The organism is Lentzea aerocolonigenes, from assembly GCF_000974445.1.
Classification (GTDB): domain Bacteria; phylum Actinomycetota; class Actinomycetes; order Mycobacteriales; family Pseudonocardiaceae; genus Lentzea; species Lentzea aerocolonigenes.
In genome coordinates this window covers 55,921-113,591 of the sequence record NZ_BBOJ01000027.1, presented here as the reverse complement: position 1 = coordinate 113,591, position 57,671 = coordinate 55,921, and the positions used below count along the sequence as shown (strand labels likewise).

The window sequence follows — 57,671 nt, the reverse complement described above, 5'->3', positions numbered from 1 at the left end:
GCCGGGCCGGGTGACTTCGTGTTGCTGCCCGCAGGGTTGCCGCACACGTTCGTCGTCGACGCGGGCGAGCCGTTGCGGGCGCTGCAGATCACCACGCCGTCCGGGTTCGAGGACTTCGCGTCGGCGGTGGGGGAGCCGGCACGGGCACGCGTACTGCCTTCACCGCCCGTGATCGATCCGGCCGCGCTGGGTCACGCCGCAGCGCTGCACTCGATCGAACTGCTCGGGCCGCCACCCGTGGGTTGACGCTCGTGTGCACGCGTGCGTACGGGCAACCCTTGATCTGTAAGGTTTTCAACCCGTGCAACTGTCAGACCCCGCGTGTAGCGTCGAACGGGCCAGACGATCACGGGGAGTGTGGCAGCGTGACTGCGTTGCGTAATCAACCGGCGCCGGCGAGGTTCGCCGACCGCGCCGAGGCCGAGGCTTACGTCGCCTCGGTCTGTTTCAAACACGGCCCTCCGAGGCTGTTCGGCGTGGAGCTCGAGTGGACCGTGCACCACGCCGAAGACCCTGCCCAGGTCCTCGATCGACGACGACTCGCCGCCGCCCTCGGCGAGCACGCACCACCGACTCTCGTTCCAGACAGCCCCCAGAGGCCGCTTCCGAGCGGCACCCCGCTGACCGTCGAACCGGGCGGGCAGGTCGAGATCTCGACTCCTCCCTGCACCAGCCTCCCGGACCTCTTCCGCACGGTCGCGCAGGACATCTCCCATCTCACCGCCATGCTGGCGGACCACGGTCTCGTGCTCGGCGACCGGGGCGCTGACCAGCACCGCAGCCCCACGCGCATGCTGCAGGTGCCCCGGTACGCCGCGATGGAGCACGCGTTCAGCCACGTCGGCGGCGACGGCATCGCGATGATGTGCAACACCGCCGGGCTGCAGGTGTGCCTCGACTTCGGTGAGGAGAAGCACCTCAAGGACAGATGGGCGGCCGTGCACCAGCTCGGGCCCGTGCTGATCGCGTTGTTCGCGAACTCGCCGAGCATCGGCGGGATGCACGAGGACTGGGCGTCGGCGCGCATGCGGACGCTCTACGGCACGGATCCCGTGCGCACCAGACCCAGTGCTGTGTGCGCCGATCCGGCCGCCGTCTACGCGAAACGCGTCATCGACACCCCGGTGATCGTCGTGCGCGGGCCGAGCCAGAGCTGGGTTCCGCCGCGCCCGCTGACGTTCGCCGAGTGGATCGACGGGGCGCTCGACCGCAGCCCCACGAGCGACGACCTCGACTACCACCTCACCACGATGTTCCCGCCGGTGCGGCCGCGCGGGTACATCGAGATCAGATATCTGGACACGCCCGCGCCTGGCGGGTGGATAGCGCCGAGTGCGCTGCTCGTGGCGCTGTTCAGCGACCCGTCCGTTGTGGACGGTGTGCTGGCGGCGACGGAACGGGCCGCCGGGCGGTGGCTCGTCGCCGCACGGCACGGGATGGCGGACGAACGCATTGCCAGAGCGGCGGAGGACGTCGTCGCGCTCGGCATCGAGGCGTTGCACCGCACCGGTCTTTCTCAGGATCAGATCAGCACCATCAGCCGGGAGCTTGAGGGGAAGCTGTGACAGAAGAACTCCGCGAGCACGTGGCGGAGGAACTGTTGCGTTCGCGCGCGCGTTCCACCGCCTTGACCGATGCCGTCGACGAGCACGACCTCGTCCGGCAGCACTCGAAGCTGATGTCGCCACTGGTCTGGGACCTGGCGCACATCGGCAACCAGGAGGAGCTGTGGCTCGTTCGCGACGTCGGAGGTCGTGAACCGGTCCGCAGCGACATCGACGAGTACTACGACGCGTTCAAGTACGGCCGCAGCGTCCGGCCGGAGTTACCGCTGCTCAACCCCCGCGAGGCCCGCCAGTACGTCGGGGACGTGCGCGGCAAGGTGTTCGACGTGCTGGAGAAGGTGCCGCTGGAGGGCCGCCGGCTCGTCGAGAACGCCTTCGCGTTCGGCATGATCGTGCAGCACGAGCAGCAGCACGACGAGACGATGCTCGCCACGCACCAGCTGCGCACCGGCGGACCCGTCCTGCGCGCACCCGCACCACCGCGCGGAAACCTCGTCGCCGCAACGGAAGCGTTCATCCCGGGTGGACCGTTCGAGATGGGCACGTCGGACGAACCGTGGGCGTTGGACAACGAACGTCCCGCGCACGCCGTCCACGTCGACTCGTTCTTCATCGACACCACCCCGGTCACGAACGCCGAGTACGCCGAGTTCGTCCTCGCCGGCGGCTACGACGACCGTCGCCTGTGGACGGAGGCGGGCTGGGAGCACCGCACCACGGCGAAGCTGACCGGCCCGCGGTTCTGGCACCGCGAGGGGAACTCGTTCAGCCGCACCGCGTTCGGTGTGACCGAGCCGATCGTGCCGGACGAACCCGTGGTGCACGTGTGCTTCCACGAGGCCCAGGCGTACGCGACGTGGGTGGGCAAGCGCCTGCCGACCGAGGCGGAGTGGGAGAAGGCGGCCCGCTTCGACCCGGCGACGCGGACCTCGCGCCGCTATCCGTGGGGCGACGAGGAACCGGCCGAGATCCACGCGAACCTCGACCAGCGCCACCTGCGCCCGGCCCCGGCCGGCGCGTACCCGGCGGGTGCGTCTCCGGCAGGCGTGCACCAGCTGATCGGTGACGTCTGGGAGTGGACGTCGACGGACTTCCACCCGTACCCGGGCTTCGAGGCCTTCCCGTACCGCGAGTACTCGGAGGTGTTCTTCGGGCCGGACTACAAGGTGCTGCGCGGTGGCTCGTTCGGCACCGACAGGTCCGCGATCCGCTCGACGTTCCGCAACTGGGACTACCCGATCAGAAGGCAGATCTTCTCCGGCTTCCGCTGCGCCAGGGACGCCTGACAGATGTGCCGCCATCTGGCTTACCTCGGCCCCGCCGTGCCCTTGGCCAGGCTGCTCTACGACGCACCGCACTCGCTGGAACACCAGTCGTACGCGCCGAAGGACATGCGGGCAGGGGGAACCGTCAACGTCGACGGCTACGGCGTCGGATGGTTCCCCGGCCCCGTGCGGTACCGGCGCGCCGGCACGTTGTGGAGCGACGCGAACCTGCGCCAGCTCGCCTCGACGGAGACGACGGCGTTGCTCGCCGCGGTGCGCAGCGCGACTTCCGGCATGCCCGTGGCCGACGCGGCGTGCGCGCCGTTCACCGACGGCACCTGGCTGTTCAGTCACAACGGCCGCGTGGACGGCTGGCCGCACACCGTGGCGGGCCTGGCGAAGATGCTGGACGTCACCGACCTGCTGACCATGGACGCGCCGACCGACTCCGCGCTGTTGTGGACGGTGCTGCGACGAAGACTGGAGACCGGGAAGAACCCGGCCCGAACGCTTGTTGAACTCGTGCAAGAGGTTGCGGACGCGGCACCCAAGTCGCGCCTGAACTTCTTGCTGACCAACGGAGACGTGCTCGTGGGCACCACGTGGACACACGCTCTGTGGGTGCTCGAAAAAGGACAGAGCGTGACGCTCGCGTCCGAACCGCTGGACGACGACCCGGACTGGTGGGAGATCCCCGACCGGCACGTGGTCACCGCTGCTCCATCCACTGTGGAGGTTCAACCGATATGACCGAGCCGGTGCTGGACGTTCATCTCAAACCGGAGGACGCCGCACACGCGCTACGTGCCGACGTGCGCGCCGGACTGACCGCGGACCCCAAGTGGGTCTCGCCGAAGTGGTTCTACGACGCCGTGGGCAGCGAGCTGTTCGAGGACATCACCCGCCTGCCCGAGTACTACCCGACCCGCGCCGAACGCGAGGTGCTCGCCGACCGCGCGGGCGAGATCGCGGCGACCACGGGTGCGCACTCGCTCGTGGAGCTGGGGTCCGGCTCGTCGGAGAAGACGCGGTTGCTGCTGAGCGCGTTGCGGGAACACGGCACGCTCCAGGAGTTCGTGCCGCAGGACGTCTCGGCGTCGGCGCTGACGGACGCGGCCCACGCGATCATGGCGGACTACCCCGGCCTGCGCGTGCACGGCGTGGTCGGCGACTTCACGCAGCACCTCGCGCTGCTGCCCGGTGAGTCGCCGCGCCTGGTGGCGTTCCTGGGCGGCACGATCGGCAACCTGATCCCGGAGGAGCGGGAGAAGTTCCTCCGCACGGTTCGCGACGTGCTGGAGCCGGGGGAGTGGCTGCTGCTCGGCACGGACCTCGTGAAGGACGAGGAGACGCTGGTGCGCGCGTACGACGACGCGCAGGGCGTCACGGCGGAGTTCAACCGCAACGTGCTGAACGTGCTGAACCGCGAGGTCGGCGGCGACTTCGACGTCGAGGCGTTCGAGCACGTGGCGTTGTGGAACGCCGAGCAGGAATGGATCGAGATGCGCCTGCGCGCCCGGCGGGACATGCGGGTGACGCTCGCGGACCTGGGGCTGACCGTGGAGTTCCACGCGGGGGAGGAGCTGCGCACCGAGGTGTCGGCGAAGTTCCGCGAGGACGGGGTGCGCCGGGAGCTGGACGAGGGCGGGTTCTCGTTGCACCGGTGGTGGACCGATACCGAGGGGCGGTTCGCGGTCTCGCTCGCCCAAGCGATGTAACGAGACGCACAACCATCCGTTAGGCGGGTACAAGCGGCCCACCGTCAGTGGTGGGCTGCATCGATGACCCTTGCAACTACGCGTGCCGTGCGCGTGGCGCTCGTCAGTGCGCTCGCGCTCGGCACGGTCGTTTCCGGGCTGGGTGCCGCGTCAGCCCAGCCAGAAGCCTCCTCGACCACGAGACCCGCCGCCTGGGGGCCGTGCGCGGCGGACGTCCTCGCCGAGATCCCGGCGGCCCAGCGCGACAAGGTCAGCTGCGCCGTCCAGCAGGTGCCCGTCGACCACTCGCGGCCGAGGGGTGACAAGACCGGCATCATCATGATGAAGCGGCCCGCCCTCGACCCGTCGAAGAAGATCGGCTCGCTCTTCATCAACCCCGGCGGTCCCGGTGGCGCCGGCCTGATCTACAGCGCCTACGGCTCCAGCTTCTTCACGCCGGAGATCCTCGAGAAGTTCGACCTCATCGGCTTCGACCCGCGGGGTGTGGGCCGAAGCGCGCCGCTGCGCTGCTTCCGCACGCAGGAAGAGGCCGACGCGGTGAACGACGGCTGGTTCGCGCTGCCGATCACCAAGGACGAGATCGCGAGCTCGATCCGCCAGTCCAAGGCCTACACGGACTACTGCAAGATCAACGCCGGTCCGCTGCTCAACTTCATGTCGACCGAGGCCGTCGCGCGCGACCTCGACGTCATGCGTGAGGCCGTCGGCGACAAGCAGCTCACCTACGTCGGTTTCTCGTACGGCACGCTGCTCGGCGCGACCTACACGAACATCTTCCCGCAGAAGTCGCGTGCTCTGGTGCTGGACGGCAACGTCGACCCGCAGCTGCGTCTGACCAACGGCGCGCAGTACGACCGTGAGCGCGCCCGCGGCTTCGAGATCGCCCTGGACGCGATGCTGAAGCGCTGCGACACCGTGGGGGTCGCGAAGTGCGCGTTCGCCGGTGACGCCCGCAAGAAGTTCGACGCCATCCGCGAGAACCTGCGCAAGGGCCCGACGACGTTGCCGAACGGCCAGCAGGTCACGCTGACCCAGCTCGTCGGCACGACGTCGAGCAACCTGTACAGCCCGTCGACGTTCAAGAACCTCACGGCGCTCCTCCAGGCGCTCCACGTGGCGCAGAACCCGTCGGCCGCGACCCTCGGGGTCCAGTCCGTTGTGGACGTTCCGAAGCTGAACAACCTCGGTGGACGCGCGGACGTCCGTGCGTTGCCGGACACCCCGTACACCGCCGACGACTCGTACTACGCGGTGAACTGCACGGACAAGCCGTTCACGAAGTCGACCCGCAACTGGGCGGCGACGGCCGCCAAGTGGGAGAAGGAGTCGCCGACGTTCGGCCGCTACCAGGCCGCGTCCGACCTGCTGACCTGCGCCACGTGGCCGACGCGCCACCCGGACCGCTGGATCGGGCCGTGGAACCGCAAGACGAAGAACCCGGTCGTCGTGGTGGGCAACTACTACGACCCCGCGACGCAGTACCTGTTCGCGCAGCGCATGGCCAAGGAGCTCGGCAACGCGCGGTTGATCAGCGTCGACGCGTTCGGTCACTGCATCCTCGGTGACTCGGCCGGTGCCGACGCGGCCGTGACGCGGTACCTGGTCGACCTCACCCCGCCGGTCAACGGCTCGGTGTACCAGCCGAACGTGCAACCGTTCGCCTGAGTTGTCCGAAACGTGGTGGCGGTGCTGGAAAGTGCCGCCACCCACGGCCAACAACCCGACGATAGGCGGGTACAAACGGTGCACCGTCGGTGGTGGGGTGCATCCGTGACGTCATCTTCTGCTTCTGTGCGTGTCAAGCGCGCGGCGCTCGTGAGTGCGCTCGTGCTCGGCACCGTTGTGTCCGGACTGGGTACGGCATCCGCCCAGTCCGAGGCCTCCTCCGTCAGACCCGCTGCCTGGGGGCAGTGCGCGGCAGACGTTCTCGCCGGTCTTCCCGCCAGCGTCACGCCCGAGGAGCGTGCGCGGCTCACCTGCGCCGTCCAGGAAGTGCCGATCGACCACTCGCGCCCGCGCGGGGAGAAGACCGGCATCGCGATGATGAAGCGCCCGGCGAACGACCCGTCGCGCAAGATCGGTTCGATCTTCCTCAACCCCGGTGGTCCCGGTGGTTCCGGCCTGCTGCGCGGCGCCGTGTCGAAGAACTACTTCGGGGCGTCGGTGCTCGACCGGTTCGACGTGATCGGCTTCGACCCGCGTGGCGTGGCCCGCAGCGCGCCGTTGCGTTGCTTCCGCACGCAGGAGGAGTCCGACGCGGTGAACGCGGGCTGGTCCAGCCTGCCCATCACCAAGGAGGAGATCGGCAACACGATCCGTTCGGCCAAGGCCTACACGGACTACTGCAAGATCAACGCCGGTCCGCTGCTGAACTTCATGTCGACCGAGGCCGTCGTGCGCGACCTCGACGTGATGCGCGAGGCCGTCGGTGACAAGCAGCTGAACTTCGTCGGCTTCTCGTACGGCACGCTGATCGGCTCGACGTACGCGAACATCTTCCCGCAGAAGTCGCGCGCGATCGTGATCGACGGCAACGTCGACCCGCGGCTGCGCCTGACCAACGGCACCGAGTACGACCGTCAGCGCGCCCAGGGCTTCGAGATCGCGCTGGACGCGATGCTGAAGCGCTGCGACAGCGCGGGTCCGGCGAAGTGCGCGTTCGCCGGCAACGCCCGGCAGAAGTTCGAGGACATGAAGAAGGCCCTGGCCAAGGGGCCTGCCACGTTGCCGAACGGCACCAAGGTGACGCTGGCCGACGTGATCGGCCGCGTGGCCGGTGACCTGTACACGGTGGCGCGCATCAACACCCTGGTGCCGTGGCTGCAGAGCGTGCACGCCGCGCTGAACCCGGCCGCTGCCGCTGCTTTCAGCGTTCAGTCCGTTGTGGACGTTCCGGCGCCGCTGAACAACGGTGGTGGCCGCATGGACGTCGACCCGCTGGCCGACACCCCGTACACCGCCGACGACTCGTACTACGCGGTGAACTGCACCGACAAGCCGTTCCCGCACACGAACCGCTTCTGGGAGCAGACCGCGGCCAAGTGGGAGAAGGAGTCGCCGACGTTCGGCCGCTACCAGGCCGCCTCTGACCTGCTGGCGTGCCCGACGTGGCCGACGCACAACCCCGACCGCTGGATCGGGCCGTGGAACCGCAAGACGAAGAACCCGGTCGTCGTGGTGGGCAACTACTACGACCCGGCCACGCAGTACCTGTTCGCGCAGCGCATGTCCAAGCAGCTCGGCAACGCGCGCCTGATCAGTGTCGACTCGTTCGGCCACTGCATCCTGGGCCGCTCCGCCGGTGCGGACGCCGTCGTGGCGAAGTACCTGGTGGATCTGGTCGCACCGGCTGAGGGACAGGTGTTCCAGCCGAACGTGCAGCCGTTCGCCTGATCTGGTCGCGGAGCGCGCTCTCTACAGCAGCGCGCTCCGCACGATCAGCACGGCCGCGCTCACTCCCGAGACGATCAACGTCGGCGTCCGGATCCCCTTGGCGTCGAACCGCTTGCGCAGCGGCCCTGACAGCAGGAACCCGGCCACCAGGAACGGGATCAGCAGCACCCCGCTCCACAGCTGGTGCACGGTGACGTTCCCCGTGCTCGTCAGCCCGATGATCGAGGTGACCGAGCCGAGCGTGAAGAACGCCGCCAGCGTCGCCCTGACCTGCGGCCCCGCCTGGTTCTGGTAGAGCAGCGCGACCATCGGCCCGCCGATCGACGTGGCCGTGCCGAACGACCCGCTCGCCACGCTCGCGGTGACCAGCGATCCCGGCGTCGGCCGCGGCCGCCACGAGATCAGCGAGAGCAGCACGCAGGCGAGGACGGCGGCGCCGACCACGACGCCGAAGCTCTTCGGGTCGAGCGAGTCGACGATCCAGATGCCGACGACGGTGCCCGGCAGGCGTCCCAGCATCGCCCAGCCCACGCCGCGCCAGTCGACGTGGCCGAACTCCCTGGCCAGCGACATCATCGCGTGCGCGCTGGCGATGACCAGCACCGGAACCGGCACGAGCGCCGGATCCAGCAACGCCAGCAACGGCACAGCGACCAGCGCCAGCCCAAACCCGATCAGCCCCTGCAGCAGCCCTCCCGCCGCAACCACCACGCCTGCCACCGCCAGCAACCCCCACGACATAGTTAGCCATGCTATCGAGTCACGCGGGGCCCTTGCGTGTCGTCGTAGCGAACGAAAGCTCCCCGCGTGCACTTGCGGCAGAAGGTTCGTGCTGCGTTTTCCTGGCGTTGGCCCAGCGCACCTACGCTCCGCGCCATGACCGCGTCCCGTCGCTCCTTCCTGCTCGGCACCGGTGCGACCGCCGCCGCTGCCGCCCTGGTCACGCCCGGTTCCGCAGCCGCTGACATCGTTGTCGGCGGCGGCCGGTCCGACCCCGAGTCGCGGCGGTTCACGCTCGCGGTGATTCCGGACACGCAGTACATGTTCGACCTCGACCGCGGCGACTCGGCGCCGTTGAAGGCGACCTTGCAGTACCTGGTCGACCACCAGAAGTCCGAGAACATCGTCTTCGTCAGCCACCTCGGCGACCTCGTCGAGAACGGCCGCAAGAGCGAGATCGACGACATCAGTGCTCGGTTCGAGGTGCTCGACCGCCGCCGCGTCGGCTACAGCGTGCTCGCGGGCAACCACGACCTGCCGGACTCGCGCACCGACGACCAGCGCGGCCGCACGCCGTACCTGGACGCGTTCGGGCCGCAGCGGTTCCGGCACTCGCCGACGTTCCGCGGTGCCAGCGCGGACGGCTACAACAGCTACCACGTGTTCCGCGCGGCCGGGAAGGAGTGGCTGGTCCTCGCGCTGGACTGGCGCATGTCCGCCAAGGGTTTCGAGTGGGCGCGCACCGTGCTGAAGCAGCACCCGAAGCTGCCGGTCGTCCTCACCACGCACGAGGTGGTCCAGGACGGCGGTGACGGCGTCGCGGTGATGTCCGACTACGGCCGCAAGCTGTGGGACGAGCTGATCAAGGACAACGACCAGATCTTCCTGTCGCTCAACGGCCACTTCTGGCCGCCGGCGCGGGCGACGTTCCGCAACGCGTCCGGCAACGACGTGCACGTGCACATCACGAACTACCAGGACCGCTACTACGGCGGCGGCGCGATGATCCGGCTGTACCACTTCGACCTGGACCGCAAGACGATCGACGTGCGCACGCTCTCGCCGTGGCTGCTCGGGAAGAAGACGCTCAACCCGTTGGAGCGCAAAGAGATCGAGCTGACCGGACCGGCCGACCGGTTCAGCGTGCCGATCGACTTCGAGCAGCGGTTCGCCCGGTTCGACCCACCGGTGCTGCCCGCGCCTCAGCCGGCGCGCGACGTGCTGGTGCGCGGCACGGTCGCGTACTGGCGGCTCGGCGAGGGCCTGAAGGACCTGTCGGGCAACGGCAACGACCTGAAGCAGACCGGGGTTTTGACCGCAACGGATGACCACCACCGGTTCGCGCCGTCACATCGTTCGCTTTACTTCGGCAAGAACGGCTATCTGTCCACTGTGGAGGGCGCGCCGATCAACCGGGAGACGTTCGAGCGCGGGTACACCATCGAGCTGTTCCACAAGCTCCCCAAGGACTTCGACCACCCCTGGTGCGGACTGTTCACCAAGCTCTCGCCCGGTTCGACGGCCGGCAAGACCGGTGACGACCCGAGCGAACCGATCGCCACGCTGAACCTCGCGGGCGGTGGCGGGTTGCAGTGGGCCGTGTTCCCGCGCAACCAGGCGGGAATCTCGACCAACTGGGGGCACGAGATGCCCTACGAGACGTGGTGGCACGTCGCGGTGGTCAACGACGGTGTGCACACGACGCTGTACGTCGACGGATCTCCCTTGCTGCGCAACCCGTCCACGCCCGCGCGCGGCATCTCCACGGCCGGTGACCCGTGGCTCGTCGGTGCCTACGCGTACAACAAGGTCGTCGAGAAGTCGTTGTACGGCTGGATCGGCGACGTGCGGGTCGTGAACCGGCCGCTCGACCGCTCCGAGTTCATGCGGTCGCGGGCAGCCCGAACTTCGGGAACAGACTGAGGTCGAAGAACGACAGGACGTGCGTGATCCGGCCGTCCTTCAGGTCGAGCATCTGGAGGTTGAACGGCCGGAACACGCCGTCCTCGTCGCGCAGGTACAGGCCGTACGCGGGCTGGCCGTTCGCCTCGACCGGGATCATCCTGGCGCCGTGCGGCACCGCGGGGCACTGGTTCGCGAGGTGCCACGCGACCACGTCCGGGCCGCGGTACCACTGCGGGTACGGCGGCATCTCCCAGACGACGTCCTCGGCGAACATCCCGATGATCGCCGGGATGTCCTTGGCCTCGAAGGCTTTCACCCACCGGTCGAGCAACGGCTTGGCGTCCGCGGGTTCGACGACCTCGTCCTCGGAGAGGTCCTTGAGCTGCGCGTGGGCCCGTTGCAGGGCGCTGTTGACGGCCGCGACCGTCATCTCCAGCTCGTCGGCGGTCTCGGCGGCGCTCATCTTCAGCACGTCGCGCAGGATCAGCACCGCGCGTTGCCGCGGCGGCAGGTGCTGGAGCGCCGCGACGAACGCCAGCCGGGTGGACTCGCGTTCGGTGACGATGGCGGCGGGATCGGTCGGGAACGGCTCCAGCCACGGGACCTCGTGGTCCTGGGTCAGCGGGTCCTGCTCGGTCGCGCTCTGCGTCCCGAGCCCGAACGGCAGCGGGCGCCGGGTGCGACCTTCGAGCGCGGTGAGGCAGACGTTCGTGGCGATCCGGTACAGCCAGGTGCGCACCGACGAGCGGCCCTCGAACTGCCCGTACGCCTTCCACGCGCGCAGGTACGTCTCCTGCACCAGGTCCTCGGCGTCGTGCAGCGAGCCGAGCATCCGGTAGCAGTGCGCGAGCAGTTCCCGTCTGAACGGGTCCGCGGCGGTCGCGAAGTCCACTGTCACCCTTGCACTGTAATCGCTTTTTGCAGCCGGGTGATGAGGGTCGCGACGTGCTCGGCGAGCTGGGCCGGTTCGTGCACCTCGAACTCGAAGCCGAGGAACAGCAGGTGGAACACGATCCGGTCGAGCGAGTCGGCTCCCGTGCGCATGAGGCACGAGTGGTCGTCGATCGGTTCGAGTGAGACGGACACCGGCGACGTGCGTTCCGCAACGGCTTCGAGCGGGGCGTGGATCGTGAGCACGGCCTGGTAGGTGTAGACGTTGGAGGCGACCTGCCGGGACACGAAGTCGCCCAGGCTCTCCGCGGGTGGTTCGCGCGGCGTGCAGCGGGCGGCGAGGGTGGGTTCGGTGGTGATGCGGTCCACCCTGAACGTTCGCCAGTCCTCTTTGGACACGTCCCACGCGACGAGGTACCACCGTCTCCCGGTGTGCACGAGACCCTGGGGTTCGACCAGGCGCTTGGAGGGCTCGCCCTGCGTCGGGGCGTAGGTGAACCGCAGCTGCTGGTGGTCGCGACAGGCCGCCGCGATGATCGTGAGCGTCTCCGCGTCGACGGTCGGCCCCGCCGCCGTGAGGGGAGTCGTGTGCATCTGGAGCGCCTGCACCCGCCTGCGCAGCCTCGTCGGCAGGATCTGCTCGAGCTTCGTGAGCGCGCGGACCGAGGTCTCCTCGATGCCCGCGATCGTGCCGTTGGCGGCGGTCCTGAGCCCGACTGCGACGGCGACGGCCTCGTCGTCGTCGAGCAGCAGCGGCGGCAGTTCCGCGCCGGCGCCGAGCTGGTAGCCGCCGCTCGCGCCGGGCAGCGAGGTGACGGGGTAGCCGAGGCTGCGGAGCTTGTCGACGTCGCGGCGGATCGTGCGCACGTCGACGCTGAGCCTGTCCGCGAGCTCGGGGCCCGTCCAGTCGCGCCGCACCTGCAACAGGGACAGCAGTTTCAGCAGCCGTGCGGACGTCTCCAGCATGTGACGGATTCTAGATTCCATTGCGGACACCGGCTTGTGCTGGCTAGGGTTGCGGGTATGACTGCCGGGTCGGCCTTGTGCCGTGAGCGGAACGGTTGCCCGGCCCTGACTTGATCAGGGCCCCTCCAGTCCCCCGCGCCTATCCGTTTCCGGGATACGCGCACGGGAGAGGAGGTGATGCGCAATGCTTCCCAACGTTGGTGATGTCTTTTCGGGGAAGGTCGTCTCGACCGTTCCCTTCGGTTCGTTCGTCGAGCACCCCGCTGGTGCACACGGGCTTCTGCACGGCCGCCAGGCCGAGGTGGGGTCCTCGGTGCAGGTGAAGGTGCTCGCGGTGGACGTCGAGCAGCAGCGTTTCAGCCTGGAGCTGGCGTGACGTGAGTGCTCGGGCAGCGAGTTCGTGTCGGTCGTCCGGTCAACCGCTCGTGCCGAATTCGGCGAAGCCCAATTCGGTGCGAGCGATTCGGCCGGACGACCGACTTGTGGACGAACTCGCCGCCGTCTCCGGAGGAGCGGCAGTCCAACACAGCGCCCTGTCCGGTGGCCTGCGTGCTCACGGCCTGCGGTAGTCCGCGCACTCCACGACCAAACGGTCGTGGAGCGTTCTGCGGTGCCCTTGTTCCTGAGGTGGCGAACCCAGTGCGTCCGCTGGGCTCGTCACGTCGTGCAGCAACCGGTACAACACCACATCCGTTGCGGTGTAAAGCCAATCGCCCGCCTTGCCGGGTGGTGCGGCCGGGCCGAGCATGTTCTCGAACCACGCGGGGAACAGCAGGTCCCGCGCGACCGCGTCCTCGATGCGAGCGCGGATCTTCTGGCGTGCCTGGGCTATCGCCTCGTTGCCCGCTGACTTGGCGACGGTGTCACTGGCGTGCGTGTTGTCGTCCGGTGCCTCGGGGCGGGTTCGCCGCGTGATCGTTCGCCACTGGTCGTACTTCTTGCGCCACAACGACTCCGCGTTCGGCGGGAGCGTCGTGAGCGCTTCGGCGGCGTCGATCGCGATGAGGGCCGCCCTGTCGTACTCGGCGATGGCCTTGCGGGTGTTCTTGGCTTCCTGTTGCGTGAACGTCTTGCGGGCGTAGGCGTCCTGGCCCGCGAGGATCTTGGCGATCTCGGCCTTGGTGATCTCCGGCCAGTCGTCGAAGTCGGCCTTCTGGGTCTCGCCCGCCCGCACCTTGCGGTTGAGGGCTACCAGGAGGCGTTCGAGACGGTGCACGCTCTCGGCCAGTTCGGTGATGCGGTCGTTCGTCTTGGTGAGCTTGCGGTTCGTGTCGCGCAGCTGGTTGGTGGTGCTGAGCTGTTGCTGGGCCGCGTCGGTCTGGGTGTTGTCGATGCGGGCGGTCAGGGACTTGAGGTCCTTCTTGAGGCGCTCGACCTTGTCGTCCAGGGCCTTGACCGGATCGATGTTGATCATTTGAGCGTCCTCCAGGCCCACCACGCGATGCCTGCGGCGGTGATTGCTGTTGCCCAGCCGTGTGCCAGCGGGGTGGCGACGGTGGCGATCAGGGCGGCCGTGATGGCCGTCGTCCTGGCCCTCGGCTCCAAGAGGTGGCGGCCGGTGGGGTCCACGAGGACCGCTGCCGCCGTGGCGGTGGCGAGGAGGAGGGAGAGCAGGGACCAGGCGTCGAACCAGCCCACGGCGACGATCAGCGCCGCCGTGGTCGTCGCGGCGGCCAGAGCGCGGTTCGGGGTGGCCAGCCTGGCCGCTTCCACGTCCCTGCGCGCTTCCATCACCGCGGTGACCTCCTTGTCGGTCTCCGCGACCAAGGAGGGGAAGTCGGGGCTGCCAGGGCCCGCGGCCTGGAGGGCCCGCAGGGCTGTTCGCAGTGCGTGCTGGCGGTCGGCCAGGCGAGCGAACGGATCGGCTGCCATGCCCTGAAATCGTGATCAACGTCGGGGGCCGGGGGTAGACCGGCGGGCCGAGTTGGTCCGGTTGCCGACGAACTTCCCTCTGCTGGAGTAGCGGTCCCGGCGTCAGGACTTCCTGCGCGCCTCCGGTGGCCACACCACCTCGATCGGGACGCCGGACGCCCGCGCCTGCTCCACCACGTCCGCCGTGCCGCCCTTGCCCTGCGCCGGCACGCCGTCCCACACCGCGATCAGCATCTCCACCGAGGCGAGCATGCGTTCGTTCGCCGCCACGTAGGCCTGGCGCCCGCTGGACATGTGCGGCAGGACGCTGACCACCGTGGCGGCGGCGCGCAGTTCGTCGTAGTCGGCCACCTGGTGCGGTTTCAGGCGGTCCCGGTAGTCCAGAGCCGGGAGGACCACCTCGACCTGCCCGCCGAGAGCCAGGACGGCTCTGGCGAAGACCTGGTCGGCGCCCGGTGCCAGGCACGTGACGCCGACCAGTGGCCGGTCGAGGTCCTGAAGAACCTCGGTGAGCGCTGCCTGCACGGCCGGAACGCAGTCGGGGACCAGGTTGCTGTGGCCGGTGATGCCTACTCGCATCAAGCCGTCCGGATCGCTCTGATCGCGTCGCGTGTCTCCTGAACGGCGCGGATGTGGCGGTGCGTAGCCGCTTCCTTGGCGAAGTCCTCCAGTTTGCGGAGCACCCGGCCCGAGGAGAGCTTCGCCGCTGTCGGCAGAACCTCGTTGATCAACCCGCACGCCGCCTCCGGGTCTCCCGCGACCATCTTGGTGCGCGCCAGTCCGATCACGTCGAAAGCGCGGTTGCGCACCTTCGACGGGTCTCGCAGTTCCAGGGCCCGCCGGATGTGTTGTTCGGCGAACACGGCCTGAGCCGGGTCGTGTTTGGCGAGGTCGCGGCACCGTGCCCCGATCACGCCCTCGAGTTCCGCCTCGTCGAAGCTGTGGAGGTAGCGCGGTTCGCTGTCCGCCTCGCGCTGGGCGAAGCTGTCCTGGGCCATGCCCACGGCCTGGTGGAACTCGCGGGTCTTGCCCATCTGGGCGTAGGCCCAGGCCTCGCGGGTCAGCAGCAGGGCCTTCAGAGTCGGCGTGCCGGTCCGGCGGGTGCCGTACTGGCCGAGCTGGACGAGCTCCAGGCCGTCCTCCGGGCGGCCCAGGTCGAACATCTGCCGCGCCATGGCGGCCAGGCACAGTGCCGCGAAGCCGTCGTTGTGGCCTGCCTTGGCCATGCGGACCGCCAGCACGTAGTAGCGCTGGGCCGCGTTGTGCAGGCCCGCGTCGAACGACATGCTCGCCGCCACCTTGGACAGTTCCGCGCCGATGAAGAACGCGCGTTCTGTCGTCGGGCCCGCGGGCGCGCGCTGGAGGCGTTCGGCCAGCTCGTCGAGCTGCCCCAGCACCGCCTTGCGCGCCAGTCCGTAGCCGCCCCTGCCGCCCCAGCCGCGCAGGCCGTCGGCCACGCGCTGCAGGGCGGCGAGCTCCTCCTCGCTGATCGCCGAGTGCGACGACCACTTCGACAGGTTCTGCAGCGGGTGCAACCACCGCTGCAGCGGCTCGACCAGTGCGGATCCCACCGTCACCGCGGCCGCTCCGGTGAGCGCCGCTCGTCTGCTGATCGCCAAGTCGCTCCTCGCCGTCTCCTCGACCGAACGGGCAATGCTCGTCGCCTCCCAGGGGGCGGCGAGCACGTCTGGCGGGCTCGTGTCGAGTGAGCCTGCCTGAGCTGGGATGACGACTCGGTCGAACCACAGTCGTTCGCCCGGTACACCGAGCACGAGCGCGAAGTGGCGCAGCCGGTCGAGGCGGTCGATCTGGTTCTCGCCCGACTCGTACCGCGAGAGCTGCGCCTGGCTGATGCCGAGCCAGCCCGCCATGCGGTCCTGGCTGACCCGGCTCAAGTGCTGCGGGTGGTGCCGGTAAGCGGAGATCAGTGCACCCATGTCGCGGTCCGCGAAGGCGGCCGTGATCGCGGGGTTGTCCCAGAAGTCGTCCGGGACGGCAGGGGGGCCGTGGACGTCCGAACGGGCGTTGCGCCGGCACCGGTGACAAAGGCGATCGGTGTTGTCGGCGGCGATGAACGCTCCACACGGGCAAGCGCGCCTGGATTTGGGTCTCGCGGTATCCATCGGCCTCGCCCCCGTCACTGAGCGTTTACCAAGTGTACGGAGCTGTGATCGTCAGTCCATCCATCTCATGCATAAGACGTAATGGATTCGCGTGTCGCAGTGCTCGTACCTCCGTGCGGCGGATGAGCTTCATACGCCCGGCGCATGAGGCTCATGCACCGGGCGAGTGGTGTTGGAGGGAAGTGCAACGCACCCTGCACATCGTCGGGTCGCGGGTCGATCCCCGTGGTTCGACCAGTGCCTGACCCACCTACGGGGAGGACAACCGCCGATGAGTCTCACGACCGCGGAGACCGGCCACGGTAGTGCCGGGATCCCACAGAACAGGGGACACGACCGGATGATCGGCGAGGCCGTCGCCGGTTACCGGCTGCTCGGCTGGCAGGTGACGGTCACCGAGCAAGGCGTGTTCCTGCCCCTCGGCCCCGCCACCACCGCACTGGCCATGCCCGCGCGAATCGGGTCGCGCGTGCTGGCCGACCTGAAGTCGCGGATGCTCGCCGGCCCGGTCACCGTCATCCCCGGCCCCCGCGAACACTGGATCTTCCTCGCCGAACTGGTCGCGTTGCTCCCGACGCACCTGAAGGCGCCGCCGGAGGTCCAGTTCGTGCGCTCGCCGCACCGGATCGCCCTCCCACCCACGATGACCAGGTACGGATCGCTGCGCTGGGCGAACCCGCCGTCGCACTCCCGGCACTGGTTCCCGCCGTTCACCGCCGTGCTGGCACTGGCCCGGACGGCAGCCGCGGAGGACCAGCGCCGATAATCGGTGCTCGTGGATCGTCGTTCAGTGCTGTTGTTGTGTGGGCTCGCTGCCGCCTTGGGCGCCTGTGGCGAGCCCGCTCCTCGCAAGACGGGTGGCGTGGGGACCGCCCGGCCGGGGGATCGCGTGACCTCGGCAGCGTCCGTGCCGGTGGGCAGCGGCGTGCTGGTGGACATGCCCGGCAACGCCCAGCTCCTGGTCGTGCAGCCTCAATCGGGTGAATTTCGCGCGTTCAACCCGGCCTGCCCGCACGTGGGCTCGTTGGTCAACCCTCCCGCCGGTGGTGTCATCACCTGCCCGTTGCACGGGAGCGCTTTCGACCCGTCCTCCGGTGCTGTGCGCAAGGGGCCCGCCACGTCGGGGCTGACGGAGGTCGCGATCTCGGTTTCCGGTCAGGACCTGCTGCTCTCCTGAGCTTCCAGCCAGGGCACGATCGCCTGGACGAAGCCGTCCGGGCTGGTCATGGGGCGGCCGTTCATGGTGGCGACCAGGTGCTCGACGCCGAACAGGGCGTCCCAGGTGCGGGCGCGGCGGTAGGTGTCGGCGGAGACGGCGCGGCGGACGTTGTCCCAGCCGTGCCAGGCCATCAGGGCGGCGTCGACGGCGGGGTCGCCGGGCATGGCCGCGTCCCAGTCGAGGATGCCGACGAGCTTCCCTTTCTCTGACCAGTGGACGTTGGAACCGCCGAGGTCGCCGTGCACGAGGGCGTCGGGCACGGGTTCCAGGGCGAGGGCGGCGTCGAGACGCCGTTGTGCTTCCTGCCGGTGGTGCGCGGGCAGGCGGGGGAGGATCTCCTCGGTGATCGTTGTCGACCAGGACGGGCCTCGCTTTCGCCCGTCCAGGGGTGTGAGCAGCGCGTCGTCCAGGGGGACTGCGCGCACGGCTTCCAAGACCTCGGCGATCTGTTCGGGATCGCCCTGGTGTCTGGGCAGGGCGGTGCCGTCGACCCAGGACACGGCGACGGCGGCCCGGTCACCGAACATCGTCACGGGGGTGAGGGGCTCCGGGACCTGGAACGGCAGGCTCCGGGAAGCCAGCTGCCGGAGGACTTCGACGTGGCGGGGCATCGACTTCGCCGCCAGCGGCCGTTTGCTGACCCTGACCGCGGCCTTGCCGGGGATCAGCAGCACGTCGTGGATGTTGCCGTCGGGCGCCGGGTATGCGTCGTCCAGCCGTGTGCCGGGGAGCAGCGCGTCGGCGATGGCCAGAAGATCCTTGCGCACGTTCGGAATCTACCTGTGGGTTTGCTGTGCATCGGGCTTCTGGCTGAACTCTCGTCGATCTCCTCGCGTAATGCTGTGGTGTGAACCCGGACACCCACCACCACGGAGGAACGGTCGTGAACACCGAAAGCCCGGTCAGCAGGCGGGCGGCGCTGTGCGGAATCGTGGTCGCCCTCGCGGTGCCGAGTGGACTCGTGACCGCGTGCAGCTCGCCGGCTCCTTCGGGCACCGGCTCGAGCTCGACCCCCAAGCAGAACGGCTCCACGCCGACGTCGGGATCCACCGGGGGCGCTCTCGTCGCGCTGGCCGACGTGCCTGAAGGCGGCGGCGCCTTGGTCAACAGCCCTGATGGCAAGAAGATCGTCGTGGCGCGGATCTCCGCGACCGAGGTGAAGGCCTACGACGCGACGTGCACGCACCAGGGAGCGATGGTCGGGGAACCTGCCGGCGGCACCATCACCTGCCCCGCGCACGGCAGCCAGTTCTCGCCCGCGGACGGCTCGGTGAAGAAGGGGCCGGCGACGACCGGCCTGCGTGCGGTCGCGGTGCGCGTTCAGGGCGACCAAGTGGTCCTGGCCTGACCCTTTCTGTTTTTGTCAGACCACGTCGATAGTCTTGACGGCGTGGCAGATCCCTCGACGTACCGCCCCGCGGTGGGCACGATTCCTGAGGCTCCCGGCGTCTACAAGTTCCGCGACGCCGGTGGCCGGGTCGTGTACGTCGGCAAGGCGAAGAGCTTGCGCAGCAGGCTGAACTCGTACTTCGCGGATCTCGCCGGGCTGCACCCGCGCACCCGCCAGATGGTGACGACGGCGGCCTCCGTCGAGTGGACGGTCGTCACCACCGAGGTCGAGGCGCTGCAGCTCGAGTACAACTGGATCAAGGAGTTCGACCCGCGCTTCAACGTCCGGTACCGCGACGACAAGTCGTACCCGGTGCTGGCCGTGACGCTGCACGAGGACTACCCGCGGCTGCACGTGTACCGCGGCCCGCGCAAGAAGGGCGTGCGCTACTTCGGGCCGTTCGCGCACGCGTGGGCGATCCGCGAGACGCTCGACCTGCTGCTGCGCGTGTTCCCGGCGCGCACCTGTTCCGCCGGCGTTTTCAAGCGCCACGGGCAGATCGGGCGCCCGTGCCTGCTCGGCTACATCGACAAGTGCTCGGCTCCTTGCGTGGGCAAGGTTTCCGCCTCCGAACACCGCGAGATCGTCGAGGACTTCTGCGACTTCCTGGCGGGCAAGACGGACCACATGATCCGCCGCCTGGAACGCGAGATGTCGGCCGCGTCGGACGCCCTCGAGTTCGAGCGAGCGGCCCGCCTGCGAGACGACCTGGGCGCGTTGCGCCGTGCGATGGAGAAGCAGGCCGTCGTGCTGGGCGACGGCACGGACGCGGACGTGATGGCGTTCGCGCAGGACGAGCTCGAGGTCTCGGTCCAGGTCTTCCACGTTCGCGGCGGCCGGGTGCGCGGCCAGCGGGGCTGGGTGCTGGACAAGGTCGAGGCGGTCGACGACGCGGCGCTGGTCGACCAGTTCATCATGCAGTTCTACGGCGACAACACCGAGAGCACCCCGCGCGAGGTCCTGGTCCCCGTGCTGCCGGACGACGCGTCCGCTTTGGAGGATCTGCTCTCCGAACAACGCGGCTCCCGCGTGGCGCTGCGCGTTCCACAGCGCGGCGACAAGCGGGCGCTGATGGAAACCGTGGCCCGCAACGCCGCGGAAGCGTTCGCCCAGCACAAACTCCGCCGCGCCGGCGACCTGACAGCCCGCTCGGCAGCGTTGGGCGAACTGCAGGACGCCCTGATGCTGGACACGGCTCCGCTGCGCATCGAGTGCATCGACATCAGCCACGTCCAGGGCACCGACGTGGTGGCCTCCCTGGTCGTCTTCGAAGACGGCCTGGCCCGCAAGTCCGAGTACCGCCGCTTCGCCCTCCGCGAAGCCGCCACGGAAGGCGACGTGGCCTCCATCGCCGAAGTGGTCCGCCGCCGCTTCCAGGCCATGCTCCGCGAAACCGCGTCCGGCGGCCCCAACCCGGGCATCGACCCGGACACCGGCAAACCCCGCAAGTTCGCCTACCCGCCCAACCTCCTGGTGGTGGACGGCGCCGCCCCCCAAGCCGCAGCGGCAGCCGACGTCCTGGCCGAACTGGGCATCACCGACGTGGCAGTGGTGGGCCTCGCCAAGCGCCTGGAAGAGGTCTGGGTCCCAGGCGAGCAAGACCCGGTGATCCTCCCGCGCACCAGCGACGCCCTGTACCTCCTCCAACGAGTGCGCGACGAGGCCCACCGCTTCGCCATCGCCTACCACCGCCAAAAACGCTCGAAGCGCATGATCGCCTCCGAACTCGACGACGTCCCAGGCCTCGGCGAAACCCGCAAAGCCGCCCTGCTCAAGCACTTCGGCTCGGTCCGCAAACTCCGACAGGCCACAGTGGACGAGATCAGCGTCGTGCCAGGCGTGGGCCGCCGCACGGCCGAGGCGGTGGTGGCAACCCTGGCGTCCTCCGGAGACAAGGCGTGACCCCGGCCGCGCCGTCCGGCTCTTGCACCGTGCGCGCCGGCCCTGATGCCGGCCTGGGGCAAGGCGTGAAGCCGGCCGCGCTGTGTGGCTCGTGCGCCGCGCGCGTGCCGCCCCTGACGCCGTGCCGGGGCAAGGCGTGACCGCGGCTGGGTCGCCGATCGCCGCAGCGGTGCTTTCCGCCGCCGCCGGGCGCGAACCCGTCCTCGGACCCGAATTGTCCAGTCACAGCAGTCCCGAGTTGTTCAGCCACCGCAGTGAGGCTGCGGCGCCCCTGACCGTGCCCAGGAGCACGCCCCGATGATTGCTCCGCCGGCCCGCTCCTTCCTTTTGTCGCGGCGAAGATGACCATGATTTCCGGACGTCTAACAGACGGCACCACGCGTGGATCAGGACCAGGTTCACTCGTCCGAGTGGCGAGGATCGCCCAGGCACGTAGCGTCTCAACTGTCGAACCTGCCGCGCGCGGGAGCCGTTCCAGTGGAGACTCACACCGGGCGCGCCGGGTTGTGGCGTGGCCGCCAACACCGGGTCCGGCCGCAACACCCGAGTTCGGCAGCGATACCGAGCCCGGCCGCAACACCTGGGCTCGGCAGCGATACCGGGTCCGGCAGCAATATCGGGTCCGGCGGCAACACCAGGCTCGGCGGCGATACCGGGGTTGGCGGCAACACCGGTGTTGGCACGAACGTCGGGTTCGGCGGTGGAGCCGGGCTTGGCCCCACACCGAGTTCGATCGCAACATCGGGCCCGACGGCAACACGGGCCGGGCCGCAACACCGGGGTCGGCACCAACGCCGGGCTCGGCCGCAACACCCCGAACCTGGCAGCAACACCGGGCCAGACCGCAGCACGAAGCGAGACCGCAGCACGAAGCGAGACCGCAGCACGAAGCCAGACCGCAGCACGAAGCCAGACCGCAGCACGAAGCCAGACCGCAACACCAAGCCAGACCGCAACACCAAGCCAGACCGCAACACCAAGCTCGGCCCAACACCGCCAGGCCCCACCCCCGGGACCAGGCCCAACACCGGGCCCACCAACCGAGCTTGCCCAAACAAACAGCGTCAACCCAATCAACAGGTAACGGAGTCGTAGTCGTGAACGCGGAGAAGTCCGGCATCGAAGTCGCCGTGGTGACCGGGCTGTCCGGTGCGGGCCGCAGCACCGCGGCCAAGTGCCTGGAGGACCTCGGCTGGTTCGTCGTGGACAACCTGCCCCCGGAACTCATCGCCACCATGGTCGAGCTCGGCGCTCAGGCGCGTGGGGCGATCACCAGGGTCGCTGTCGTCATGGACGTGCGCAGCCGTGCGTTCACCGAGGACCTGGCCGCCATCATCAAAGACCTCGACGCTCGCGGGTACAAGCCTCGCGTGCTCTTCCTCGAGGCCACGGACGCGGTGCTCATCCGGCGGTTCGAGGCCGTGCGGCGCGGTCACCCCATGCAGGGGGACGGGCGGTTGCAGGACGGCATCGAGGCCGAGCGGATTCTGCTCACGCCGCTCAAGCAGGAAGCCGACCTGGTGCTCGACACGTCAGCACTGTCAGTGCATCAGCTCAGGGCCAAGATCGAGGACACCTTCGGCACCGAGGCCGCCACGCGGACGCGGGTCACCGTGCTGAGCTTCGGGTACAAGTACGGGCTGCCGATGGACGCCGACCTCGTCATGGACGTGCGGTTCCTGCCCAACCCGTTCTGGATTCCCGAGTTGCGGGAGCAGACGGGGCTCGACGGCGAGGTGCGCAACTACGTGCTGAGCCAGGAGGGGGCCGACGAGTTCCTCGACCGGTACCACGAGCTCCTCAGGCTCATCGGCGCCGGTTATCGCAGGGAGGGCAAGCGGTACCTGACGCTCGCGATCGGGTGCACCGGGGGCAAGCACCGCAGTGTGGCACTGAGCGAGGAGCTGGCGGCTCGGCTCGCCAGCGAGGACGGCATGGCGGTCAAGGTCGTGCACAGGGATCTGGGACGCGAGTGACGACGTTGAAAGCTGTTGCTCTTGGTGGTGGGCACGGGCTGCACGCGACGCTGAGCGCCCTCAAGAAGGTCACCGGCGACGTGACGGCCGTGGTGACCGTCGCGGACGACGGCGGGTCGTCTGGACGTCTCCGCAGGGAGCTGTCCGACCTGCTGCCGCCCGGTGACCTGCGCAAGGCCATGGCGGCGCTGGCGGGGGACGACGAGTCGAGCCGGCTCTGGACCTCGCTGTTCAAGCACCGGTTCGGTGGCACGGGTGCGCTCGCGGGCCACGCGGTCGGCAATCTCGTGATCGCCGGGCTGCTCGAGCAGCTCGGCGACCCCGTCAAGGTCCTCGAGACGGCGTGCAGGCTGCTCGGGGTGCGGGGGCGGGTGCTGCCCATGTCCAACGAGCCGCTCGACATCGAGGCCGACGTCGTGGGGCTGGACGAGGACGAGAAGGTCGTGCGGCGGATCCGGGGGCAGGTCGCCATCGCGACCACGCCGGGTCTGGTGCAGCGCATCCGGTTGACTGCCCCGAACGGGCGACCTGTCGGCTGTCCGGAAGCGGTACAAGCTGTACTCGACGCCGATCTCGTGCTACTCGGGCCCGGATCGTGGTTCACCAGCGTGTTGCCGCATCTGCTGGTGCCCGAGCTGCACGACGCGCTCGTGCGCACGCGTGCCAAGAAGGTGCTCGTGCTCAATCTTGTCCCCCAACCGGGCGAAACCGCCGGTTTCTCTCCGGAGCGCCATTTGGACGTAGTCTGCGAACACGCACCCGAGCTGAAGGTGGACGCGGTGATCGCCGACGTCGACTCGGTCCCCACCCCGGACCGGCTGACGCGAGCCGCCTCGGCGCTGGGGGCGCGAACGCATCTGGCGAAGATCGCCGCACCGGACGCCGCTGAACGGCATGATCCGGAGGCGCTTGCCGGTTGCCTGAGGCAAGTGGTCGGACAGACCGGAGTGGGAGGGACTGGCCCGTGGCGATGACGTCGGCGGTCAAGGACGAGCTGAGCAGGCTCGCGGTATCCAAGACCTGTTGCCGCCGCGCGGAGGTGTCTTCCCTGCTCAGGTTCGCCGGCGGCCTGCACATCGTGTCCGGCCGGGTCGTCGTCGAGGCCGAGCTCGACCTCGGGTCGGCGGCCCGCAGGCTGCTCAAGGAGATCCAGGCCCTCTACGGCCACCACGCCGAGGTGTTCACGATCCAGTCGAACGGCCTGCGCAAGGGCACCCGCTACGTGGTCCGCGTGGTCAAGGACGGCGAGGGGCTCGCCCGCCAGACCGGTCTGCTCGACCCGCGCGGACGTCCGGTGCGCGGCCTGCCCGCGCCGGTCGTGTCGGGTGGCGTGTGCGACGCGGAAGCCGCGTGGCGCGGTGCTTTCCTGGCGCACGGCTCGCTGACCGAGCCCGGTCGCAGCTCGTCGCTGGAGATCACCTGCCCCGGTCCGGAGGCGGCGCTGGCACTGGTCGGCGCGGCACGCCGGATGGGCATCGCGTCGAAGTCCCGCGAGGTGCGCGGGGCCGAGCGCGTGGTCATAAGGGACGGCGACGCGATCGGCGCCATGCTCACCAAGCTCGGCGCGCACGACAGCGTGATGGCCTGGGAGGAGCGCCGGATGCGGCGCGAGGTGCGGGCCACCGCCAACAGGCTCGCGAACTTCGACGACGCGAACCTGCGCCGGTCCGCGCGGGCGGCCGTCGCGGCCGCCGCGAGGGTCGCCCGCGCGTTGGAGATCCTCGGGCCGGAGGCACCGGACCACCTCGCCGCGGCCGGGCAGCTGCGGCTGGCGCACCGGCAGGCGTCGCTGGAGGAGCTGGGGCAGCTGTCGGACCCGCAGATGACCAAGGACGCCGTCGCGGGCCGCATCAGGCGGCTGCTGGCGATGGCCGACAAACGGGCGAAGGACCTCGGGCTGCCGGACACGGAGTCCGCGGTCACCGCGGAGATGCTCGAAGCAGAGGTCTAGAGGTCTAGAGGTCTAGAGGTGTTGCGGGGGCTGCGGCGCAGCTGAGCGCGTGCGCCCGAACGCTCCGCACCCCGCACCGCCGAACGGCCTAGTCAGGGCACCTTTTTCTGGTTCGATCAAGAGATACGCACTATCCGTGTGACCAGCGGCGCAGTTCGGCAGATAGGGTGGGCTTGTTCCTACCAAGCTGAACGCAAGGAGTCAGTCGTGACGGTTCGTGTAGGTGTCAACGGTTTCGGCCGGATCGGGCGCAACTTCTTCCGCGCCGTGAGGGCCGCCGGCCACGACATCGAGATCGTCGCGTTCAACGACCTCGGTGACGTCGCCACGATGGCCCACCTGCTGAAGTACGACAGCATTCTCGGTCGTCTGGACGCCGACGTGCAGGTCACCGACGAGGGCATCTCCGTCGACGGCAAGGTCATCAAGGCCCTCGCCGAGCGCAACCCGGGCGCTCTGCCCTGGAAGGACCTCGGCGTCGACGTCGTGGTCGAGTCGACCGGCTTCTTCACCGACGCCACCAAGGCCCGCGCGCACGTGGACGAGGGCGGCGCCAAGAAGGTCATCATCTCCGCGCCGGCCAAGAACGAGGACCTCACCGTCGTCATCGGCGCGAACGAGGAGAAGTTCGACGGTTCGCAGACGATCATCTCGAACGCGTCCTGCACCACGAACTGCCTCGCGCCGCTGGCCAAGGTGCTGCACGACAGCTTCGGCATCGAGCAGGGTCTCATGACCACGATCCACGCGTACACGCAGGACCAGAACCTGCAGGACGCGCCGCACAGCGACCTCCGCCGTGCCCGCGCCGCCGCGCTGAACATCGTCCCGACCTCCACGGGCGCCGCGAAGGCCATCGGCCTGGTGCTGCCGGAGCTGCAGGGCAAGCTCGACGGCTACGCGCTGCGCGTGCCGATCCCCACCGGCTCGGCCACCGACCTGACCGTCACGCTCAAGCGCGAGGTCACCGTGGACGAGGTCAACGCCGCGTACAAGGCCGCCGCCGAGGGCCCGCTGGCCGGCATCCTCAAGTACTCGACGGACCCGATCGTGTCGGCCGACATCGTCACCGACCCGCACTCGTGCATCTACGACGCGCCGCTGACCAAGGTCATCGGCAACCAGGTCAAGGTCGTCGGCTGGTACGACAACGAGTGGGGCTACTCCAACCGCCTCGCGGACCTGGTCAAGCTCGTCGCGTCCAAGATCTGAGCAGCGGGAACGGACAGTCAGTGAAGACTCTCAGCGACCTGCTCGCCGAGGGTGTCGCAGGTCGGCGCGTCCTGGTGCGCGCCGACCTGAACGTCCCCCTCGACGGAGACAAGATCACCGACGACGGCCGCGTGCGCGCGTCGGTGCCGACGATCAAGGCGCTCGCCGACGCGGGTGCCCGCGTGATCGTCACCGCTCACCTCGGCCGCCCCAAGGGCGAGCCGGACCCCAAATTCTCCCTCGCTCCGGCCGCCGCTCGTCTCGGTGAGCTGCTCGGCGCCGAGGTGGCGCTGGCCGGTGACCTCGTCGGCGAGTCGGCGAAGTCCGTGGTGGCCGCGCTGACCGACGGCGGCGTCGTGATGCTGGAGAACGTCCGCTTCGACGCCCGCGAGACCTCGAAGGACGACGCGGAGCGCGCGGCACTGGCCGACGAGCTCGCGGCGTTCGCGGACGCGTTCGTGTCCGACGGTTTCGGTGTCGTGCACCGCAAGCAGGCCTCCGTCTACGACGTCGCGAAGAAGCTGCCCGCGTACGTGGGTGGCCTCGTCGAGACCGAGCTGGGCGTGCTGCGCAAGCTCACCGACGACCTGGAGCGCCCGTACGTCGTGGTGCTCGGCGGCGCGAAGGTGTCCGACAAGCTCGGCGTCATCGCGAACCTGCTGACCAAGGTCGACCGGCTGCTGATCGGCGGCGGCATGGCGTACACGTTCCTCAAGGCCCAGGGCCACGAGGTCGGCACGTCGCTGCTGCAGGAAGACCAGCTCGACCAGGTCAAGGGCTTCCTCGCGGAGGCCGAGAAGCGCGGCGTCGAGCTCGTGCTGCCGGTCGACGTGCTGGTCACGGCCGAGTTCGGCAACACGGAGCACGAGGTCGTCGCGACCGACGCGATCCCCGCCGACAAGATGGGCCTGGACATCGGCCCGCAGTCGCGCGAGCTGTTCGCGTCGAAGCTCGCCGACGCCCGCACCGTGTTCTGGAACGGCCCGATGGGCGTCTTCGAGATCGAGACCTACGCCGGCGGCACCCGTGCCGTCGCGGAGGCCCTGGTCAAGTCCGAGGCGTTCACCGTCGTCGGCGGTGGCGACTCCGCGGCCGCCGTGCGTGCCCTGGGTCTGCCCGAGGACGGCTTCTCGCACATCTCCACCGGCGGTGGTGCGTCCCTGGAGTTCCTCGAGGGCAAGGAACTCCCCGGCATCAGCGTTCTCGCCAAGAATGAAGGTGATCGCTGATGGCCGCCCGGCTCCCGCTCATCGCGGGCAACTGGAAGATGAACCTCAACCACCTCGAAGCGATCGGCCTCGTGCAGAAGATCGCCTTCTCCCTGCCGGAGAAGTACTTCGCCAAGGTCGAGGTGGCCGTTCTCCCGCCGTTCGTCGACATCCGCAGCATCCAGACGCTGGTCGACGGCGACAAGCTGCTGATCAAGTACGGCGCGCAGGACATCTCGCAGCACGACTCCGGCGCCTACACCGGTGAGGTGTCGGGCCCGATGCTCGCGAAGCTGGGCTGCCACTACGTGGTCGTGGGCCACTCCGAACGCCGCGAGTACCACGGCGAGACGGACGCGCTGGTCAACGCCAAGATCAAGGCGGCGCTGAAGGTCGAGGTCACCCCGATCTTCTGCTTCGGCGAGAAGCTCGAGACCCGTGAGGCCCAGGGCCACCTGGAGCTGGTGCGCCAGCAGCTGGAGGACGGGCTCAAGGGCTTCACGGCCGAGCAGGTCGCCAAGATCGTGTTCGCCTACGAGCCGGTCTGGGCGATCGGCACGGGCCGCACGGCGTCCTCGGCCGACGCGCAGGAGGTGTGCTCGCTGGTCCGCTCGTTCGTGGCGGAGAAGTACGGCGAGGAGACCGCGGCCGTCGTTCGCGTGCTTTACGGCGGTTCCGTGAAGTCGTCGAACATCGGTGAGCTCATTCAGCAGAAGGACATCGACGGCGCCCTTGTCGGCGGCGCGAGCCTTCAGGCGGACGAATTCACCAAGTTGTGCGCTCTGGCCGCCGGCGGCCCTCTACCCTAAGTTGATCTGGATAAACCACTAACCCCAACTGGTTGCACACGTTCGGCAGTCGAACAGGTACTCTGTGGCGTCGGCTGCCTGACAGCGAGGAAGAAATGATCCTGTTCCTGCAGATCCTGTTGATCGTCTCCAGCGTGCTGCTGGTGCTGCTCGTGCTGCTGCACCGCGGCCGGGGCGGCGGCCTGTCCTCGCTGTTCGGCGGCGGTATGCAGTCGAGTCTGTCCGGTTCCTCCGTTGTCGAGAAGAACCTCGACCGCCTGACGCTGTTCGTCGGCGCGGTCTGGATCATCGCGATCGTGGGCATCGGACTGCTGATCAAGCTGCCCGGCGCGGGCAGCTGATCAACCGTTCAGCGGCAGAAGCCCTCAGGGGCTTGGGGTAACCACTTGGTGGGGGTGTAACGGTCGATGTCCGGTGGTAACGCGATTCGCGGTACCCGCGTCGGCGCAGGCCCGATGGGAGAGTCGGAGCGCGGCGAGTCCGCGCCTCGTCGTCGGGTGTCGTACTGGTGCGCGAACGGTCACGAGTCCCGGCCTTCCTTTGCGGTCGACGCTGAGGTGCCGGAGAACTGGGACTGCCCGCGTTGCGGCCTGCCGGCAGGGCGGGACGAGCAGACGCCACCCGCGCCTCCGCGCAACGAGCCGTACAAGACGCACCTTGCGTACGTGAAGGAGCGGCGGTCTGACGCTGATGGGGAGGCGATCCTCGAAGAGGCTCTCGCCAAGCTGCGCCGTCAGCGCGAAGAGCCGTAAGCCAGGCTCGCAGAACTACGCGAAAGGCCCCCGGATCCCGGGGGCCTTTCGCGTGTGCTGGGAGGTAACGCGGGAGCCTTTCGTTTCCCGCTGGGGAACGCGCGGGCCCCGCGTTCCCGTCAGCGGCGGTGCACGCGGGGAGCTTTCGTTCGCTTGGAGCGCACGAGAGGTCCCCGCGTGTCGTCAGGCGAGGAGTACGCGGGGAGCTTTCGTACTCTCCTGGAGTACGAGAGGGCCCCGCGTGCGGCTAGCCGCGCAGGCCGGAGAACTGGCGGCGGAGCATCGCGGCACCCACGAGCAGGAAGAACAGCAGGACCACGAGCGTGCTGGTGGTGCCGCCCGACGAGCTCGACAGCGTCACGTCCACGTTGCCCACCAGGACGATGCCGCATTCGGCGCGGACCTTGTGACGGCCCGGTTCGATGCTCGCGAACTTCACCGGTGACTTGAACTGGCCGTTTTCGTCGGCGACGGTCTGGCCCACGTCCTGGCCCAGCGACTTCAGCGTCACCGGGGCGCCCTTGGGACAGCCCGTGCCGGTCGCGGTCAGGTCCTCGCCCGGCTGGATGTTCTCCTTGTCCAGGATCAGGACGCCGGTGCCGGGGTCGGACGGCTGGCTCGAGGACGAGGTCGTCGACGAGGTCGTGTCCGTGGTCGTCGTGGTGGTGGTCGGGGTCGTCGTGGTGGTCGTCGTCGTGGTGACCGGCGGGCGCGTCACCGGCGGGTTGGTCACCGGGGGGACCGTCACGGGCGGCTTGGTGGTCGTCGTGGTGGGTGGGGGCGGGACCACCACCCGCAGGGCGGTGCCCGCGGTGCCGCACTTCGTGTTCGACGACGTCGCGGTGAGCTTGTGGCTACCCGCTGTGGTGGCTGCTGGAACGGTGGCGCCCACCGAGCCGCTCGCGGACGACGTTGCGGTGGCGATTTGGGTGCCGTCGAGGGCGAAGCTGATCGTGACCAGACGACACGTCACGAAACCGCTCCAGGAGATGGTGATGTTGCCGCCCGCTGTGGCAGGCTGCGGCGCCGCCGTCAGCACGGGAGGGGGCGCAGGCGTGGTCGTCTGCGCGGCCGCCGGTGTGGCGACCAGCACCGTAACACCGGCTGTGCAAGCCACGAGTAAGCCTAAAGACCGCATTCCCTCTCCCCGGATCAGAACCTAAGGTGCGCTAGTGAGACGTCGCTTGGCCGGTGCAGGTTTACTGCTGTGGTGCGGAATTATGCTGCTGCCGTCAACGGCCTCCGCACAGGACGGGTCGGTTCTGCTCGAGGCCGATGTGGACGGTAGACCGGTTGGAGTAGGAAACCTGGTGCTCGACCCCTCGGCCACCACCAAGGTGTCGGTCACGGTCCGCAACAACACGGACACCGTGCAGCGCGTGAAGACCGTGCGGATCAGCGGAACGGCGCTGGCGTTGACCTTCTTCGCCTACGACACAACGGTTCCGTTCGATGTCGCGCCGAAGTCTTCCGAAACGCGGTCGTTCCCGCTCGAGCCGACCGACCTCGGTTCGCAGGCCATTGGTCTCCTTCCGGTCACGGTTGAGGTCATAGACGTGCAACGGCAAACGATCGCCGAGGTCGAGACGACCGGGGACGTGCGCGGGTCGTTGTGGTCCGTGTACGGGGCGTTCGGTCTGGGCGTGCTCGTGCTGACCGCGTTGTCGTGGGCGGGGGCACTCATCGCGCTGGCTCGCCGCCGGCTGCCCGCGAACCGGTGGCAGCGGGCGATGCGGTTCCTGCCGGCCGGGTTCGGGACCGGGCTGATCGCGGTGATCTCGTTGTCGGTGCTGCGGCTGGTGGCGCCGTCGCCTGCGGCCGAGATCCCGTTCATCCTCGGTGCCGCGGCCGCCGCGTTCGTTCTTGGCTATGTGACACCGCATCCGGGTGGTCAGCAACCGTCCGAAATGGATACCGTGAGGATTCAACGGTGACTGTGTCCAGTGTGGTCGCCGCTCTGCCGGGGTACGCCGTCGGCGAGCAGATCGGCGAAGGCGGGATGGGCGTCGTCTACGGCGGCGTGCACCGTCAGCTCGGCAGGCCTGTTGCGATCAAACGGTTGCCGCACGCGGTGGCCGAGGACCCGCGGATGAGCGAGCGCTTCGAGCACGAGGCGCGGTTGCTGGCGCGGCTCGACCACCCGCACATCGTGCCCGTGTACGACTACGTCCGGCAGCAGGGCGAGCACCTTCTGGTGATGGAACGCCTCGACGGCGGCACGGTCTGGTCGCGGTTCTCCGGCGACGGCCTGACCGCGCAGCAGTCGTGCGGGATCGTGCTGGCGGCGTTGTCGGGTCTGCACGCGGCGCACGAGGCGGGCGTGCTGCACCTCGACGTGAAGCCCAAGAACCTGCTCTTCACCTCGAACGGCGTGGTGAAGGTGGCGGACTTCGGCATCTCCCAGGTCGTGTCGGAGGGTGCGACGCTCGTGACGCACGCCGGTGCGGTGCTCGGCACGCCCGCGTACATCGCGCCCGAACAGGCGATGGGCAACCCGTTGTCGCCCGCGGCGGACGTCTACGCGACCGGCACGATGCTGTACGAGCTGTTGTGCGGCGACCTGCCGTTCGAACGCGGTGGCGGGCCGCTGGCGATGATCCAGAAGCGGGTCTACCAGGACCCGCGGCCGTTGCCGAACGTGCCGGAACCCCTTGCGGGCGTGGTGATGCGCAGCATCGCGCGGGACCCGAACGCGCGCTACCGCAACGCCGAGACGTTCGCGATCGACCTGGCGGGGGCGGCGGGTCACCTGTTCGGGTCCGACTGGCTGATGCGCCTGGGAATGCCCGTGCACCTCGCACCCCAGGTGTCGGCGTCGTCCACGCGTCCGTCGCTGCGGCCGGTCGACCGCACCACGGTCTCGCTCACGCAGCAGCCGATCCGCGCGACGCTCGTGGACCCGGTGCCCGCCGCGCGGCTCAGCGGCAGCAGCACGCTGGTGCCGGCCGCCGAGGTGATCAAACCGCCGTCGTCGCCGTGGTTGCTGTGGCTGGTGGCGGCGATCTCGTTGGTGGCACTGGCGATCGTGCCGTTCGTGGCGACCGGGACCCCGCCGGAGGTCAAGGTCACGCAGGACCTGGCGGACCCCGTGAAGGCCGAGGGCACTCACCTGGTCGTGACGCTGGCGGGGATTCCGCTCGCGGACGTGCCGCAGCGCGGGCCGGACGGGTTCGTGCTGCCGGGTGCGGCGCGGTGGATCATCGGCGGGGTCGTGACGGCGAAGGTCGACGACCAGCCGCCGTTCCTGCTGGAGTCCAACCGGACGCCGTGGCTGAGCCTCATGGGCACGGGTTCGGCGCTGTTGCTGCTCTTCACGTTGGCGTACCTGGAGTCCAACCTGCGGGCGTTGCGGCGGCGCCAGACCGGGATGGCCGCGGTGATCGCGTCCGTGCCGCTCGGCCTCGGGCTCGGCGTGGCCGTGTGGCTGCTCGTGTCCGTGCTGCTGCCGAGCGAGCCGACGATGTCGATCGCGCTGACGTGCGGTGTGCTCGGCGCGGCGGCGGCCCTCAGCGCGTCACTGGCCTCGAAGAGCCCCTGACCGCGAGTTCGAACAGGTCCGCGAGCTACTTCGCGTACCTGGAGACGTCGGTGTCCGGCCGGGCCATCAGCTCGGCCGGCGTCGCCTCCATCGTGGCCAGCACCGACACCGCCATCACGCGCGGCGCGAACCCCCGCAGCTCACCGGACTCGCCGCACAACCCGACGTGCCGCGATCGCGACTACGACATGGCCTCGTACAGCTTGTTCCGCACGATCCGTGCGCGGTTCGACGACGAGGACTCGCCTTACAGGCTGGAGCCCAAGCAGTCGTTCCACGCGTTCCGGCGCTTCAATCGCTGACGACGCGCTCCTTCGGGAACGACGCCGTCACCAGGAAGCCGCCGTCCTCGGTCGGGCCCGCGGAGAACTCGCCGCCGAGCAACGTGGCGCGTTCCCGCAGACCGACCAGGCCGTGGCCGCCGCTGGGCAGCGGTGACTCCGCCGACGGTCCTGCCGCGGTGTTGCGCACCTCGACCAGCACGTTGTCGTCGTACTGGGCGTCGATGAGCACGGTCGCGCTCGCTCCGACGGCGTGCTTGCGGATGTTGGTCAGGGCCTCCTGCACCGTCCGGTAGACGGCGCCGGACACCGGTGCGGAGAGGTCCTCGACCGGCCCCTTGAGCTGGATGGTGACCTCGAAGCCCGCGTCGGCGGCGAGTCCCGGCAGCTCGTCGACGCCCGGCTGGTTGTCCTCTGTGGTGCGTAGGACCGACACGAGCTGACGGAGTTCGTCGAGAGTGCGCGTCGACAACGTGCGGATGGTGCCCGCGACCTGCTTGTGCTCCGCGTCGGCAACGGCCATGCGCAATGCTCCCGCCTGCATGGCGATGAGGCTGACTTGGTGCGACACGACGTCGTGCATCTCGCGCGCGAGTTTTGCCCGTTCGTCCGCACGGATCGCGTGCGCGTGGAGGACGCGTTCTCTCTCTCGTGACTCCGCGAGCTCGACGATGCGGTCGGACAGCTCCTGCCGTGCGTGCGCAAGCAGAGCGATCGCGATGGGCAGGCCCGCGACGAGGAAGCCGTAGATCGCCGAGTGGAAGTGGCCGGACGCCGGCCGGTCGATGAGCTCCTGCGGCGGCCAGGCGACGAACCGGCTCAGCCACACGAGCGCGGCCGCGAGGCCCGTCTGCCAGCCGCCGACGTAGCGGCGGGCCACCGAGTACAGGGCGATCATCGCGGCGAGCTGCGACCAGCCGACGAAGAAGCCGGGGATGGTCAGCACGAGCGTGATGAACGGGAACCGGCGGCGCAGTACCAGCGCGCCGACCGCGACCCAGTTGAGCCAGACCTGGTAGCTCTCGATGGGCGGGAGGTCCTTGCTGGGATCGGCCTCCATCCACAGCCCGAGCAGCCACACGTCGAGCACGGCGAAGAAGATCAACGCGAGGTCGACGAGGACCTCGCGGTAGTTGACGCGCGACAGGCGGGAGCCAGCCGCCGTTCGTGCCGACCGTCTGGCCGGGAGCAGCGTCGTGGTCAGGATCCGACCTCCCCTGTGAGCCTTCCGATCCTCACCGTACTGCGCGTATGCGGCGGTTGGCATTGGCTGCCCCTTTACCCCGACCTGCCCCGTCACGTGGATAGACGGCTTCACACGCGAATCTGTACGGCGCTGCGCTCACATATGTGCTACCGCACACGCCCCGAGGGCGCATGCGGTAGTCACAGCACTGCTAGGGGCACGTCTTCCACGCGAAGTGGTAGGTCGTCTCCAGGTTGCCGTCGGTCGAGTCCATCGTCATGAAGCTCGTCGTCGTGGCCGTGTTGGACGAGCCGGGGTAGACCCGCAGCTCCGTGTTGATGTTGAAGTTCCGCTTCTCGCCGCACGGGGCGAACACGATCGCGGCCACCTCGGTCGTGTCGGTGGCCTGCCAGTCGTCGCTGATGGGGCCGTTGTAGCGGTGGGAGATCTGCTCGGTCTGCGACATGCCCTGGAAGTAGTAGTTGGCCTTCTCGATGCCGTAGGCGCCGCGTTCCAGGTGTGCGAAACCTCTGTAGTCGGCTTGGGCGACGCCGTAGGTGAAGCCCTGCGGCACGTTCACCCGCAGGTTGAGCTGGCAGTTCTTGCGCAGGTCGGTGGGCTTCGCGCCGACGCCGATCTGGGCCAGGTAGTCGCTGTAGGTGACGGTGAACGCCTTGTTGTCCTCGGACACCGCGACGGCGGCTGTACCGGCGGGGCAGCCGGAGCCGTTGATCGTGACGATGTCGATCGTGATGTGGTCAGGCGGCGGCGTGTCGTTGGGCGCGCCGGGCGGGATGATGATGGAAGAGGCCAACAGGGCAGCGGCAACCACGTTGAGCATGGGTGCACCTTTCCGACGCATCTCGCAGGGTGGGGTGGCGGCGGTTGATCAGGTGGCGGCGGCCTTTGCGGAAAATCAGCAGCGCTTCCACGAGAAGTGGTACAGCGTGCGCACTTCTCCGCGCGTGTAGTCCATCGTCATGAAACTGTTTGCATTGGCGTCGGAAGAACCCTTGTCAACGCGCAGCGAGCTGTTGACGTTGAGATTCTTCTTCTCTCCGCACGGTGCGTAGACGATGTCAGCGAAATCGGTGCGGTGCGTAATCGACCAGTTGTCGTCGAACGGTCCGGTGAAGGAGTGCTTCCACGTGTTGGTGGCCGACTGCCCCTGGAAGTAGTAACTCACCCACTGGTGCCCCGTCGCGCCGCGCTCGAGGTGCGCGTAGCCGGCGTAGGTCGCTTCCGCGACGCCGTAGGTGAAACCCTGCGGCGTGTTGACCTGCAGGTTGATCTGGCAGTTCTTCCGGAAGTCGGTGGCACCGGCGCCCTTGCCCGCCTGGGCCAGGTAGTCGCTGTAGATCACCCAGAACGAGGTGTTGTCCGGAGAGACGATCACTTCCGCGGTGCCTTGCTTGCACCCGGAACCGTTCACCGTCACCACGTCGATCGTCACCCGCTCCGAAGGAACCGTTTCGGCGTGCGCGGGTGTGGACGACAATGTGAACAGCACGGCCAGAGCGGCTGCTGCCGTCGCTTTACGCATGAAGTTGGCCTTTCCTGGTGCCTCTTTCTCAGCGTGGAGCGGCGGCGGTGCCGCGAAGATTAGCGCAGACCCTCAACTTTTGGTGTGATCCAAATGGCCCATGTCATCCTGATGGAGCAGTTCGTGAAGACTTGCCAAAAGTTGTCGGCCACCTGGTGCTGAGGGAACGAATAGTTTCCGGCATACTGACGCGCATGTCGCAAGCTGGTCTGGTGCTCGTGGTCGAGGACGAGGACCCTGTGCGGAGGTACACCGTCAGCCTGCTCGAGGAGCTCGGGTTCAGCGTCCTGCAGGCCGTCGACGGCGTCGAGGCGATCGCGATCCTGCGCGAGCGCAGTGCGGAGATCAGCGCGATGCTGCTCGACCACAGCATGCCCGGCCTGTCCGGCGAGGAGGTGCTGGCCCAGGTGACGCACGAGGGCCTCGCCGTCCCGGTGGTCCTGACCAGCGGGTACGACCGCACGTCGCTGGAGCGCCGGTTCGCCGGGCACGAGATCGCCGGGTACCTGCAGAAGCCGTTCCGGATCGAGAGCCTGGACGAGGCGGTTCGTCTCGCCGTCGCCAAGCGGGCTCAGGCCTCCTGACGCAGGACCTCGCGCACGCGTTCGAGCAGCTCCGGCTCCGCGTACGGCTTGGTGATCAGCACTTCGCCTTCCAGGACCTCGTCGGTCGTGTACCCGGACATGTAGATCACCGCGGGTGCCGCGCCGGTCGACCGGAGCAGCCGGACGAGCTCGGGACCGCCCATCTTCGGCATCACGACATCGGTGAGCACCAGGTCGATCGTGCTGCGGTGCGCCGTGGCGAGCTGCAACGCCTCCTGTCCGTCGCCCGCCTCGATCACCGCGTAGCCCGCGGTCTCCAGCGAGCGCCGAGCCATGATCCGCACCTGCGCGTCGTCCTCCACGAGCAGCACGGTCCCCGCACCCTGATGTGAAGTCGTACGGCGCGCACATGGTGCTTCAGGCGTGCCTTCGCGTTCGTGCGGCACGGGTAGATACACCTCAACGGTCGTGCCGGCGCCAGGTGCGCTGATGAGCTCGATCTGCCCGCCGGACTGCTGCACGATGCCGAACACCGTGGACAGCCCCAGACCCGTGCCCTTGCCAACGGGTTTGGTGGTGAAGTACGGCTCGAAGACCTGCGCCTGCACGTCGGCGGCCATGCCGGTGCCCGTGTCGTGGACGCGCATCACGACGTAGGCGCCCGGCCGCACACCGACGATCCGGCCGGTGTCGCCGTGGCCGAGCTCGGCGTCGGCGATCGAGACCGTCAGGGTGCCGCCGTCTGGCATCGCGTCGCGGGAGTTGACCGCGAGGTTGAACAGGATCTGCTCGACCTGGCCCGCGTCCGCCCACACCCGTGCGACGTGCTCCGGCAGGTCCATCTCCAGTTCGATGTGGTCGCCGACGAGCGTGCGCAGCATCGAGTGGACCTTCGTCAGGCTCTCCCTGAGGTCGAGCGACTCCGGGTGCAGGACCTGCTGGCGGGTGAACGCGAGCAGCTGCCGGGTGAGGTTCGCGGCTCGTTCGCCCGCGTGCTGGATGTCCTCGATCGCGGTGCGGCGCGGGTCGTCGGGAAGGGTGCGTCGCAGCAGCATCTCGCTGTTGCCGTTCACGACCGTGAGGATGTTGTTGAAGTCGTGCGCGATGCCACCGGTCAATCTGCCGATGGCCTCCATCTTCTGTGCGTGCCGCAACTGTGCTTCGGTCTCGCCGACACGTTCTTCGAGCCGAGCGCGCGCGTCCTTCAGTTCCTGCATCAGCCTGATGCTGCGCAGCGCACTGCTGAGCTGCTGCTGCACGGCCTCGTAGATCCAGCCGGGCTCCGGACCACCCTCCTCGAAGATCACGTACCCGAGGTGGTCCTCGTCGGTGTAGAGCGGGGCGATCAACGCACTGAACGGCTCGTCCCTCTTGAACGGGTACGGCGTCAGGTTGATGACGGGGAACGGTGTGTCCGGCGCGTCCTTCAGCTCGGTGTTCTCGTAACGGACGAGCGCGCGCGCCGTGCCTGGCGTGTCGTACGCCATGACGTGGCACCCAGGGATTCCGAGGCGAGGGAGCTCATCGGCCAGAGCGTCGGTCAGCTCGTCCACGTCCCGTGACGCGATGAGCCGTTGACCTGCTTCACGCACCGTTTGGTCGTGACGCTCGTGTGAGAGGTATCGGAAGCGTGCGTCCGTGGCGAACGCATCGCCCACAAGAAGCTGCACGCGCAGCCACAGGTCGTTGATGAGCGTCGCGTCGCTGATCCGCGCCGTCACGAACCGATGCAGGTCGAACAGCGGTGGCCACCAACGCTCCGGTTCGCACCCGGCGCGCGCGCTCGCACGGATGTACTCGGCCAGCAGGTTGAGGAACTCCGCGCCCTCGACCTCGCCGCGGCCCGCGGCCATCAGCTCGACGATGAGTTGCTCGGCCCACCCCTCCGGCAGCTTCGCCGACAGCGGTCCGAGCGAGTCGCGCAGGTGGTCGGCCACCGTGGACGCGGTCGCGGACTCGTTGATGTTCAACCGGCCGTGCGCGGGGGCGTGGTCGCCGAGCCCCGACGGCAGGCAGCCGCACGACCGCCGGACGATCAACTCGGTCGGCATGATCTGACGTCGGCGCGTGGGCTCGCCGCGCACCAGTGCCAGCGCCAGTTCCGCGGCCCGGAAGCCCATCTCGTGGAACGGCGCTCGCACGGTGGTGAACGCGGGTGTCGCCGCGTCGATGTTCACCTCGCGGCGCACCCTGGACGGGGGACTGCCGCCAGTGGTGGTGATGTAACCGAGGTCGTGCGTGCGAACGTTCGTGTGGTTGTCGTATCCGACGACGGCAACGTCTTCTGGCGTGCGGAAGCCCATCTCCTCCAGCGCTGACACGACACCGATCGCGTAGTCGTCGTTGGCGGCGGCGATGGCGTCCGGGGGCTCGTCGACCTTCGCGATCATCTTGCGCACTGCGTCGGCCGCGCCGTTCGGTTCCCAGATGAACGAACCGGGCAGCGTGACGATCGAGGGATCCGGCGCGATCCCGTGCTTGCGCAACGAGTCCAGGTACCCCTGGAACCGTTCCTGGGCGCCCGCATGCGTCAGCGGACCGCGCACGAACGCGATCCTGCGTTTGCCGTGCACCTCGATCAGGTGGTCAACGGCCTGTTCCATGCCATCGCGGTTGTCCATCAAGATGGTTGGCCACTGGGCGAGGGACGTCTCCACACTTACGATCGGCATCGGTGCGTAGCGCTTCACGTACTGCTGCATGCCTTCGGACCCGATGAGCTGCCCTACGCGCGTAGTCCACACCACGAGCGCATCGACCCGGTTCGGCGAAATCAGGTCGTACACCGTGTTCGCCCGACGCTTGTGCGGATCCGGGTGGTCCAGTTCGCTGCCCACGAAGCACACGAGGTCGCAACCGAGGTGCTGGGCGCCGTCACTCACACCGCGCCACTGCTCGCCCGCGAGCTCGATGAGCGGGCCAGCGGTGATCATCCCGATGGTGGGACGTCGCTTCGCACTGCCGTTTGCCACAAAACCCCCGCTACTCAACGCGATTCGGGATGATACGCGTTGTCGGGGGGAATGCCTGCCGCGTTACCTGGGAGAACTGGTGAACGGTGTTCGGGACGGCCTGGCGAGCAACCCCGCTCTGCCGCCCCTGCTCGTGGGCCGTCTGATCGCGGTGGCGGACCCGGTTCAGAGCACTGACCTGGCCCGTCGCGCCGACCTGGAGCCGCACCACGTGCGGGCCCTGCTGGCCAAGGACGACTCCGCGGTCACGTGCGCGCTGCTGGAGAAGGGCTGGGTCGCACCGGCGGACGTGCCGACGTCGAACCCGTTGGTGGCACTGGTCGTCACGGCTCACCCGGATGCCGACCCCGACCTGGCCCGGCGGCTCGCGTCGCACCCGGACGCCCGCTTCGGGCTCCCGGAGCAGGCCCACCACCTGCCCGTCGACGTCGTGGAACGCCTGGCCTGCGACCACGACGACCAGGTGGTGGCCCAGCTCGTCCGCTGCCACGTGCTCCCGGCTGCTCTGGCCGACGAGCTGAGCCGTCATCCGAGCACCGAGGTGCGCAAGGCGTTGGCCGCCAGCCCGCACACGCCCGCTCAAACGCTTGCGCGCCTGATGGATTTCGCCCGCGAGCTCGCCTCGAACCCCGCGACACCGCCCCCGATCGCCGCCGGCCTCGTGCACCACCACGACGCCCGCTACTGGCTCGCCGCCCGCACCGACCTGCCTTCCCACGTCTACGAAGAGCTGGCCGCGGAGGTCGAGCCCGGCATCCTGACGCAGCTCGCCGCCAACCCCGCCGTGCCGGTGGAGGTCCTGCGCCAGCTCACCGGAACTCCTGCGCTGCTGCGGAATCCCGCCCTGCCGCTGGACCTTCTGGTGCACATGGCCGGGGTGGCGCGCATCGGCCTGGTGCCGCGGGTCGCCGCCGCGTCGGAGGAGGAACTGCGGACGTTGGCGGGCGCCACCGTTCCCGCGCGAATGCTGGTGGCGTGCCGCCCGGACCTGCCCTTGGACCTGTTCCAAGATCTTGTCCTGGATCCCGGTGTGGCTCCGGCGATCGTGACGAACCCGCTGGTGACGGTCGATCAGCTGGCGCGGCTCGTCGAACGGCACGGCCCGCCGTTGTACCCGCGGGCAGCGCTGAACCCGTTGTGCCCGCCGGAGTTGTTGCACCACATGGCTTTGCGTGCCTCGTCGGAGGAGACGTACCGCGCGATCGCCCGGCATCCGCACGCGTCGGGCGAGACGTTGTTGCTGTGCTTGGGGGACGCGCAGGCCAGGTACGCCGCGGCGAGTCATCCGAACCTGCCGGTGGAGACGATCGTCGCGTTGCTGCGGAGTGAGTTCACGGCTGGTGCGGCGGCCGCGAACCCGTCGTTGCCGGTGCACGTGATGGAGGACCTGCTGTCGTGACCGCGTTGCAAGGACTTGCACGGAATCCATCGTTGCCTGCCGTGTTGCTGGAACGCCTCATCGCGCTCAACGACACCTGGCTCGACCGCGTTCTCGCCGGCCGCGCCGACCTGTCCGCCGCGCAGGCCGAGCTGCTGGCTGCGAGGAGCAAGCAGGTGCTGGTGGAACTCGACTGCCGCATCGACCCGCCCACGTCGGCGTACGAGGAAGCCCTCCACCAGGCAGGCGACCCGGCCACGTCACCCGCCGTCGTGGCCGAGCTGGTGCGCCACCCCGATCCGTCGATCCGTCACGTCGTGGCGCGCAGGACCGACCTGCCGCCGTGGGCGTGCGAGCACCTGGCCAAGGACCCCGCAGTCCGCCGCCGGATCGCGGCGAATCCCGCGGCGCCGGAAGCGGTGCTGCGCGAGCTGGCCGCCAAGGCGGACCGTGAAACACGCGGCGCGCTGGTGCAGAATCCGTCGATTCCGCTGGATCTGCTCATCTCTCTCGTTGCGCTCACGGGCCGTTCACCGGTTCCGCGCGTGTCGGTGGCGTCGGAAGCAGAACTCCGTGCGCTCGCCTCCTCATCCACGCCACGGGTGCGGATGCTGGCAGCGCAACGACACGACCTGCCCACCGACGTGCTGGCGCTGCTCCTCGCTGACCCCGAGCCGGACGTGGTCGCGGCCGTCGCCACCAACCCGGCGCTCACCGCGGCACAACTGGAAGATCTGGTGACGCGCTACGGCTCGCGCCTGTCCGCCCGCGTCGCGCAGAACCCGAACTGCACGCCCGAACTGCTGCACCTCCTCGCGCGCGACCGCAGGCTGCCGGGGGAGGCCTGCCGCGAGATCGTCAAGCACCCCAACACCTCCGCCGAGACGGTGCTGCTGTGTCTGCGAGACCGCGAGGCCCGCCGTCTCGCCGCGAACCGCCCGGATCTGCCCGTGGCGACGCTGGCCGAGCTCGTCGAGGACCCGTACGCCGGTGAAGCGGCGGCCGCGAACCCGTCGTTGCCGGTGCACGTGATGGAGGACCTGCTCAACTCCACCACTTGATCAGGTTGGTCTGCTCCTTGCGCACCTCGTACCCGTTGGCCGCGTAGAACTTCCGCGCGTCCACCCGGTTCTGCCCGGTCACCAGCCGCACCCCGCACGCACCGTCCGCGCGCGCCCACTCCTCCCCGGCTGCGAGCAAGAGCCGGCCCACGCCGCGCCGCTGGTGCCGCGGCGAGGTCGCCAGGGTGATCAGGTTCTTCAACGGCCGGTGGTAGGTGTTCTCGTAGTCGCTGAGCTGGATGTAGCCGAGGATCTCCTCGCCGTCGACGGCCACGAGCAGTGCGATGTTGGGGGCCTTGACGATTCGTTCGAGCTGGGCCCGCGTGTCCTGCACCGGGAAGTCGTAGCCCAGCGCCTCGCGGTTGATCTCGCTGATCGCCGCGGCGTCGTCGGCCGTCACGTCTCGGATGTGCATGGAGCCATCGCATCACAGTGGGCGGGACGGGCGAATCGGCTGGACACAAACGGGATTCGGCTGGAACGCTCGCGCAGGGGTGGTGACGATGCGAGCATCCCGGCGATTTCACGTGGCCGCGGTGGCCGAGCTGCTGCTCGGGGTGCCGACGGTGCTGAGCAGCCTGCTGTTCGTGGCGGTGCTCGGGCGGGCGGTGAGCCAGGACAAGTGGTGGGTTTTTCCCGTGGTGTGGCTGGTTTCCGGGGCGATCGTGTTCGTGCTGGCCACGGATCGGGTGCTCGCGGCGCTGGTGCACCGGCTGAGGAAGCCCACCAGGACGGAGAGCGCGGCGCTGCAGCCGTTGCTGGAGGACGTGTGCGCCACCGCGGGGGTTGATCCGCGCCGGTACTGGTTGCGGATCCAGAACTCCCGCGAGATCAACGCCATGGCGGTGGGCGGGCACGTGGTCGGAGTGTCGACCGCGGCGCTCGGCCTGCCGCGGGAGCAGCTGGAAGCGGTGCTGGCGCACGAGATAGGGCACCACCTCGCGGGGCACACGATGATCTCGTTGGTGCGGTGGTGGTACGAGCTGCCGGCGCGAACGGTGATTCTCGTGGTCGTCCTGGCCGGGGCGGTCGTGCTCAGGATCGGGCAGGTGCTCGGCGGCACGGCGACCGTCGTGTCGCGCGTCGTCGTGGTGGCGTTGGGGATCGCCGCGGTGCTGGCCAGTCCGTGGTTGTTGCTGGTGCCGGTGATCGCGCCGCTGGTGGCGTTGACGAGCAGGCGGGCCGAGCTGCACGCGGACCGGGTCGCCGCCGAGCTCGGGTACGGGCCGCGGTTGCTGGAAGTGTTGCAGCGCTGGATCAGGGAAGGGCACGACGACATCCGCGCGAGGGCAGGCCTCAGGGCGCGGATGCTGGCCTCGCACCCGTCGTGCGCGCAGCGGATCACCAGGTTGCAGCGAAAGGGATGAAGGGCGCCTTCATCCACCTCAGGAGCCCGTTGCGTTTTGACTTGGCTGGGAAGATCTCCCGGTGGCAAAGGGATTCCGGCCGGTTGATCGTGATCAACAGTTTTTGATGCCTCCGGATATGCGGGAGTGGCTGCCCGCTGATCATCTGGTCTGGTTCGTGCTCGATGTGGTCGAGCGGCTGGACCTGACTGCGTTTCGTGCCCGGCACCGTCTTGGTGGTGTCGGGCACGAGGCGTATGACCCGGCGATGCTGCTGGCGTTGCTGATCTACGCGTATGCGGTGGGTGAGCGGTCGTCACGGCGGATTCAACCGCTGTGCGGCACGGATGTGGCGTTTCGGGTGATCTGCGCGCAGGACGTGCCGGATCACACCACGATCGCCCGGTTCCGCCAAGCCCATGTCGAGGCGTTCGACGAGGTGTTCGCGCAGGTGTTGCGGTTGTGCGCGCGGGCGGGCATGGGCCGGTTGTCGACCGTCGCGATCGATGGGACGAAGATCGCGGCGAACGCGTCGATCGATGCCAGCCATGGGGTGGATTGGTTCCGGGAGCAGGCACGCACGATCTCCGCGCAGGCCGCGGCGGTCGACGCCGCCGAGGATGCCGAGTTCGGTGCGGACAGTCGCGGAGACGAGGTGCCAGCGGAACTGGCCGATCCTGGTCGCCGCAAGGCTCGGATCGCGCAGATCCTGGCCGAGATGGAACAGGAGCAGGCTGAAGCCGGCCAGGCAGCGGCCGAGCAGGCGGCCAAGGCCGAGCAGCATCTGGTGCGGCTGACGCAGGGGCCTGTGACCGGCCGTGATCCGGCTGGAGTGGACCCCGTTGCGGCGGCGAAGGCGCGGCTGGCACGGGAACTGGCCGTGCGGCAGGCCGAGATCGATGCCTATGCCGCCGAGGTCGCCGCGGCCATCGCGTCGGGGCGGCGGCGGCCGTCAGGCCGCCGGGTCGCTGATCCTTTCGGCGGGAAAGCGGTGCGCAAGGCGCTCGCTGCGCTGGAACGGGCCCTGGCCCGGGCCGTCTCCGCGACGCAGAACGGCAAGAACGGCAAGAACGGCAAGGTTGCGCAGCGGAATCTGACTGATCCGGACTCGCGGATCCTGCCCACCCGCAAGGGCTGGGTGCAGGGCTACAACGCGCAGTTCGCGGTGTCCGCGGACTGGCTGGTCCTGGCGCTGACGCTGACCAGCAGCCCGGCTGACACCGGGGAGCTGACGCCGATGATGCAATGCACCGTCACGGCCGCCGAGCTGATCAACGGTGAGCGGGACGCGCCGGAGCAGCTGGGGACTGTGCTGGCCGACGCGGGTTACTGCAGCGAGGACAACCTGACCGCCGAGGGCCCGGACAGGTTGATCGCGACCGGGAAAGCACATCAGCTCGCCCAGCAGGCCACGCAGGATCCGACCAGCGGCCCGCCACCCGAGCACGCCACCCCGATCGAGGCGATGCGGCACCGGCTACGCACACCCGAAGGCGCGGCGCTCTACAAGAAACGCGGCGCCACAGTCGAAACCGTCAACGCGCACATCAAAGACCGAATCGGGCTCCGCACGTTCAGCATGCGCGGCATGACGGCATGCCTGGGCGAGCTCAACCTCGTCGCCGCGGTGCACAACCTGCGCCGCCTGTTCACCGCCGCCACCACCACAGACGTCATCCAGACAGCATGAGGGGCAAAGGCCTGCGGCCCTTGCCCCTCACAACATCCAGCCAACGAGGCCATCACCAACTAGAGAAACCCAAAACGCAACGGGCTCTCAGGTGTATGAAGGCGCCCTTCATCCAGAACTGGTCAGGCCAGGGGTGGTTTGAACAACGCCGGCACCGCCGAGGCGGCTGCCGTGTCGAGCAACCACAACGTGCGGCGGCGGCCGGTGGCGCCCGCGGCCGGAAGCTGGACCTCGCCCGCGCCGCTGAGCGCCATGGCGACCGCGGCGGCCTTGGCCTGACCGGTCGTCATCAGCCACACCTCCTGCGCGCGCCGCACCGAGGACAACGTCAGCGACACGCGCGTGGGCGGCGGCTTCGGGCAGTTGCGCACGGCCACGACCGTCCGCTCCTTCTCGTACACGGCAGGAGAGGACGGGAAGACCGACGCCACGTGGCCTTCCTCGCCGACGCCCAGCATGCAGACGTCGAACGTGGGCACGTCGCCGTGGTCCTCCGGCCTGGCCAGCGACGCCAGCAGGGAAGCGTAGGCCTCGGCCGCGGCCTCCGGGTCGTCGCCGAACTTGCCGTCCGACGGCTCCATCACGTGCACCCGCGACGGATCCACCGGCACGTGGTCCAGCAACGCCGCGCGGGCCTGCGTCTCGTTGCGTTCCGGGTGCCCGGACGGCAGGAAGCGCTCGTCGCCCCAGTACAGGTCGACGCGGGACCAGTCCACGGCGTCACGGGCGCCGTTGCGGTTCAGGTGTTCCAGCACGGCCGTGCCGGTGCGGCCGCCGGTCAGCACGACGGACGCGTAGCCGCGGGCGGCCTGCGCGTCGACCATGCGGGTCACCAGGCGGGCCGCCGCGGCGGCGGCCAGCAGGTCGCCGTCGCGGTGGACCACCACTTGCGGATTGCTCACGAACTCGCCTTCGCCTTGGACTTCTTCACAGCGGCAGCAGCCTTGCCGTTGCCGGACTCGGCAGCGGGCTCAGGCGCGGGAGCGGGAGCACGGCCCTTCGAGACCTTCGACAGCGACTTCAGCGCCGCCGCGTAGACCTCGTCGGGGTCGAGCCGGCGCAGCTCCTCGGCCAGGCAGTCGCGCACCGAACGACGCTGCAGCGCCACCCGGCGGGACGGCTGGCCCGGCTGCGACAGCGTGCCCACCTTGCCGTCCGGGCGGTGCAGGTCGACGGCACCGGACGCGCGGTCCAGCCTGACCTGCACGATGCCCTCACCCGAGGTCGCCTTGTAGCGCTTGGCCGGAACCTTCAGCCGGTCCGTCAGCCACGCGGCCAGCAGGTCGGTGGACGGGGAGTCGGCCTCGCCGGTCACCTCCGCCTCGGTGATCTTCTCGTACGGCGGCAGGTCCAGCGACGCCGCGAGCATGGCGCGCCACAACGTCAGCCGCGTCCACGCCAGGTCCGTGTCGCCCGGCGCGTAGTGCGCCTTGCGGGCCTCCAGGGCCTTGATCGGGTTCTTCTCCGCGGCCGCGTCGGTGATGCGGCGCTGCGCGAGCTGGCCGATCGGGTCCTTGGACGGCGAGACCGGCGCGTCGAACGGCCACCACGCCACGACCGGGGTGTCCGGCAGCAGCAGCGGCATGACGCACGAGGCGCCTTCCTTGGCCAGTTCGCCGTACAGCCGCAGCACGACGACCTCGGACGCACCCGCGTCGCCGCCGACGCGGATCTGCGCGTCCAACCGCGGAGCCGCCTGGCGGGCACCGCGGGCCACGACGATCACGCGACAAGGGTGCTCGCGCGAGGCGTCGTTGGCCGCGTCGATCGCGGCGTCGGTGCGCTGGCCGTCCTCGGTCACGATGACCAGGGTCAGCACGCGGCCGAGAGTGGTCGCGCCACCCTCGTCCCGCAGACGAACCAACCGTGAGTTGATCTGGGACGTGGTGGTCGAGGGCAGGTCGATGATCACGGACGCCTCCAGTGCCTTCCGGTCCTGGCGGTCATCGCGTCCGCCGACGGCGGACCCCAGGTTCCAGCCTTGTACTTCTCGAGTGCCGGCTCGTCCTTGCGCGCCCAGAAGTCGAGGATCGGGTCGAGGATCTCCCAGGAGAGCTCGACCTCGTCGTTCTTCGGGAACAGCGACGGCTCACCGAGCAGCACGTCCAGCAGCAGCCGCTCGTAGGCCTCCGGCGACGACTCGGTGAACGAGTGGCCGTAGCCGAAGTCCATCGTGACGTCGCGGACCTCCATCGTGTTGCCCGGCACCTTCGACCCGAACCGGATCGTCACGCCCTCGTCCGGCTGAACCCGGACCACCAGGGCGTTCTGGCCGAGCTCCTCGGTCGCGGTGTCGTCGAACGGCAGGTGCGGCGCCCGCTTGAACACGACCGCCACCTCGGTGACGCGACGGCCCAGGCGCTTGCCGGTGCGCAGGTAGAACGGCACCCCGGCCCAGCGGCGGGTGTTGACCTCGCAGGTGATCGCGCCGAACGTCTCGGTCTTCGACTCGGGCGAGAACCCGCCCTCCTCGAGCAGTCCCGGGACCTTCTGACCGCCCTGCCAGCCACCGGTGTACTGACCGCGCGCGGTGGTCTCCTCGAACGGCTGCGCGGGACGCGTCGCCGAGAGGATCTTCACCTTCTCCGCCCGCAGATCCGACGGCTTGAAGGAGACCGGCTCCTCCATCGCGATCAGCGCGAGCAGCTGCAGCAGGTGGTTCTGGATGACGTCCCGCGTCGCACCGATGCCGTCGTAGTAGCCGGCGCGGCCACCGAGACCGATGTCCTCGGCCATGGTGATCTGCACGTGGTCGACGTAGTTCGAGTTCCAGATGGGTTCGTACAGCTGGTTCGCGAACCGCAGCGCCAGGATGTTCTGCACGGTCTCCTTGCCGAGGTAGTGGTCGATGCGGAACACCGACTCCTCGGGGAAGACCTCGTTGACCGTGCGGTTGAGCTCCTTGGCGGACTTGAGGTCGTGACCGAACGGCTTCTCGATGACGACGCGACGCCACTGGTCGGCCTGTGTCTGGGCGAGACCGGCGCGCTTGAGCTGGTTGACCACCGTCGGGAACGCACCCGGCGGGATCGACAGGTAGAACGCGTGGTTGCCGCCCGTGCCGCGCTCGGCGTCCAGAGCCGCCAGGCACGACGCCAGGTTGTCGAACGACTGGTCGTCGTCGAACGTGCCCTGCACGAACCGGATGCCCTCAGCGAGCTGCGACCACACGTGCTCGTTGAACGGCGTGCGGGCGTGCTCCTTCACCGCGTCGTGCACGACCTGCATGAAGTCCTGGTCGGCCCAGTCGCGGCGGGCGAAGCCGACGAGACCGAAGCCCGGCGGCAGCAGACCCCGGTTCGCGAGGTCGTAGATCGCGGGCATCAGCTTCTTGCGCGACAGGTCACCGGTGACACCGAAGATGACCAGCGCGCTCGGGCCCGCGATGCGGGGCAGGCGCTTGTCGCGTGCGTCCCGCAGCGGGTTGCGCCACTTGTCGGATGTGGTCACGAGCCGTCCTCCTGGACTGCCTCGACGAGCTGGGCCAGACCTGCGATGCGGTCCTCGAGGTGCAGCCGCAGCACCGGGCGGCCGTGCTCGGCCAGCACCTGACCGTCGCCGAGCGCCTGCGCGAGCTGCAGCTGCGCCAGCGTGTACGGACGGCCGGGCACCTCCAGGTCGTCGCCGGACTCGCCGGTGATCTGGATGAACACGCCGTTCTGGTGACCGCCCTTGTGGTATTGGCCGGTCGAGTGCAGGAAGCGCGGGCCCCAGCCGAACGTGGTCTCCAGGTGCGTCCTCTTCGCGATCTCCGCACGGAGCAGCTCGAACGACGCGTCGTCGATCCTGTCCAAGTACGCCTGAACCGAGATGTAGCCGTGGTCGGGCGCGACTTCAACGAGCGCCGCCAGCGCTTCCGCGACGGTGCTGACCTTGCGCGGCGCCCAGCCCGTGCCGTGCGCCTGCACCGGGCCGTCCACAAAGGACGGTTCGGCGGCGGACGCGACCGGCGCGTCGAGCAGTGCGCGGGCCGCCTTCTTCGCGGCCTCCACGTCGGGCTGGTCGAACGGGTTGATCCCGAGGACCCGGCCGGCGAGCGCGGTCGCGTACTCCCACAGCAGGAACTGCGCGCCCAGCTTGCCTTCCACCGCGACGTGCGACGACCCGGTGGCCGGTCCGATCGCGACGGTCGTGGCGTCCGAGCGCGCGTCCACGAAACCAGGAGCGCCGGGGCCCTCGACGACGACCGGCAGCAGGCCGGTGCCGTTCTTGCCGGTCGACTCGGCGATCAGCTGCTCGGCCCAGTCACCGAACCCGGCGATGCCGGAACCGGTGTCCGCGAACACGATCTTCTCCGCGCCGTGCGCGTGCGCGGCACCGAAGATCGCGGCCAGCTGGACCGCCGGGTTGTCGACCGAGTCCTGCGACACGATCTTCGCGACCTCGGCCGCGTCGTCGAGCAGCGACTCCACGTCCGCACCGGCGAGGTACGACGGGACCAGGCCGAACGCGGTCAGCGCCGAGTAACGGCCACCGACGTGCGGGTCGGCCAGGAAAACCTTGCGGTAGCCCGCTTCCTCGGACGCGGACTGCAACGGCGAACCGGGATCGGTGACCACCACGATGCGCGACGCGGCGTCGATGCCCGCGTCCGCGAAAGCCTTCTCGAAGATGCGCCGGTGGCTGTCGGTCTCGACCGTCCCACCGGACTTGGACGACACCACGATCACCGTGCGCTCGAGATCACCGGCGAGAGCGTCGGCGACCTGGGCGGGATCGGTGGTGTCCAGCACGACCAGCGGCACGCCCTGCGTCCGCGTGATCACCTCGGGGGCCAGCGACGAACCGCCCATGCCGGCGAGAACGACGCGGTCCACACCCTCGGCGTGCAGTTCCTCGCGCAGAGCCTTGAGCTCGGCCAGCAGTGGACGGGACGTCTCGTGCAACGTCGTCCACGAGAGGCGAATGCTCGCCTCGGACTCGGCTTCCGGCCCCCACAGGGTCGGGTCCTGCGCGGTCAGCTTGCTCGGCACCGAATCCGCGACCAGGTCAGCAGCGATCGTGCTGACCTGGTCGGCGTTCGGTGACCTCACGATTTCGACGGAGGTCACTTCGTGATCAGCCCTTCAGTTGAGCCAGTTGGTTCGTCACCGTCTCGAGCAACTCTTCCCAGGACTTCTCGAACTTCTCGACGCCCTCGGTCTCCAGGACCTTGAACACGTCCTCGAGGTCGATTCCCACGGCGGCGAGCTGGTCGAACACCTCCTGGCCCTCAGCGGCGCGTCCGGTGACCGTGTCACCGGTGATCTTGCCCCCGTCGGCGACGGCGTGCAGCGTCTTCTCCGGCATCGTGTTCACGACGTCGTGCACGACGAGCTGGTCGACGTAGAGGGTGGGGGAGTAGCTCGGGTCCTTCACGCCGGTCGACGCCCACAGCGGCCGCTGCGCGTTCGCGCCGTCCGCCTTGAGAGCCTCCCAGCGCTCGCCCTGGAACGTCTTCTCGAACGCTCCGTAGGCGATCCACGCGTTGGCGAGAGCAGCCTTGCCGCGCAACGCCTTCGCCTCGTCCGAACCGATCGCGTCGAGGCGCTTGTCGATCTCGGTGTCCACCCGGGACACGAAGAACGACGCGACGGAGTGGATCGTGCGCAGGTCGTGGCCGTTCGCCTTGGCCTGCTCCAGGCCGTCGACGTAGGCCTCCATGACCTTCTGGTAGCGCTCCACCGAGAAGATCAGCGTGACGTTGACCGAGATGCCCTCGGCGATCGTCTTGGTGATCGCCGGCAGACCCGCCTCGGTGGCCGGGATCTTCACCAGCAGGTTCGGCCGGTCCACGGTCTTCCACAGGTCCTGCGCCTCGGCCACGGTCTTGTCCGTGTCGAACGCGAGGCGCGGGTCGACCTCGATGGAGACGCGGCCGTCCACACCGCCCGTCGAGTTGTAGATGTCGCGGAACTTGTCGCACGCGTTGCGCACGTCGGTCGTGGTGACCTCGCGGATGGTCGCCTCGGTGTCGGCACCCCGGTTGGCGAGCTCGCGGACCTGCTCGTCGTAGGACTCGCCCTTCGACAACGCGCCCGCGAAGATCGTCGGGTTCGTCGTGACGCCGACGACGTTCCAGTCGCGGATCAGCTCGTCCAGGTTGCCGCTGGTGAGCCGTTCACGGGACAGGTCGTCCAGCCAGATCGAGACACCTGCGCCGGACAGTGCTTCCAAAAGCGGCTTGCTCACTTGTTACCCCTCACTCGGTCAAGGGAACGGCGGGCGGCGGCGACGACGTTCTCCGTCGTGAAGCCGAACTCCTTGAACAGAACCTGGTAGTCGGCCGAGGCGCCGAAGTGCTCGATCGACACGATCTCGCCGTTGTCGCCGACGTAGCGGTACCACGGCTGGGCAATACCGGCTTCCACCGCTACGCGCGCCTTAACCGACGACGGGATGACCGACTCGCGGTACTCGGCGTCCTGCTTCTCGAACCAGTCGATCGAAGGCATGGACACCACACGCACGGCAACGCCCTCGGCCTGCAGAACCTTCCCGGCCTCGGCGGCGACCTGCAGCTCGGAGCCGGTGCCGATGATCACGATCTCCGGGTTGTCGTCACCGAAGAGCACGTAACCACCGCGCTTCACGCCCTCCGCGGAGGTGCCCTCCAGCGTCGGCACGTTCTGCCGGGTCAGCGCGAGGCCGACCGGACCGAGCTGCTCCAGCACGGCCTTCCACGCGAACGCGGTCTCGTTGGCGTCGCCGGGGCGGACGACCGCGAAGTCCGGGATCGCGCGCAGGGCGGCGAGGTGCTCGATCGGCTGGTGCGTCGGACCGTCCTCACCGAGGCCGATCGAGTCGTGCGTCCACACGTACGTGACGGCGGCCTGCATGATCGCGGCCAGACGCACCGACGGGCGCATGTAGTCGGAGAACACCAGGAACGTGCCACCGAACGGGCGGGTCGGGCCGTGCAGCGCGATGCCGTTGAGGATGGCGCCCATGGCGTGCTCGCGGACACCGAAGTGCAGCACGCGGCCGTACGGGTCGGCCTTCCACATGCCGGTGGAGATCGACTCCGGGCCGAACGACTTGGCGCCCTTGATGGTCGTCAGGTTCGACTCGGCGAGGTCGGCGGAACCGCCCCACAGCTCGGGCAGCGCACCCGCGAGCGCGTTGATGACCTCACCGGAGGCCTTGCGGGTCGGGACGCCCTTGGCGTCGACCGGGTACACCGGCAGCGCGTCGGCCCAGCCCTCGGGCAGCTGACGGGCGACGAGGCGGTCCAGCAGCTTCTTGTTCTCCGGGTTGGCCGCGGCCCACTCGTCGAACGAGGACTGCCACTGCGCCTTGGCGTGCTCGCCGCGCTTCACGACCTCGCGGGCGTGCGCGAGGACCTCGTCGGCGACCTCGAAGGTCTGCTCCGGGTCGAAGCCGAGGATCTCCTTGGTGGCCTTGACCTCGTCGACGCCCAGCGCGGCACCGTGCGCGGCACCGGTGTTCTGCTTGTTCGGCGCCGGGTAGCCGATGATCGTGCGCAGCAGGATGAACGACGGCTTGTCGGTGACGGCCTTGGCGTTCTCGACCGCCTCGAGGATGCCCTTGACGTTCTCACCGGACTCGACGACCTGGACGTGCCAGCCGTACGCCTCGTAGCGCTTCGCGGTGTCCTCGGACAGCGCGATCGTGGTGTCGTCCTCGATCGAGATCTTGTTGTCGTCGTAGAAGACGACGAGGTTGCCGAGCTGCTGCGTGCCGGCCAGCGACGACGCCTCGGAGGTGACGCCCTCCTCGATGTCACCGTCGGAGGCGATCACGTAGATGTTGTGGTCGAACGGGCTCTGGCCCTGGCGTGCGTCCGGATCGAACAGGCCGCGCTCGCGGCGGGCGGCCATCGCCATGCCGACCGCGGAGGCGAGACCGGAGCCCAGCGGGCCGGTGGTGATCTCGACGCCCCTGGTGTGGCCGTGCTCCGGGTGACCCGGCGTCTTCGAACCCCACTTGCGCAGCGACTTGAGGTCGTCCAGCTCCAGCCCGTAACCGGACAGGAAGAGCTGGATGTACAGCGTCAGGCTGGAGTGGCCCGCGGACAGCACGAACCGGTCGCGGCCGATCCAGTCCGGGTCGGCGGGGTCGTGCCGCAGCACGCGCTGGAACAGCGTGTACGCGAGCGGCGCGAGGCTCATCGCGGTGCCGGGATGGCCGTTGCCGACGTTCTGCACGGCGTCCGCCGCGAGCACACGCGCGGTGTCCACGGCGCGCTTGTCGAGCTCGGTCCAGTCGTCAGGCAGATCGGCCTTGGTGAGCCGGGTGATGTCGTCGGTGACGGTCACGGACTTACAGCTCCACTCTTGTCGCTAGGGCGGGCAGGCTTGATCGATCCCGAACGGCCTGACCCGCGTCTCTCCCTCGTCCACCGGCCAGCCTAGTCCCGAGAGATTCAGATGTTGCTCTGAAAGGTCTCAGGTGGGTGTGTGCCGAGGCACACCAGCACCCGAACGGGCTGTGAATTCTTTGCGCGGTTACCATCAGTCGCTGGATTTCACACCTGTCTCAACACGAGGAGCGTTCCCGCGATGAGTGCCGACAGTCTCGTTGCTGAGGCCGCTCCCAGATCGCCCCGCCAGGTCGTGAGTGCCTACGTGGCGCTGACCAAGCCGCGGGTCATCGAGCTCCTGCTGATCACCACGATCCCCGCGATGCTGCTCGCCCAGCACGGCCTGCCGCCGCTGTGGCTGATCGCCTGCACCCTCACCGGTGGCACCCTCGCCGCGGGGTCGGCAAATGCCCTCAACTGCTTCGTCGACGCCGACATCGACTCGGTGATGAAGCGGACGGCCGCCCGCCCGCTCGCGCACAACGCCATCCCACCGCGCAACGCCCTGATCTTCGGCATCGTGCTCGGCGTCTTCTCGTTCGCGTTCCTCTGGATGTTCGTGAACCTGATCTCCGCCGTGTTCGCCGTGGCGACGATCTTGTTCTACATCTTCGTCTACACGCTGGTCCTCAAGCGCCGGACCTCCCAGAACATCATCTGGGGCGGCATGGCGGGCTGCATGCCGGTGATCATCGGCTGGAGCGCGGTGACGGGCACGGTGGAGTGGCCGGCCCTGGTCATGTTCGGCGTCATCTTCTTCTGGACTCCGCCACACACCTGGGCCCTCGCGATGAAGTTCAAGGAGGACTACGCCAGGGCAGGCGTGCCGATGCTGCCCGTGGTGGCCACAGCTGCGCAGGTGACGCGGCAGATCGTCATCTACAGCTGGATCACGGTCGTCTGCACGCTCGCGCTCGCTCCCGTCACCTCGTGGATCTACGTGGCGGTGGCGGCCCTGTCGGGGCTGTGGTTCGCCGTCTTCGCGCACAAGTTGCACAACGTCGTGCGCCGCGGCGGGTCCACGAACACCATGAAGTTCTTCCACATGTCGAACCTCTACCTGATGCTCGTGTTCTGCGGTCTCGCCGTGGACGCCGTGGTCGGGTTGCCGGTGCTTGGCTGGCCGTTCTAGCTGCACCTCCAGGCGTACGGCTGTGGCGCCCGTTGAGTTCACCGTCACAGGTGGTGAAGGCTCACCGCTCGACCACGTCGCGGTCGTGACGCCGTCGTCCTCGCTCGTCGTGATCACCGATCCCGGCGGCTGGGCGCAGGTCAGCCAGGCGGCGCCGGTCGGATCGGCCGTGGTGCCGACGCGGGTGCGGCCGCTGCGGTTCGCCGTTCTCGATCTTCGTCACTTCCCGTCCCCGTCCGGCCTGCCGTCGATCGCGGACGTACCAGGCGACCTGGTGGCGGTGCACGACACCCGCTCCTGGGACTCCTCACCGGTGATCGGGTCGTTGCGCGGGCTCGGTCGACCGGTCGTGCTGTTCACCGCCGCGCACACGTGGGTCTCCGGGCTGGACCCGTCGACGGTGCTGCTGGGCTGGAGCGCGCCGCACGTCGTGATCGGGGTGCCGCGCGGCCGGGGCGAGGGACGGGTCGAGGACGTCGTCTGGCAGTTCCAGGAACTGGAACGCCGCCACGTGGTCACCTACACCGCGCTGCCCTCGCCGCCGGTGGTCGAAGATCGCCCGGTGACGGTCGTGGTCGCGCTGCCGGGTGCGACCGAGGGCATCGCCGGGGCGTTGCGGCCGGGGGCCGAGTACGAGGTGTGGGTGCGCGTCGGGACGCATCCGGCGCCGCTGCCCGGTGATCTGGAGTTGCGGGCCGTGCTCTGCCTGAACGGGCGCGCGGTGCAGTCCGAGTCGTTCGTGCTGCCGGCGGACGGCGCGAGCCCGTGGGTGAGCTTCCCCGTCACGACCCCGTACGCGTCGGTGCCGTGGAGCGGTGAGCTGGTCATCTACCGCGGTGCGGTGCCGGTGCACGTGCAGCAGGTGGTGTTGCCGGTCGGCGGAGGTGAGTCCAGGACACGGTTGCGGTTCAGGCTTTCCCGGACGTTCGCCGATCTCGTGCCGCTGTCGTCGCGGACGGGTTCGGTCCTGGTGCTCGGTGAGCGGGCGCTCGTGGCGTCCGGCCGTGAACCGCACTGGGTGAGCCTGGACGCGGTTGCAGGCCTGCCGCCGGTGTCCGGTCTGGATCCCTGGTACGGCAAGGGTTTCCCGGCGTTCTGCGAGGACCTCGCCGCCTTCGCCGTGCGGGGCGCCGCGCTGCACGGGCGGTTGTTCGTCGAAGGCGTGATGATCCCGCGCGGTGGGGTGATCACGGTGGTGGGCTCGACGCGCGTGCCGTGGGCGCACGTCTACGACCTGCCGTTCGTCGAAGGGCCGTACCGGCTGTGCGCGTCCGTGTCGCGGTTCGGGCCGTTCGGTGCCGGAGGAGAGGTGCCGTCGCGGTGCCCTGAGCCCGACCACAGCGGGAACGTGTTGTGCCCCTTCGGTTTCTGGGGGTTCTCGAGCGTCCTGGAACAGCCGGAGGGTCCGCTGGCCTGGCAGGTCTCGGCGGCGGAGCGCCAGGTCGAGGTGACGCTGGCCGTCGACCCCGGCCTGGACCGGGTGCTCACCCAGCGGCACGTGGCCGAGCTGCTGTCGTTCCTGCCGCCGGAGTCGATCTCTTCGGCCTACGTGAGCCCGTCGGAGCTGTCGCGCGCGTTGGAGGACGAGCGCTCGGACGTCGTGCACCTGGTCTACGACGAAGGTGTCCTCGAAGCGGTGGAGGTCGAGTGGCCCCACCGGCCGCTGGTCGTCACGACCTCACCGGCCGCGAATCTGGTGGGCGAATTCGTGAACCGCGCGGGCGCCGCCGGCGTCCTATGCCCGGAGGTGGTCGTCGACCAGGGCATGACGGGGTGGGTCAGCGGCATGCTGCTCGCCCGGCTCGCGGGTGGAATGCCCGCGGGAGAGGCGTTGCGGCGCACGCGCTGGGAGATGATGAGTCGCGGCAACGTGCTGGGCCTCGCCTACGCCCTGCACGCGAACGCGGACCTCCGTCTTCGATGACCTCGTCGCAGCGAGGAGGGCGACATGACGGCTCTGGCGGTCGTGCTGGTCGCGATCGGTGGCGCGTTGACCGTCCTGGCGCCGGTGTGGGCGCTGCTGACCTGGAGCGACCGCCGGGAGCGCCGCAGGGTCGCCCGGTTGTCCGTCTCCCGGTGCGCCGACGTGACCACGCCGGGGCGGCGGTTGTGCGCGGTGGAGGGCCGCAGCGAGCCCGCCGCCGGGACACCGCTGGTCGCACCGCTGACCGGTGAGCCGTGTGCGTGGTTCTTCACCGAGGTGCTGGAGTGCACCACCGGCGACGGCCCGTCCACGACGCTGGTCTGGCAAGCCGGTGGCGACATGCCGTTCGGGGTGCGCGACGCGACCGGATCGGTGCTCGTCGACGGGAGCCTCGTGCATCCCCACCGCAGCTCGGGCCGCAGCTTTCACGGTCCGCCGGTGCGGCGCGTGGTGGACGAGGACGTGCGTTCCGCGCGGGACAGCACCCACCTGCAGGGCCTGATCGCCCGCGGGGTGCTGAGCGAGAAGTCGTTCGAACGCAGGTGGTACTCCAGCACGCTCGGATGGACGGTGGAGGAGTACGTGCTGCCGATCGGTGAGGCACTGCACGTGCAGGGCAGGGTCGAGCTGAGGGGTGGTCGCCCGGTGCTCGGTGGCAGGCAGGGCGTTCGCCTCGTCACCGGTCGCACGTACGAGCAGCTGACCGAGGACATCGAGGAGGGCGTGCGGACCGGCTCGGGATGTCTGCTGATCTGCGCCGTCGCTGGACCTCTCCTGCTGCTCGCGGGTTTTCTGCTGGTCAGAACGCTCGGCTGAGGCTGTCAAGAAGAACAAGACTGCACTTTCCGCGAGATCACGGGCACTCTCGCCGGCGTGTCCGAACTCGCCGTTGAGCAACACCACCTGAACGTTCTCCACGCCCGCCTCGACGCGTTGCGGGAGGAGGCCACCGCCGCGCTCTCCCGAGGACACGCGCCGGACGTGTGGCGGGCGGAGCTGGCACGGCTGCGGGCGGTCGAGGACGGATTGTGCTTCGGCCGCCTGGATTTCACGAGCGGTCGCAGTGTCCACATAGGACGGATTTCACTGTTCGAGGGCGACGAGCCTCTGCTGGTGGACTGGCGCGCGCCCGCGGCCCGGCCGTTCTACACCGCGACCGCCGCCGAGCCGGGCGACGTCGTGCGCCGGCGGCGGATCACCACGCGCGGCCGGACCGTCGTCGCGCTGGACGACGAGCTGCTCGATCCCGACGCACCCCGCGACGGGCTCGTCGGGGAGGCCGCGCTCCTCGCCGCCGTGACGGCCGAACGCACCGGACGCATGCGCGACATCGTCTCCACGTTGCAGACCGAGCAGGACCGGATCATCCGGGACGACGCTCGCGGTGTGCTGGTCGTGCAGGGCGGACCGGGCACCGGCAAGACGGCCGTCGCGCTGCACCGGGTCGCCTACCTGCTCTACACGCACGAACACCTGCGGGCTCGCGGTGTGCTCGTCATCGGACCGAGCGACGTGTTCCTGGGCTACATCGGCCAGGTGCTGCCGGGGCTCGGCGAGAACCGGGTGGTGACGGCGACCGTGCCAGGACTGCGGCCTGTCGCCGTCACCGAGGTGGATCCGGCCGCGGAGGCCGAGCGCAAGGGCAGCGCGGACATGGCGTCCCTGCTGGCGAAGCGGGTGCGGGCCGCGGTCCGGGTGCCGGACGAACCGGTGGACGTCGAGTTCGAACAGCAGGTGCTGCGCTTGGACGCGTCGGCGGTGCGGCGAGCCGTGCGGACGGCCAGGGAGACCGGGATGCCGCACAACCAGGCACGGCTGGTGTTCCAGCGGGAAGTCGTCAGCGCGCTGGCGGGGGAGCTGGTCGACCAGCTGGAGTCCGTCGTGTTCGCCGAGACCGGCGAGACACTCGACGGCGGCAGCGCGGACGGCCGGCTCG

53 protein-coding genes (2 of these 53 only partly in view) are annotated in these 57,671 nt (G+C 69.1%); 33 read left to right on the top strand and 20 right to left on the bottom strand.

Translation table 11 applies throughout. The features are described from left to right. The 7 genes from AOM45_RS41290 to AOM45_RS41260 form a co-directional block, all read left to right on the top strand. Positions 1-246, top strand: the 3' portion of a protein-coding gene (locus AOM45_RS41290) for a quercetin 2,3-dioxygenase (protein ID WP_030470249.1). The gene continues 228 nt to the left of window position 1, outside the view; only the last 246 of its 474 coding nucleotides appear in the window; the start codon falls outside the window, past its left edge; it ends in the stop codon at positions 244-246. A gap of 119 nt (positions 247-365) precedes the next feature. Continuing rightward, entirely contained in the window at positions 366-1,565 is a 1,200-nt protein-coding gene (locus AOM45_RS41285) for a glutamate-cysteine ligase family protein (RefSeq protein ID WP_051784138.1), read from the top strand. Next, positions 1,562-2,851: an ergothioneine biosynthesis protein EgtB gene (gene egtB / locus AOM45_RS41280; protein WP_030470251.1), complete on the top strand. Its 1,290-nt coding sequence runs from the start codon at positions 1,562-1,564 to the stop codon at positions 2,849-2,851. Before AOM45_RS41285 ends, egtB begins: the two co-directional genes overlap by 4 nt. A gap of 3 nt (positions 2,852-2,854) precedes the next feature. Further along, complete coding sequence (gene egtC, locus AOM45_RS41275; RefSeq protein WP_030470252.1) at positions 2,855-3,580, top strand: ergothioneine biosynthesis protein EgtC; 726 nt, start codon at positions 2,855-2,857, stop codon at positions 3,578-3,580. Beyond that, positions 3,577-4,548 (top strand): L-histidine N(alpha)-methyltransferase, encoded by a 972-nt coding sequence (gene egtD, locus AOM45_RS41270; RefSeq protein WP_030470253.1) that lies wholly within the window; start codon positions 3,577-3,579, stop codon positions 4,546-4,548. The genes egtC and egtD overlap by 4 nt, the downstream gene beginning before the upstream one ends. Positions 4,549-4,611: 63 nt before the next feature. Then, positions 4,612-6,213, top strand: a complete 1,602-nt coding sequence (locus AOM45_RS41265; RefSeq protein WP_030470254.1) for an alpha/beta hydrolase — start codon at positions 4,612-4,614, stop codon at positions 6,211-6,213. Positions 6,214-6,339: 126 nt separating this feature from the next. Beyond that, positions 6,340-7,941 carry an alpha/beta fold hydrolase gene (locus tag AOM45_RS41260; protein WP_030470255.1) on the top strand — a complete coding sequence of 534 codons (1,602 nt, stop codon included), beginning with the start codon at positions 6,340-6,342 and terminating at the stop codon, positions 7,939-7,941. A 21-nt stretch (positions 7,942-7,962) separates the two neighbouring features. Here AOM45_RS41260 and AOM45_RS41255 read toward each other — a convergent pair whose 3' ends face one another. Then, the gene (locus AOM45_RS41255; RefSeq protein ID WP_030470256.1) at positions 7,963-8,682 is read right to left on the bottom strand and encodes a sulfite exporter TauE/SafE family protein; all 720 of its coding nucleotides are present in this window, start codon (positions 8,680-8,682) and stop codon (positions 7,963-7,965) included. A 135-nt stretch (positions 8,683-8,817) separates the two neighbouring features. Between AOM45_RS41255 and AOM45_RS41250 the strand changes: the two genes are divergently transcribed. Next, on the top strand, positions 8,818-10,584 hold the full coding sequence (locus AOM45_RS41250) for a LamG-like jellyroll fold domain-containing protein (RefSeq protein ID WP_051784140.1): 1,767 nt from the start codon (positions 8,818-8,820) through the stop codon (positions 10,582-10,584). Here AOM45_RS41250 and AOM45_RS41245 read toward each other — a convergent pair. Beyond that, a complete protein-coding gene (locus AOM45_RS41245) occupies positions 10,544-11,464 on the bottom strand; it encodes a sigma-70 family RNA polymerase sigma factor (RefSeq protein WP_030470258.1) in 921 nt (306 codons plus the stop codon). The genes AOM45_RS41250 and AOM45_RS41245 overlap by 41 nt on opposite strands. Next, complete coding sequence (locus AOM45_RS41240; RefSeq protein ID WP_030470259.1) at positions 11,461-12,423, bottom strand: helix-turn-helix transcriptional regulator; 963 nt, start codon at positions 12,421-12,423, stop codon at positions 11,461-11,463. Before AOM45_RS41240 ends, AOM45_RS41245 begins: the two co-directional genes overlap by 4 nt. Before the next feature lie 184 nt (positions 12,424-12,607). On the opposite strand from AOM45_RS41240, the gene AOM45_RS41235 reads away from it, so the two are divergent. Further along, the gene (locus AOM45_RS41235) at positions 12,608-12,799 is read left to right on the top strand and encodes a S1 RNA-binding domain-containing protein (protein WP_030470260.1); all 192 of its coding nucleotides are present in this window, start codon (positions 12,608-12,610) and stop codon (positions 12,797-12,799) included. A 177-nt stretch (positions 12,800-12,976) separates the two neighbouring features. Here the strand turns inward: AOM45_RS41235 and AOM45_RS50185 are convergent, their stop codons facing one another. The 4 genes from AOM45_RS50185 to AOM45_RS41215 form a co-directional block, all read right to left on the bottom strand. Then, entirely contained in the window at positions 12,977-13,837 is an 861-nt protein-coding gene (locus AOM45_RS50185) for a hypothetical protein (RefSeq protein WP_051784141.1), read from the bottom strand. Further along, complete coding sequence (locus tag AOM45_RS41225; RefSeq protein ID WP_030470262.1) at positions 13,834-14,295, bottom strand: hypothetical protein; 462 nt, start codon at positions 14,293-14,295, stop codon at positions 13,834-13,836. Before AOM45_RS41225 ends, AOM45_RS50185 begins: the two co-directional genes overlap by 4 nt. 102 nt (positions 14,296-14,397) lie before the next feature. Beyond that, a complete protein-coding gene (locus tag AOM45_RS41220) occupies positions 14,398-14,874 on the bottom strand; it encodes a hypothetical protein (RefSeq protein ID WP_030470263.1) in 477 nt (158 codons plus the stop codon). After that, on the bottom strand, positions 14,874-16,232 hold the full coding sequence (locus AOM45_RS41215; RefSeq protein WP_236704024.1) for a helix-turn-helix domain-containing protein: 1,359 nt from the start codon (positions 16,230-16,232) through the stop codon (positions 14,874-14,876). The genes AOM45_RS41220 and AOM45_RS41215 overlap by 1 nt, the downstream gene beginning before the upstream one ends. Before the next feature lie 457 nt (positions 16,233-16,689). Here AOM45_RS41215 and AOM45_RS41210 point away from each other — a divergent pair, with 457 nt between their 5' ends. Both AOM45_RS41210 and AOM45_RS41205 read left to right on the top strand, forming a co-directional pair. Beyond that, on the top strand, positions 16,690-17,184 hold the full coding sequence (locus AOM45_RS41210) for a hypothetical protein (protein WP_030470265.1): 495 nt from the start codon (positions 16,690-16,692) through the stop codon (positions 17,182-17,184). A 123-nt stretch (positions 17,185-17,307) separates the two neighbouring features. Then, the gene (locus tag AOM45_RS41205; RefSeq protein ID WP_236704023.1) at positions 17,308-17,595 is read left to right on the top strand and encodes a Rieske (2Fe-2S) protein; all 288 of its coding nucleotides are present in this window, start codon (positions 17,308-17,310) and stop codon (positions 17,593-17,595) included. Here AOM45_RS41205 and AOM45_RS41200 read toward each other — a convergent pair. After that, positions 17,574-18,404, bottom strand: a complete 831-nt coding sequence (locus tag AOM45_RS41200) for a phosphotransferase family protein (protein WP_081902417.1) — start codon at positions 18,402-18,404, stop codon at positions 17,574-17,576. The two genes, AOM45_RS41205 and AOM45_RS41200, sit on opposite strands and share 22 nt — an antisense overlap. Before the next feature lie 116 nt (positions 18,405-18,520). On the opposite strand from AOM45_RS41200, the gene AOM45_RS41195 reads away from it, so the two are divergent. The 10 genes from AOM45_RS41195 to AOM45_RS41150 all read left to right on the top strand — a co-directional run bounded on the left by AOM45_RS41195 (position 18,521) and on the right by AOM45_RS41150 (position 28,837). After that, positions 18,521-18,985 carry a Rieske (2Fe-2S) protein gene (locus tag AOM45_RS41195; protein WP_030470268.1) on the top strand — a complete coding sequence of 155 codons (465 nt, stop codon included), beginning with the start codon at positions 18,521-18,523 and terminating at the stop codon, positions 18,983-18,985. 42 nt (positions 18,986-19,027) lie between these two features. After that, entirely contained in the window at positions 19,028-20,929 is a 1,902-nt protein-coding gene (gene uvrC / locus AOM45_RS41190; protein ID WP_081902418.1) for an excinuclease ABC subunit UvrC, read from the top strand. Between the two features lie 1,118 nt (positions 20,930-22,047). Continuing rightward, positions 22,048-22,905 (top strand): RNase adapter RapZ, encoded by an 858-nt coding sequence (gene rapZ / locus AOM45_RS41185; RefSeq protein WP_051784155.1) that lies wholly within the window; start codon positions 22,048-22,050, stop codon positions 22,903-22,905. A 5-nt stretch (positions 22,906-22,910) separates the two neighbouring features. Next, a complete protein-coding gene (locus AOM45_RS41180) occupies positions 22,911-23,879 on the top strand; it encodes a gluconeogenesis factor YvcK family protein (protein WP_035911930.1) in 969 nt (322 codons plus the stop codon). Then, a complete protein-coding gene (gene whiA / locus AOM45_RS41175; protein ID WP_030470272.1) occupies positions 23,870-24,856 on the top strand; it encodes a DNA-binding protein WhiA in 987 nt (328 codons plus the stop codon). The genes AOM45_RS41180 and whiA overlap by 10 nt, the downstream gene beginning before the upstream one ends. A 207-nt stretch (positions 24,857-25,063) precedes the next feature. Next, positions 25,064-26,068 carry a type I glyceraldehyde-3-phosphate dehydrogenase gene (gene gap / locus AOM45_RS41170; protein WP_030470273.1) on the top strand — a complete coding sequence of 335 codons (1,005 nt, stop codon included), beginning with the start codon at positions 25,064-25,066 and terminating at the stop codon, positions 26,066-26,068. 20 nt (positions 26,069-26,088) lie between these two features. Beyond that, a complete protein-coding gene (locus tag AOM45_RS41165) occupies positions 26,089-27,297 on the top strand; it encodes a phosphoglycerate kinase (RefSeq protein WP_030470274.1) in 1,209 nt (402 codons plus the stop codon). Next, positions 27,297-28,085: a triose-phosphate isomerase gene (tpiA, locus tag AOM45_RS41160; RefSeq protein WP_030470275.1), complete on the top strand. Its 789-nt coding sequence runs from the start codon at positions 27,297-27,299 to the stop codon at positions 28,083-28,085. Before AOM45_RS41165 ends, tpiA begins: the two co-directional genes overlap by 1 nt. A 95-nt stretch (positions 28,086-28,180) precedes the next feature. Further along, positions 28,181-28,426 carry a preprotein translocase subunit SecG gene (secG, locus tag AOM45_RS41155; RefSeq protein ID WP_030470276.1) on the top strand — a complete coding sequence of 82 codons (246 nt, stop codon included), beginning with the start codon at positions 28,181-28,183 and terminating at the stop codon, positions 28,424-28,426. A 66-nt stretch (positions 28,427-28,492) separates the two neighbouring features. Further along, positions 28,493-28,837 (top strand): RNA polymerase-binding protein RbpA, encoded by a 345-nt coding sequence (locus tag AOM45_RS41150; protein WP_030470277.1) that lies wholly within the window; start codon positions 28,493-28,495, stop codon positions 28,835-28,837. Positions 28,838-29,084: 247 nt separating this feature from the next. On the opposite strand, the gene AOM45_RS53265 is transcribed toward AOM45_RS41150, so the two are convergent. Further along, positions 29,085-29,930: a hypothetical protein gene (locus AOM45_RS53265; protein WP_236704022.1), complete on the bottom strand. Its 846-nt coding sequence runs from the start codon at positions 29,928-29,930 to the stop codon at positions 29,085-29,087. A gap of 79 nt (positions 29,931-30,009) precedes the next feature. Here AOM45_RS53265 and AOM45_RS41140 point away from each other — a divergent pair, with 79 nt between their 5' ends. The 3 genes from AOM45_RS41140 to AOM45_RS41130 are packed head-to-tail and all read left to right on the top strand — an operon-like array spanning position 30,010 to position 32,677. Continuing rightward, positions 30,010-30,771 (top strand): hypothetical protein, encoded by a 762-nt coding sequence (locus AOM45_RS41140; RefSeq protein WP_030470279.1) that lies wholly within the window; start codon positions 30,010-30,012, stop codon positions 30,769-30,771. Then, positions 30,768-32,375: a serine/threonine-protein kinase gene (locus AOM45_RS41135; RefSeq protein WP_030470280.1), complete on the top strand. Its 1,608-nt coding sequence runs from the start codon at positions 30,768-30,770 to the stop codon at positions 32,373-32,375. The genes AOM45_RS41140 and AOM45_RS41135 overlap by 4 nt, the downstream gene beginning before the upstream one ends. Positions 32,376-32,425: 50 nt before the next feature. After that, positions 32,426-32,677, top strand: coding sequence for a hypothetical protein (locus tag AOM45_RS41130; RefSeq protein ID WP_156094104.1), 252 nt, complete (start codon positions 32,426-32,428; stop codon positions 32,675-32,677). On the opposite strand, the gene AOM45_RS41125 is transcribed toward AOM45_RS41130, so the two are convergent. The 3 genes from AOM45_RS41125 to AOM45_RS41115 form a co-directional block, all read right to left on the bottom strand. Further along, positions 32,667-33,923, bottom strand: coding sequence for a sensor histidine kinase (locus tag AOM45_RS41125; RefSeq protein WP_081902419.1), 1,257 nt, complete (start codon positions 33,921-33,923; stop codon positions 32,667-32,669). The genes AOM45_RS41130 and AOM45_RS41125 overlap by 11 nt on opposite strands. A gap of 130 nt (positions 33,924-34,053) precedes the next feature. Further along, positions 34,054-34,683 carry a DUF4360 domain-containing protein gene (locus tag AOM45_RS41120; protein WP_030470283.1) on the bottom strand — a complete coding sequence of 210 codons (630 nt, stop codon included), beginning with the start codon at positions 34,681-34,683 and terminating at the stop codon, positions 34,054-34,056. Between the two features lie 75 nt (positions 34,684-34,758). After that, the gene (locus tag AOM45_RS41115; protein WP_030470284.1) at positions 34,759-35,385 is read right to left on the bottom strand and encodes a DUF4360 domain-containing protein; all 627 of its coding nucleotides are present in this window, start codon (positions 35,383-35,385) and stop codon (positions 34,759-34,761) included. Positions 35,386-35,579: 194 nt separating this feature from the next. Here AOM45_RS41115 and AOM45_RS41110 point away from each other — a divergent pair, with 194 nt between their 5' ends. Next, complete coding sequence (locus AOM45_RS41110; RefSeq protein WP_030470285.1) at positions 35,580-35,969, top strand: response regulator; 390 nt, start codon at positions 35,580-35,582, stop codon at positions 35,967-35,969. On the opposite strand, the gene AOM45_RS41105 is transcribed toward AOM45_RS41110, so the two are convergent. Continuing rightward, positions 35,957-38,863 (bottom strand): substrate-binding domain-containing protein, encoded by a 2,907-nt coding sequence (locus tag AOM45_RS41105; protein ID WP_051784143.1) that lies wholly within the window; start codon positions 38,861-38,863, stop codon positions 35,957-35,959. The genes AOM45_RS41110 and AOM45_RS41105 overlap by 13 nt on opposite strands. 118 nt (positions 38,864-38,981) lie before the next feature. Between AOM45_RS41105 and AOM45_RS41100 the strand changes: the two genes are divergently transcribed. Then, complete coding sequence (locus tag AOM45_RS41100; RefSeq protein ID WP_035911903.1) at positions 38,982-40,301, top strand: hypothetical protein; 1,320 nt, start codon at positions 38,982-38,984, stop codon at positions 40,299-40,301. A 41-nt stretch (positions 40,302-40,342) separates the two neighbouring features. After that, positions 40,343-41,341, top strand: a complete 999-nt coding sequence (locus AOM45_RS41095; RefSeq protein ID WP_051784144.1) for a variant leucine-rich repeat-containing protein — start codon at positions 40,343-40,345, stop codon at positions 41,339-41,341. Here the strand turns inward: AOM45_RS41095 and AOM45_RS41090 are convergent. Next, a complete protein-coding gene (locus tag AOM45_RS41090) occupies positions 41,325-41,756 on the bottom strand; it encodes a GNAT family N-acetyltransferase (RefSeq protein ID WP_030470289.1) in 432 nt (143 codons plus the stop codon). The two genes, AOM45_RS41095 and AOM45_RS41090, sit on opposite strands and share 17 nt — an antisense overlap. Positions 41,757-41,844: 88 nt before the next feature. Between AOM45_RS41090 and AOM45_RS41085 the strand changes: the two genes are divergently transcribed. Together AOM45_RS41085 and AOM45_RS41080 are read left to right on the top strand one after the other, a co-directional pair. After that, positions 41,845-42,708, top strand: a complete 864-nt coding sequence (locus AOM45_RS41085) for a M48 family metalloprotease (RefSeq protein WP_030470290.1) — start codon at positions 41,845-41,847, stop codon at positions 42,706-42,708. A gap of 61 nt (positions 42,709-42,769) precedes the next feature. Beyond that, entirely contained in the window at positions 42,770-44,377 is a 1,608-nt protein-coding gene (locus AOM45_RS41080) for a transposase (protein ID WP_030470291.1), read from the top strand. A gap of 122 nt (positions 44,378-44,499) precedes the next feature. Here AOM45_RS41080 and pgl read toward each other — a convergent pair whose 3' ends face one another. The 6 genes from pgl to tkt are packed head-to-tail and all read right to left on the bottom strand — an operon-like array spanning position 44,500 to position 52,635. Next, positions 44,500-45,279 (bottom strand): 6-phosphogluconolactonase, encoded by a 780-nt coding sequence (gene pgl, locus AOM45_RS41075; RefSeq protein WP_030470292.1) that lies wholly within the window; start codon positions 45,277-45,279, stop codon positions 44,500-44,502. Further along, entirely contained in the window at positions 45,276-46,289 is a 1,014-nt protein-coding gene (opcA, locus tag AOM45_RS41070) for a glucose-6-phosphate dehydrogenase assembly protein OpcA (protein ID WP_030470293.1), read from the bottom strand. Before opcA ends, pgl begins: the two co-directional genes overlap by 4 nt. Then, entirely contained in the window at positions 46,286-47,827 is a 1,542-nt protein-coding gene (gene zwf, locus AOM45_RS41065) for a glucose-6-phosphate dehydrogenase (protein WP_030470294.1), read from the bottom strand. Before zwf ends, opcA begins: the two co-directional genes overlap by 4 nt. Then, entirely contained in the window at positions 47,824-49,410 is a 1,587-nt protein-coding gene (locus AOM45_RS41060; RefSeq protein WP_236704021.1) for a phosphoglucose isomerase-related protein, read from the bottom strand. The genes zwf and AOM45_RS41060 overlap by 4 nt, the downstream gene beginning before the upstream one ends. A 25-nt stretch (positions 49,411-49,435) precedes the next feature. Further along, positions 49,436-50,548 carry a transaldolase gene (tal, locus tag AOM45_RS41055; RefSeq protein ID WP_030470296.1) on the bottom strand — a complete coding sequence of 371 codons (1,113 nt, stop codon included), beginning with the start codon at positions 50,546-50,548 and terminating at the stop codon, positions 49,436-49,438. Continuing rightward, complete coding sequence (tkt, locus tag AOM45_RS41050) at positions 50,545-52,635, bottom strand: transketolase (protein ID WP_030470297.1); 2,091 nt, start codon at positions 52,633-52,635, stop codon at positions 50,545-50,547. The genes tal and tkt overlap by 4 nt, the downstream gene beginning before the upstream one ends. Positions 52,636-52,878: 243 nt before the next feature. On the opposite strand from tkt, the gene AOM45_RS41045 reads away from it, so the two are divergent. The 4 genes in view from AOM45_RS41045 to AOM45_RS41030 are tightly spaced (at most 57 nt apart) and all read left to right on the top strand, a layout consistent with a single transcriptional unit that may run on beyond the window. Next, positions 52,879-53,811 carry a heme o synthase gene (locus tag AOM45_RS41045; protein ID WP_030470298.1) on the top strand — a complete coding sequence of 311 codons (933 nt, stop codon included), beginning with the start codon at positions 52,879-52,881 and terminating at the stop codon, positions 53,809-53,811. Between the two features lie 22 nt (positions 53,812-53,833). Further along, positions 53,834-55,735, top strand: coding sequence for a hypothetical protein (locus tag AOM45_RS41040; protein WP_030470299.1), 1,902 nt, complete (start codon positions 53,834-53,836; stop codon positions 55,733-55,735). 24 nt (positions 55,736-55,759) lie between these two features. Continuing rightward, a complete protein-coding gene (locus AOM45_RS41035) occupies positions 55,760-56,551 on the top strand; it encodes a GIDE domain-containing protein (RefSeq protein WP_030470300.1) in 792 nt (263 codons plus the stop codon). 57 nt (positions 56,552-56,608) lie between these two features. Beyond that, a protein-coding gene (locus AOM45_RS41030; protein ID WP_030470301.1) for a HelD family protein crosses the window boundary here: on the top strand, positions 56,609-57,671 show its 5' portion. 884 nt of this gene lie beyond the right edge of the window; the window shows 1,063 of its 1,947 coding nt (coding positions 1-1,063); the start codon lies at positions 56,609-56,611; the stop codon falls past the right edge of the window.

Bases quoted from the DNA above. Each gene is read 5' to 3' on its own strand.
- egtC (WP_030470252.1), top strand. From the start codon at position 2,855: ATGTGCCGCCATCTGGCTTACCTCGGCCCCGCCGTGCCCTTGGCCAGG.
- egtD (WP_030470253.1), top strand. From the start codon at position 3,577: ATGACCGAGCCGGTGCTGGACGTTCATCTCAAACCGGAGGACGCCGCA.
- AOM45_RS41265 (WP_030470254.1), top strand. From the start codon at position 4,612: ATGACCCTTGCAACTACGCGTGCCGTGCGCGTGGCGCTCGTCAGTGCG.
- AOM45_RS41255 (WP_030470256.1), bottom strand. From the start codon at position 8,682: ATGTCGTGGGGGTTGCTGGCGGTGGCAGGCGTGGTGGTTGCGGCGGGA.
- AOM45_RS41250 (WP_051784140.1), top strand. From the start codon at position 8,818: ATGACCGCGTCCCGTCGCTCCTTCCTGCTCGGCACCGGTGCGACCGCC.
- AOM45_RS41240 (WP_030470259.1), bottom strand. From the start codon at position 12,423: ATGCTGGAGACGTCCGCACGGCTGCTGAAACTGCTGTCCCTGTTGCAG.
- AOM45_RS41235 (WP_030470260.1), top strand. From the start codon at position 12,608: ATGCTTCCCAACGTTGGTGATGTCTTTTCGGGGAAGGTCGTCTCGACC.
- AOM45_RS50185 (WP_051784141.1), bottom strand. From the start codon at position 13,837: ATGATCAACATCGATCCGGTCAAGGCCCTGGACGACAAGGTCGAGCGC.
- AOM45_RS41225 (WP_030470262.1), bottom strand. From the start codon at position 14,295: ATGGCAGCCGATCCGTTCGCTCGCCTGGCCGACCGCCAGCACGCACTG.
- AOM45_RS41220 (WP_030470263.1), bottom strand. From the start codon at position 14,874: ATGCGAGTAGGCATCACCGGCCACAGCAACCTGGTCCCCGACTGCGTT.
- AOM45_RS41215 (WP_236704024.1), bottom strand. From the start codon at position 16,232: ATGGGTGCACTGATCTCCGCTTACCGGCACCACCCGCAGCACTTGAGC.
- AOM45_RS41210 (WP_030470265.1), top strand. From the start codon at position 16,690: ATGAGTCTCACGACCGCGGAGACCGGCCACGGTAGTGCCGGGATCCCA.
- tpiA (WP_030470275.1), top strand. From the start codon at position 27,297: ATGGCCGCCCGGCTCCCGCTCATCGCGGGCAACTGGAAGATGAACCTC.
- secG (WP_030470276.1), top strand. From the start codon at position 28,181: ATGATCCTGTTCCTGCAGATCCTGTTGATCGTCTCCAGCGTGCTGCTG.
- AOM45_RS41150 (WP_030470277.1), top strand. From the start codon at position 28,493: ATGTCCGGTGGTAACGCGATTCGCGGTACCCGCGTCGGCGCAGGCCCG.
- AOM45_RS41125 (WP_081902419.1), bottom strand. From the start codon at position 33,923: ATGCCAACCGCCGCATACGCGCAGTACGGTGAGGATCGGAAGGCTCAC.
- AOM45_RS41120 (WP_030470283.1), bottom strand. From the start codon at position 34,683: ATGCTCAACGTGGTTGCCGCTGCCCTGTTGGCCTCTTCCATCATCATC.
- AOM45_RS41115 (WP_030470284.1), bottom strand. From the start codon at position 35,385: ATGCGTAAAGCGACGGCAGCAGCCGCTCTGGCCGTGCTGTTCACATTG.
- AOM45_RS41110 (WP_030470285.1), top strand. From the start codon at position 35,580: ATGTCGCAAGCTGGTCTGGTGCTCGTGGTCGAGGACGAGGACCCTGTG.
- AOM45_RS41105 (WP_051784143.1), bottom strand. From the start codon at position 38,863: ATGATCACCGCTGGCCCGCTCATCGAGCTCGCGGGCGAGCAGTGGCGC.
- AOM45_RS41090 (WP_030470289.1), bottom strand. From the start codon at position 41,756: ATGCACATCCGAGACGTGACGGCCGACGACGCCGCGGCGATCAGCGAG.
- AOM45_RS41085 (WP_030470290.1), top strand. From the start codon at position 41,845: ATGCGAGCATCCCGGCGATTTCACGTGGCCGCGGTGGCCGAGCTGCTG.
- AOM45_RS41045 (WP_030470298.1), top strand. From the start codon at position 52,879: ATGAGTGCCGACAGTCTCGTTGCTGAGGCCGCTCCCAGATCGCCCCGC.
- AOM45_RS41035 (WP_030470300.1), top strand. From the start codon at position 55,760: ATGACGGCTCTGGCGGTCGTGCTGGTCGCGATCGGTGGCGCGTTGACC.